Origin of the sequence: Lawsonibacter faecis, assembly GCF_014287675.1 — a bacterium.
Lineage (GTDB): Bacteria > Bacillota > Clostridia > Oscillospirales > Oscillospiraceae > Pseudoflavonifractor > Pseudoflavonifractor faecis.
In genome coordinates, this window is the sequence record NZ_JACOPQ010000006.1 from 173,014 (window position 1) to 230,684 (window position 57,671).

The window sequence follows — 57,671 nt, forward strand, 5'->3', positions numbered from 1 at the left end:
CCCAGCGTGACCAGCACCCACAGGCCCATAAGATAGTTCCAGTGCCTGCGCTCCAGATTGTCCACCATGCGCTTTAAAAGCGGGGACAGAAGGTACATGGGCACCAGCGCGTAGAGGAACCAGTAGGGGGTGAGCACGGTGGTATACGGCAGGGCCAGCAGCCTGGACAGCGCCGCTGCGCCCCCCTCCCTCACCCAGATAAACGCGATAATGAGCAGGGACCAGGCGAGGCCGGGCACCAGCACTCTGGGCACCCGGCGGCGGAGGACATAGGCCGGGTCGGCGGTTTTCTCCGAGCTCATGAGAAGCGACCCGGAGAGCATGAAAAAGAGGGGCACCGCCGCCGTGCCCAGGGATGCGAACACATTGGAGAAGTGCCACAGGGCGGTATCCGGACTCTGGCGCAGGGCGCCCGCGGCGGTGTGCAGATACACCACCGCCGCCATGGAGCACACCCGCAGCAGGTCGAAGTCCCGGCGGCGGGTGGGAAGGGTTTTGGTCAAGGGCGGTTCACGCTCCTTTAGAAATGAGAGGCGAAGGGGAGCGCAGCGGCTCCGTTGGAATGGAAATTGCGGATTGCCGCGGGAGGCGGGGCTTATTGGGCCGCGCCCTGTGCCTGTACTCTTCTCCGCAGGAGGGACAGGGGCGGCACGGGGACGGGGAGCCTCATGTGCAGCTTCATCTCCGGCTTGCGGGCCTCAAGGAGGGGCAGCCCGCCGCCGTCGGTCATATCGGGCACAGTGAAGGCCGTGGGCCGCACGCCGGGGCCGACCAGCTCCAGCTCGTCCCCCACGGCGAATTTGTTGCGCAGGGAGAGCACGGCGGCTCCGTCTGCGCCGCAGGACTCCACCAGGGCGCAGACCTGCCAGTCCCGGATGTAGCGGGAATCCTCGGTGTACTGCCCCGGCTGGCCGAAGTAGAAGCCGGTGGAGTAGTGCCGGTGGCTCACATGCTCCACCTCGTCGCGCCAGACGCCGTCCAGGGGAACTCCCGCCAGGGCGGCGTCGGCCGCCCTTCGGTAGGCCTGTGTGATGACGGCGGCATAGTAGGCGCTCTTGGCCCGGCCCTCAATTTTAAAGCTGTCCACCCCGGCGTCGATGAGCTCGGGAATGTGGTCAATCATGCACATGTCGCGGGAGTTCATAATGTAGGTATTTTCCCCGTCCTCGCAGACGGGGAAATACTCGCCGGGGCGCTTCTCCTCCACCAGGGCGTACCGGTAGCGGCAGGGCTGGGCGCAGGCCCCCCGGTTGGAGTCCCGGCCGGTCATATAGTTGGAGAGGAGGCAGCGGCCCGAGTAGCTGACGCACATGGCCCCGTGGACGAAGCACTCGATCTCCAGGTCCATGGGCGTCCTGGCGCGGATCTCCCGGATCTCGTCCAGAGAGAGCTCCCGGGCCAGAATGACCCGCTTGGCGCCCAGGTCGTACCAGGCGGAGGCGCACTGGAAGTTTACGATGCTGGCCTGGGTGGAGATGTGGACGTCCAGATGGGGGGCGTACCTCTTCGCCAGGGCCAGGGTGCCCACCTCGGCCACGATGACGGCGTTGACCCGGAGGCTGTCCAGGTACTCCAGCCACTCGGGCAGACGCGACACCTCGCCGTTGCGGGGCATGGTGTTGCAGGTCACATTGACCAGCACGCCCCGGGCGGCACAGAGCTTCACGGCCTCCTCCAGCTCCGCCGGGGAGAAATTGCCCGCGAAGGTGCGCATTCCAAACTGGTTTCCGGCCAGATAGACTGCGTCGGCCCCGTAGGCCACCGCCATGCGCAGCCGCTCCATGTCGCCCGCCGGAGCCAGCACCTCCGGCCGGGCATGCCGGCCGGAGGCGGGCTCATTGGTCACGCGGTTTCCCTCAGCCATTGTTGTAGATCTCCTGCGTGCCGATGAAGGCACGCTGCTCGGCGTAGGTCTTGAAGAAGTGGTGCGCGCCGTCGTCGCCCAGGGCGTAGAAGTAGTAGCCCGCGTCGGCGGGATTCATGGCGGCGCGGAGGGAGGCTTGTCCGGGGTTGGCGATGGGACCGGCGGGCAGTCCGGCGTATAGATAGGTGTTGTAGGGGCTGTCGATGGTCTTGTCCGCGTCGGAGAGCTTCTCCTTCCGCTCGGGCAGGATATACTGGATGGTGGCGTCGATGTCCAGCCTGCCGTTGGTCTCGGAGTTCTGCTTGTAGAGGCGGTTGTAAATCACCGCGGAGATGCTGGTCTGGTCGTCGCCGGTGGTCTCCTTCTCAATGAGGGAGGCGATGGTGACGATGTCGTGGACGGTCTGGCCGTTGGCCGCCGCCTTCTCCCGCATGTCCTCGGTGAAGACCTCGTCGAAGCGCAGGAGCATCTTGTTCAGCACCGTCACGGCGCTGGAGTTCTTATAGAAATTGTAGGTGTCCGGGAAGAGGTAGCCCTCCAGCCGGTTGGAATCGCCCAGGGGGAGCACCCCCTTGAGGAAGGAGAACTTAAAGTCGTAATTGGCGGCGGTCTCACGGAGTTCGTCCACGCTGCACACGCCGTTCTCCGCCAGGAGGGCGAAGACCTGCTCCGCCGTAGAGCCCTCGGGGATGAGCACGGTGACCTCGGTCTTGGACGCCGATTTAAGGCTCATATTCTTGATGATGGCCCGGTAGTCCATATCGGTGTCCAGGTTATAGGTGCCGGGGGCGATCTCCTCGTCCCCGTGGGTAAAGGCGGCGAAGAGGCGGAAGAGCCACTTCTGCTCAATGAGGCCGTTCTCAGAAAGCACGTCGGCCACATACCCCATGTCGGCACTGGAGACCTTGGAGGGATTGCCCTCCCCGTCCGTCACCTCGGTATAGGTGAAGATGTCCTCCGGCAGGGTGATGACGGCGGCGTGCTCCTCCTTGTTGAGGGCCAGCACGTCCCCCGCCCAGACCCAGCCCAGGCCGGCCAGGAGGGCGGACACGCCTATAACCAGCACCACGTACAGCAGCGCGCCCAGCGCCCCCATGCGGCGGCGGCGACGGCGCCTCTTCCGGGGCGGCTGGCCGCCCTGAGACCCGGCCACGCGGGAACCGCCGCCCTGACGGGCGCCGGAGCCCCCCTGGTGAGCGGGCTTTCTCTCTTCGTACTCTGACATTGCGACAACTCCAATCTGATTTCCGAAAACAATTTGAAATGTCTTTGTCCCCCGGGAACCACCCTCCTGGGGCAGACATAGTATGGGTCGTGAAGGAAAGAGAGCGAAACGCTCCCGATTCCTCAATCTTATGTGAGGTGAATGTTTTATGTGTTGTGGTAACAATGGCTGGGGCGGCAGCGGCTGCCTGTGGATCATCCTGATCATCATCATCCTGTGCTGCTGCTGCGGCGGCGGTTGGGGCGGCAACTCCTGCGGCTGTGGCTGCGGCTGCAACAACGGCTGCGGGTGCAACAACGGCTGTGGCTGCGGGTGCAACGACGGCTGCGGCTGCTGCTGAGCCAAACACCCCGGCTCCCCTACTTAATCTCCTGCCTTGAGCGCGCGGCGGGCCCGGAAGGGCCCGCTCTGCGCGGGCAGCGGTCGGACAGGCTAAACCGTGTAAAATCATTGAGCGCCGCAGGGCTTCCGCGCATTTCGCTTTACACTCTGCGCAGGATCCGCCTCTCCGTCACCACCAGCTCCACCGGCCGGTCGTGAGCCTCCCGCGGGACCGCGTCCATCAGGAGCGCGTCCCGGCAGAGGGCCGCGGTGTGCCCGGTGAAATTTTCCAGGTAACGGTCATAGTATCCCCCGCCCTGGCCCAGTCGATAACCATTTTTATCAAAAGCCAGGCCGGGTACCAAAATCAGCTCGATTTTGTCCTTGGACAGCAGTGGGCAGTCCTCCCCCGGCTCCAGCATCCCGTAGCGGTGGCGCACCAGAACAGCGGCGGCCGTCACGGTCCGGGCCTCCATGGCCCGCTCCGGCATACAGCGCGGCAGGGCCACCGTTTTGCCCAGGTCAAGGAGAGGGGCGATCAGCCGGGCGGTGTCCGGCTCGGCCCCCATGCCGTGGAAGAGCAGGACCGTCTCCGCCCGCGCCAACTCGGGCAGGGTGAGGAAGCGCTCAAACAGGGCGTCGTCGCTCGCCCGCAGAGCCGCAGGGTCGGCGCCCTTCATCCAGGCGCGGACGCGCGCCCGGACCTCCGCCTTGGTCTCAGCCATGGTAGTGGACGGACTTGCGCACCCGCCCGGCCGCGTCGGGCCCCTTGAGGGCCTCCACCAGCTTCAGGCCGAAGGCGAAGGCGGAGCCGGCGGCCTCGCCGGTGATGATGCGCCCGTCGGCCACCACCCGCTCGCCCTTTTTCACCACGGCGGAGCCCATCCCGTCCTCCAGTCCGGGATAGCAGACCGCCTTGCGGCGGTCCAGCAGTCCCATGTGGGCCAGAATGGTGGGGGCCGCGCAGATGGCGCAGAGCCAGCAGCCCTTATCGTAGGCCTGCTGCACCAGAGCCATGGCAAAGAGGTTCATCTGAATGGCCTCCACGCCCCCCATTCCCCCGGGAAGCACCAGCATCTGCATCTGCTCCGCGTCCACCTGGTCCAGGGTCACGTCGGCCTTCACGGTGATGCCGTGGCCGCCGGTGACCTCGCCGCCGTCCAGCCCCACCAGCGCCACCTCGGCGCCCGCGCGGCGCAGCAGGTCCGCAGGCACCAGCGCCTCGGACTCCTCAAAGCCCTCGCCCAAAAGGATATATACCATAAGAGCACCCCCAAAATGAAATGGAAAAGAGCTGGAAAAAAGAATCGGCCAATCGCCCGTTCCGGTGCGGCCCCTCTTCATCCGCGCTTTTTTCCGCTTTTTTCTTTCAGCCGATTGTCCCCCGGACAATCGACCAGACCTCTTCATGGATTTCCTCAATGCCGCGCACCCGTCCCGCGCAGTCCACGCAGGAGACGGTCCGCCAGCCGTAGAGCGCGGCCGCCGCATGGGCCGTGCGCCGGCACTTGGCAAGATACGCGGTGTCCACCTCGTGGATGTCCCCCTTGGTGTGGGTGGCGTTCTCCCGGGAACGGAGCATCTCCACAGCCCTGTCCGTGGGCATATCCAGGTAGACCACCAGGTCCGGCTCCGGCAGGCCCAGCTTGCCGCACTCGAAATCGAAGAGCCAGCGGAGGAACCCCTCCCACTCCTCCTCGGGGAGCTTGCAGGTCTGGTGGACTGCGTTGGAGGTGGTGTACCGGTCCGACAGGACCAGCCCCCCGCTCCGGTAGTACTCCCCCCACACCTTTTTCCAGGCGGCATAGCGGTCCACCGCGTAGAAGGTGGAGGCCGCGTAGGCGTTCACGTCGTCCGGCCGGGCGCCGAACTCCCCGTTCAGGTACATCTTCAAAAGGGCCGACGAAGGCTCCTGATACTGGGGAAAAATCAGCCGCTCAAAGGGCTTCCCCGCGTCCTCCAGCCGGGCGCACAGCCGGGCGAACTGGGTGGACTTGCCCGATCCGTCGGTGCCCTCAAAGACGATTAGCTTTCCGTTCACTGAATTCACTCCAAACAGCAAAAGGTGAGTTGCGCAAAGGGGAGGAGCGGCTGTGGAAAGACTGCCGCCTCACCTGCACCCGGCATTGCGGGACCCATACCCGCGCCGCTTTTTCACCCTTCCTCTTTCATTTCCTATTTCCGCCTGCCGCTGACGCGGCAAACAGCCGCGTCCACCAGCACCATGGGCAGCTTCGCCATCCGGCCGATGCGCCTTGGCTCCTTCAGCAGCCGGTAGAGCCACTCCATGCCTGTCTTCTGCCAGGCCTCCGGAGCCCGCTCCACCACGCCGGAAAATACGTCCAGACTTCCGCCCAGGCCCACCATCAGGTGGGCGCCGGTGTCCTTACCGTTGCGGGCCATCCAGAACTCCTGTCTGGGCGCGCCCAGGCAGACGAAGACCACGTCGGCATGGGCCTCCCGGATTTCGGCTACAATGGGACCGTCCTCCTTAAAATACCCGTCGTGGGTGCCGCAGACCATCAGGCCGGGGTACTGCTTTTGCAGGTTGGCGGCGGCGGTCTCCGCAACGCCGGGCTTGGCCCCCAGCAGAAAGAGCCGCCTGCCCGTCTTCGCCATATGCGCCAGGAGCCGGGCGGCGAAGTCGATACCGGGCACCCTGCCCTTCAGCGGGCGGCCCAGAATGCCTGCCGCCTTCACCACGCCCACGCCGTCGGCCAGCACCAGACCCGCGCCGTTCAGCACCGCGCGGAATTCCTCGTCCTTCTTCGCCTGGAGCAGGAACTCCGGGTTGGGGGTCACCACATAGGAAAAGCCCTCCGAACCGGCCAGCACGCCGCCGATATCCGCCGCTTCCTCCAATGTCACGTCGTCAAAGCCGACGCCCAATACATCTATCCTCAATGGGAATGCCTCCGTTTGCATTGCTTTTATTTGCCTATATTCCGTTTGATAATACCATAGTCGCCGCAAAAAGTCTATGACTAAGCCGTGAACATCATTTGATCTCGTCGGCGGGCGGTACGCCGATATCACTGTCGTTTCAAGGCGGGCAGCGGAGGGTCCGAGGCAGCTTGACAAAAATTAAGGGTTGACAATCGCGCCTGCTGTTATTATAATGTGAACAATCAAGCTGAGAGGCACTTTTTTTGTACCCGGTGTCTTTAGCACCTAAAAGCGCTAAAGAGCCAAATATGGAGGTTAATGAAATGAAAAAACTGTCTAAGCTGACATCCATTCTCATGGCCGGGGCCATGCTCCTGTCCCTGGCCGCCTGCGGCGGCAATCCGACCGGCGGTGAGAGCGGCACTTCCCCCTCCCCCGAGCCGTCCCAGTCCGCTGCGGAGCCGTCGAACAGCGCCGCCCCCGCAAACACGCCTGACGCCGCCGCCAGCTACACCGTGGGCATCTGCCAGCTGGTCCAGCACGAGGCGCTGGACGCCGCCACCAAGGGCTTCATCGACGCCATCAACGAGGCCCTGCCCGGCCAGGTGACCTTTGATGAGCAGAACGCCTCCAACGACATTCCCATGTGCTCCACCATCATCAACCAGTTTGTGGCCTCAAACGTAAACCTCATCCTGGCCAACGCCACCCCCGCCCTCCAGGCCGCCACCGCCGCCACCGTGGACATTCCCATCCTGGGCACCTCGGTCACTGAGTACGGCGTGGCCATGGGCATCAAGGACTTTACCGGCACCGTGGGCGGCAACGTCTCCGGCACCTCCGACCTCGCCCCCCTGGCCGACCAGGCCGCCATGGTCCAGGAGTGGTTCCCCGACGCCAGGAACGTTGGGCTCATCTACTGCTCCGCCGAGCCCAACAGCCAGTATCAGGTGGACGTGGTGAAGACCGAGTTGGAGGCGCTGGGCTACACCGCCACCCTCTACTCCTTCTCCGACTCCAACGATCTGGCCGCCGTGACGGAGTCCGCCGTGGCCGCCTCCGACGTGATCTACGTCCCCACCGACAACACCGTGGCCGCCAATACCGGCATCATCGACAACATCTGCCGCCCCGCCAAGATCCCCGTCATCTGCGGCGAGGAGGGCATCGCCCGGGGCTGCGGCGTGGCCACCCTGTCCATCAGCTACTACGACCTGGGCCAGACCACCGGCAAGATGGCCGTCAAGATTCTCACCGGCGAGAGCGACGTGTCCACCATGCCCGTTGAGTATGCCCCCAACTTCACGCCCAAGTACAACGCGGATATCTGCGCCGACCTGGGCCTGACGCCTCCCGAGGGATACGAGGCCATCGGCTGAGGGAAGCGCGGTACGCCCGGGAGCAGGGAGATAAGACAAGACGCAGATGAAAAAACAGGGCGGGCCGTCTCCCGTGAGGCCCGGCGGCATTTTTCCCGGAGTCTGGGCTTATCTCCCGTTGCAGAAGGTGCAGAGCGTGAGAACATCTACATAAAAATGTAAAACAGCGAGAAAGGGGCTTCCCTTTCTCGCTGTTTTTTGCTAGACTAATGACGTATATAGCCTTTTATACATATCGAACGCTAAGAGGAAGAAGGAGACGCTATGAATCCCGCAGCACTGCTCAACGCCATGCCCGGCGCGGTCTCACAGGGACTGATCTGGGGCATCATGGCCATCGGCGTATTCATTACTTACAAAATTCTGGACGTGGCCGACCTGACGGTGGACGGCACCATGTGCACCGGCGGCGCCGTGTTCATCATGGCCACGGTGGCCGGCATGCCCATCTGGGCGGCTCTGCTGCTGTCTTTCCTGGCCGGCATGGCCGCCGGCCTTATGACGGGCCTCTTTCACACCTTCTGCGGCATTCCCGCCATCCTGGCCGGTATCCTGACCCAGCTGGCCCTGTACTCGGTCAACCTGCGCATCATGGGCAAGTCCAACCAGCCCATCAACGCCAACAATTACGACCTGCTCATCTCCTCGCGGAACGTGAAGGTTCTGAGCCTTGAAAACCCCATTTTCGTGGTGGGGATCGCGGTGGTGCTCACCATCGCGGTGCTGTACTGGTTCTTCGGCACGGAGCTGGGCTCCTCTCTTCGCGCCACCGGCTCCAACCCCAATATGAGCCGGGCCCAAGGCATCAACACCAACTTCACCAAGGTGCTGGGGCTGATGCTCTCCAACGGGCTGGTGGCCCTCTCCTCCGCGCTGCTGGCCCAGTATCAGGGTTTCGCAGACGTGAGCATGGGCCGGGGCGCCATCGTCATCGGTCTGGCCGCCGTCATCATCGGCGAGGTCATCTTCGGCAAGATTTTCCGCAACTTCGCGCTGAAGCTTCTCAGCGTGGCCATCGGCTCCATCATCTACTATGTGGTGTACCAGGTGGTCATCGGCCTGGGTATGAGCGGAGACGATATGAAGCTCATCACCGCCCTCATTGTGGCCGTCTTCCTGGCCATCCCCTACTGGAAGGGCAAGTATTTCTCCAAGCCCGTGAAGAGAGGAGACGCCACCCATGCTTGAGATTCAGAACATCTATAAGACCTTCAACGCCGGGACCGTCAATGAGAAGCGGGCCCTGAACGGCGTCTCCATCACCCTGAACGACGGGGACTTCGTCACCGTCATCGGCGGCAACGGCGCGGGCAAGTCCACGCTCCTGAACGCCGTGGCCGGCGTGTGGCCCGTGGACGAGGGGCGCATCTCCATCGACGGCGTGGACGTGACCCGCCTGCCCGAGCACAAGCGGGCCAAGTACGTGGGACGGGTCTTCCAGGACCCCATGACCGGCACCGCGGCCACCATGCAGATTGAGGAAAATCTCGCCCTCGCCATGCGCCGGGGCCAGGGACGCACCCTGCGCATGGGTATCACCAAGGCGGAGCGGGAGCAGTACAAGGAGCTCTTAAAAATACTGGATTTGGGGCTGGAGGCCCGGCTCACCTCCAAGGTGGGGCTGCTCTCCGGCGGACAGCGGCAGGCCCTTACCCTGCTGATGGCCACCCTCCGGAAGCCCAAGCTTCTCCTCCTGGACGAGCATACCGCCGCCCTGGACCCCAAGACGGCGGCCAAGGTGCTGGACACCACCGAAAAAATCGTCCAGCGGGACAGCCTCACCACCCTGATGATTACCCACAATATGCGCGACGCCATCGCACACGGAAACCGGCTCATCATGATGTACGACGGGCGTATCGCCATCGACGTGGCCGGCGAGGAGAAGCAGAGGCTCACCGTGGAGGGCCTGCTGGAGATGTTCAGCAAGGTCAGCGGGAGCGATGAGGCGGACGACAAGCTGCTGCTGTCGTAGACCACACCGCAGCGGGGGCAAGCATCCGCCCTGCACCGACTTTACCCAAAGCCTCGCGCCCCATGGGCCATGTCTATTCATGGCATCCCCGCTTATCTCCCCCGGCGCGTCAAGGATGCCGCGCCCTACAAGACCGCCGCCCCTCTCAAACAGCGGAATTAAAAACCCCCGCCCTGATACTCCGCTAGAGTATCAGGGCGGGGGTTTTCTCACAGCTTGTAGCGCAGCACGGGCGCGCCGCCCGCCACGAAGGGCTCCTCCAGAAAGATAATCACGCTATCGCCGTCGTAGGCGTACTGGTAGTCGGCAAAGGTCAGGCCGCTATAGCAGTCCTCCACCTCTTCCCGCTCCCACGCAATGGCGCACACCTGATCGGTCACCCAGTCATTGAAGTCCGCGATGTCCACCTTGACGAAATAGTCCAGGTCCAGCCGTTGACCGGAGCGCAGGTCGAAGGTGTCCCCGGCGTAGTGGATCGGGCTGGTGCCGGCCATGAACCAGTTGCAGGTCTTATTGACGCTGAGCAGCAACTCGTCCAGATAGGTCACTTCCGTCGTGACGGTCTCCCGCAGATTCTGGTCAACGAATCTGTCGGTCCCGGCGAGCTCTAGCAGCCCCTCGGCCGAACCCCAAAAGAATCCCTCTGCATCGTCCATGAAGGTCTGACATTCCGTCTCAAAATATTCGTTTACCGCCTCAGTTCCCTCGGAATCCGGATCGTAAATCACAGGCTGATCGTACCAGCGGCGGGCGACGATCCGGCGGTTCTCGTCCGTGATCGCCTCTTCCACCCGCTGGATGTGGATGCCCGGTCCTCTTTGACAATCCCCATAGGTCAGCCGCTCCACATAGGGGACGCCGCCAGCCGCCCCGACCACGCCCCGGACCCCGGTGCGGAAATAGGTGCAGCCCGACTCAAAATCACTGAACCCGGCGCGGACCCCCTCCACCGTGCCGGTGACGGTCTCGCCGTCGCAGATAAGGTCCAGCTTTTGAACGCGAATGGCGCCCCCGTAGCCGTCGAGCAGCCCCCCGTCGGTCCCCCGGCAGTCTGGGCCCATATAGTCCCGGATGAGGGCGATCTGGACGGCGGGGACGGGCCGGGGTTCCTCCACGCTCACGCTGGGCGTGGGAGTCGGCGTGGGCGCAGGGGACGGCTCCGCCGTGCACCCCGCCAGCAGCAGCGCACAGCACAGAATCAGCGGCAGAAGTTTTTTACGCATGGCGTCCCTACTCTCTCGTGTCAGGTCAAAATGGGACGGGGAATATTGATTGCCGCGCCATACTTCGCAATGGCCCACAATGACAGAGGCTGCGGACAGCCTCAAAGGCGAGCGCTCTTTGCCGTCATTGCGAACCGGCGCGCACGCCGGCCTGGAAATCTGTTCCTCCGTCCTCTCAATTCCCTGCTTACCTGTCTTACGCGGGCAGAATGCGGGCGGCAATCAGCAGGTTATAGACCATCACGGCGGCCTCCCGGCGGGTGGTGACTCCATCGGGCTGGATGCTGTCCAGAGTGTCCCAGAGCAGGCTCATGCTCTGGCCGAAGAGATTGGCCTGACTGCCGTCCAGCAGCCACATGGACTCCCGGGACCAGGCGGGCCATGCCCAGTAGTCCCCCAGGCCGGCGGTGTGCTCAGACCCGGCCGCGTCATGGAAATTCATGCAGAGCTCCGGGGCCACCCGGCCCAGTATAGTGAGGAACTGACTGTGGTCCATGGGGTCGTCGGGGTGGAAGAGCCCGTCGCTGTAGCCGCTGACAATCCCCTGCTCATAGAGGGCGTTTACCGCGGGGGCGTACCACTCGCCGCTCTTCACGTCGGCAAAGGCGCTCCCGGTCCGGCTGGTGGTGTACCGCATGGCGTTGGCCAGCAGGACGCAGAACTGGGCGCGGGTGAGCTCCCCGTCGGGCCGGAAGGTCCCGTCCCCGGAGCCGCTGACGATATCATAGGCCGCCAGGGTGTTAATCGCGTCGGCAAAGGGCTCGTCCGCCAGGTCGGTAAAGGCCCGGGAGGCGTAGCCGGTCAGGCCGTATTCCTCAACCAGTTCGGCGGCGGTGGTCTCCCGCCAGCCCTCGGCGCCGCCGGTGCCAAGCCAGAGGTTGGCGGAGGGCGGCAGGGCCTCCAGCAGGGCGGTAAATGCCGGCTTTCCCGCGTCGGACGCGGCGGTCTCCAGGTCCACATACCAGCGCCACTTCATGTCCACCCGCAGCATCCCGCCGGTGTCCCCCTTGGGGTTGGAGCCCGCAAGGAGATAAGCCACGTCGGCGGCGTAGGCGTCGTCCACCAGCAGATGGGGGATGATGCCGATTTTATCGTTGGTCGCTCCCAGAGGGGAAAAGAAGCGGTATGCGGTCACCTTGAGGGCGTCCCCCTCCCCGAAGCAGTCCTCGTAGCTCTCCCCGTCCAGCAGAACCTGGGCCACCCCCTTGCCGTAGGTCCGGCTGCCCACCACGATTCCCGCCTGCTGGTCTCGGATGATGGAGGCAAAGATCTCGGAGGAGCTGGCCGTATCGCCGTTCACCAGGACCACCACGGGGTCCAGGGAGGACTGGCCCGCCTCCCGGCGGTAGACGCCGTAGAGCCCCTCGTTGTCCCGGCGGTAGAGCAGATTTCCAGACCCCGCAAAGGCCCCGGCGGACTGGACGGCGGCGTTTATCTCCCCGCCGCCGTTGCCCCGCAGGTCCACAATCCAGCGGTCCACGGCGCCGTCGTTGGCGCTGATGCCGTCCTCAAAGTGGCCCAGGGTCTCCTGGCCGAAGGTGGTGCAGCGGATGTAGCCGATGTGTCCGTCCAGCAGGGTGGTCTCTGTGGCGGGGATTACCACGACGCGCCGCACCAGCATATAGTCCCGGGAGCGGCCATCCCGCAGGACCGTGACCGTGACGCTGGTCCCCTCCTCGCCGGTCACCCAGGCCTTGATCTGCTCCAGCGCCGCTCCGGCGGCGGCGTTGCCGTCCACGGCGGTGATTATATCGCCCGGCAGCAGTCCCGCCTCCTCCGCGGCAGTGTCCGCAATGACCTGGGTGATCAGCGCCCCCTCCGCCTCCATCTGCATGCTCACGCCGATACCCGTCAGGTTGGCGTCCCGCATGCTGTCCAGAAAGAGTTGATAGGTGTCCGCATCGAAGTACTGGGTGTAGGGGTCACCCAGCTCGGCCAGCATGGACTCCACCGTGGTCTGCTCCAGCACCCGCTGGGGCACCTCATCCACATAGTACAGGTTTAAAAGCTCTCCCGCCTGCTGAGGCGTGAGGGCGAAGGCTGGGGTGCACAGCAGCGCCAGCACCAGGGCTGCGGCACTCAGGCGGGAAAAGAATTTTTTCATGGCGGAGACCTCCGGGTCTTTCAAAAAATAGAGCGGGCCGGTGTGGCCGCTCCGCTCGTATGTTTCATTCTACAGCAACGGCGCCCGGGGAACAAGCCCCCAGTCCTGTTTTGTCACTATTTGTCACTGGCCTCCGAAGCGCTCCGGAGAGGTCATCGCCGTTATTTTGCCGCAGGCCCCGCCAGAGGTCCCGGCGGAGAATCTCTCTGTCAAGTCAAGACGGCGGCATGTCGCCCCCTCCCGCAGAGAAGGCCTCACAGTCCGTTGACAACGGAATAAAGCTAAAATTCGTCATTTCCGGGGACATACGCCTCAGAAATGACATTTCTCATAACGGATGGAGCGACTTTTTCTCAAAAAATTGAGCCCCATCCGTCATATAGCCTGCCGTCAAAGCAGCTCAGAAGGGCTCCTTTGACAGCCTGACGGCGGCGCCTCGTGCAGAGGCGCCGCCGCTTTCATGTGACCGATTCTACGCGCCGATCAGAGCACCGGCCAGCGTCCCGTCAGCTTTATGCGGTGGAAGGAGATGAGGTCGTCGGCTGCAAGGTAGGCCACGCCGCCCTTCGCCGCGCTCGCGGCCCTCAGGCCCACCACCATATCCCCCTCCAAGGTGGCGGCGTCCCCGCCCACCTGAAAGGAATAGAGGGGCTGGCCGTCCCGGGTCACGCTGACCGTGTCGGGCCGGGCGGGGTCCCAGGCCACCTCGCAGCCCAGGGCCTCGGCAAGGGCGCGGACGGGTACCATCAGGACGCCGTCCGCCTCGTAGGCCGCGGCGCCCAGCTGCTCGCCGTTAACAGTGATATTCCCGCCGTCACTCATATCGGTATAGCCCGTGTAGGCGGAGGGGAACACCAGGACCTTGGAGGGCACGGCCTGGCTGGGGTAGCTCTCCATGACCATGCTGTACCAGGAGAGAAGCCTGGTACCGGGCCGTATATCGCTCAGGAACGTATTCCCGCATGTAAAGCCGGGGCCCTGCAGCAGCTCAGTCTCCTCGCTCATGTGGAGGATGATATCCCCGGTCATGAGGACGCTCACCTTGCCGTCCTCGCCGGGGAGGACCTGCTGAACCTCGGCATAGATGGGCACGCCGAAGTCGGCGGGGATATTGCACAGGACGACAGCCGCGTTGGCGATGGGGGGCAGGCTCCGGGTCATGGCGGGCCCCGCATAGGCGTAGAGGGTATCGCCGGTCTTCAGGTCGTCGGCGGTCTTTACCGCACCGGTCACGGCGTCCAGAATCACGGTGTCCTCATTGACGTTCAGGATGATGCGCTGGCAGGCGGAGGACTCGTTGTCGTTCTCCAGGAGGACGCGGCCCTCCTCCACGGTGGCTGTGCCGTAGACCATGACGGGCATACTCACGCTCCACTGGGCGATGTCGTAGCCCGGCGGCACAGGCTGCTCCGCCTCCCCGGCGGGGGCCAGGGGCAGGGAGGTGACGCTCTCCCCGCCTTGAGATCCAGACACGCCCGCCGCAAAAGCCCCGGCGCAGAGCAGGGCGGCGGAGAGGGTTGTGCACAGAATTGACTTCAGTTTCATGCCGATTCTCCTTTTACCGTTTGTTGGGGGGTTCATTCTATTGGACGCACTTTTCCATCCATTGTTCCCCGGCGGACGAAAAAAACAGGCGGCGCGGAAGCTTCCGCGCCGCCTGTTTCAGATAAAATCAGAGCTCCAGGAACATCTGCTCGCCCCGGGTGGCCAGCAGCCGCCAGAGGACGGCGCAGCCCGCCAGGAAGAGAACCAGCCCGGGCAGCAGGGCCAGGGTGGGGCCCAGAAGTCCCCGGGTCAGCACAAAGAGGACGGCGCCCGCCAGCACCAACCCCATGCCTCCCAGCATAGCCACCATGACCGACGCGGACTGCTTGACCACCACCGTGTCGTTGGGGGCGTCCAGCTTGGGCATGCAAAGATTGGCGAAGAGGCCCAGCAGGGCGGTGCAGACGCTGAGCGCAGCGCCCAGCGCGAAGAGCAGCAGCCAGTCCACGGCACTCAGGCCCAGGGCAAACGCCAGACAGATTGTGGAGATCAGGAGGCTGGGCAGCTCCAGCAGGAGCTGAAAGCCCACCTTCACCAGGAAGACGCCCCGGGCGGAGATGGGCGCCTCCTTCAAGATCCACAGCTGCTTCCCCTCCAGGCTGATGGAGGGCGCGGTGATCATGACGGTGGAGAGCAGAAAGCACACCGCCAACGCAGCCAGGGGCAGGACAGGCAGCCCGCTGCCTGCCGCCTCAAGCTCAGCCAGCAGGCCGCCCAGCTTGGATTTAAAAACCAGGGCGGCGGCGGCCGCGCCCAGCAGGAGAATCAGTCCCATGCCCGAATTAAAAAGGTAGATGGGCGTGCCGAAAAACTTCCCGGCCTCTTTTTTCAGCAGGGCGCTGCGGGCGCCGGAGGCGGAGACACGGCCCAGGCGGTAGTCCGACCGGGCGCTGCGGGCGCCCAGGCTGGTGACAATCTTCTTATACCGCCCCGCGAAGAGCCACACCACCAGCAGGAAGGGCGCCACGCAGAAGGCCACAAAGCCCAGCAGGGAGAGAATGTTCCCCTCGCAGGCGGCCTGGGCCAGCAGCAGGAAGGGCAGCCCCCAGCCGGAAAAAGCCCCCTCAATCCCCATGGCGTAGGACGCGAGGTCGCCCATGGCCAGATTCATCCGCATCAGAAGGACCATGAAGACCGCGAAGGCCGCCAGATACAGAAGATTGGACAGCAGCTTGCTCCGGCCGCCCAGCTTGCCCGAGGCCCATGCCAGCACGAAGCCGAAGATCAGGGAGAAGAAGGTGGGAACCAGTGCCAGGAAGAGGGTGCACAGCGTCAGGACGATCAGGAACACCGCCCCGCCGCCCCCGCCGAAGACCAGATAGGCCACCCCGGCCGGCATCATGATAAAGAGGGTAAAAACCAGATTTTCAACATAGAGGGCCAGGGTCCTGGCCAGCATCAGGGAGAAGGCGGAGACCGGCATGGCCAGCATCAGATCGTTGTCCCTCCCGCCGAAAATAACCCCCTGGGCCGCAAACAGGGTGAATACCAGCCCCATGACCACGGCCAGCACGCTCATCATCAGAATCTCCAGCTTGAGCATTCCGATGGGGGCCAGCTGGGCGGCAAACATAAAGCTGTACGTCCCCGAGAGGTACAACGCCAGCACCGCCATGAAAATGAGCGCGCCCAGGCCGGAGGCCGCCCGCCTCCTTTTCTTCCCGCCGCCGAAGCGGAAGGAGGAGAGCATGGCCTTCAGGTTGAGCTTGACCAGAGCATAAAACTTGCGCATCAGCTCCCCTCCCCCTCCAGCTCCAGGAACACGTTCTCCAGGGTGGAGTCGCCCACCAGCTCCTCGGTGACGCCGCTCTTCACCAGAACGCCGCCCTTGATGATGGCGATTTTGTGGCAGAGCTTCTCCGCCACCTCCAGCACATGGGTGGAGAAGAAAACCGCCCCGCCCCGCCCGCAGATCTCACTGAGGTATCCCTTGAGCAGGTGGGAGGCCACAGGGTCCAGGCCCACGAAGGGCTCGTCGAGAATCAGGAGCTTGGGCTCCCGGATCAGGGCGGAGATGAGCGCCAGCTTCTGCTTCATGCCGTGGGAGTAGCTGCCGATGGGGCTGCCCAGGTTGCCGGTGATCTCAAAGGCTTCGGCATACTTTTGAATCCGCGCCTGACGGTCTTTTTGGGGGATGTCGTAGAGGTCGGCGATGAAGGTCAGGTACTGGATGCCCGAGAGGAAGTCGTATAGATCCGGGTTGTCGGGCAGAAAGGCCGTGACCTTTTTGGCTGCGGTGGGTTCCCGCCGGATATCGTGCCCGTCGATGGTGATGGTGCCCTCCGTAAAGTCCATCACGCCCGCCACCGCACGGAGCGTGGTGGTCTTACCGGCGCCGTTATGGCCGATGAAACCAAAGATTTCACCAGGTGCAACGTTGAGATTCAGGTCGTCCACGGCTCTTTTTCCGCCGGGGTAGGTCTTGGAAAAGTGTTGAATACTTAGCATATTTTTACTCCTCTTGGGTGTCATAAGGCGGGGCGGGACGCCGCCTCGCTTATCAGGGTCTGTCATTAAGCGGGACGGGCCGGGTGCTTGATGACAGCTTCTAGAAGGAATGGTTCATAAAAATTGTAATGACGACAAGCACCGGGGAGATGAGGGCCAAAATCAAGCCGGCGGTCCTGCGCTCCTCCGTGAAGGAGAGGCCCGTACCCACCGCGCAGAGGCCCACAGGCAGCAGCAGGGCCAGCGGCTTGGGCATGAAATTCTGCACCTGGCCGGAGACGCCCAGCTGCATCCCCACGCTGTCCGGCAGCAGGAACCAGGCCGCAGCCGCCAGAATCAGCGTCAGCACCACGGCGGCGATGCAGAGGAATGTAGACTTGTGCAGCCTCATGCCTTCTCACCCGTAATCCGCACCGCCGTGCCGTAGGCGGTCACCTCCGCCGCCCCCTGCATGATGGAGGAACTGGTGTAGGTCACGCTGATAATGGCGTCGGCCCCCAGGGCCTCGGCCTCGTCCACCATACGCTTGGTGGCAATCTGGCGGGCCTGGATCATGAGTCCGGTATAGGCCTCCACCTCGCCGCCCACCAGGTTTTTCATGCCGGACATGAAGTCCTTGCCGAAGCTCTTGGACTGGACTACGCTGCCCTTGACCAGCCCCAGGGCCTGGATTTTTCTGTCCGGGATGTAGTTAATATTGAGAAGCAGCATCCTCTTCCCCTCCTTTGATCTGTTTGAACCGCTGCAGCAGCGCAATCAGCACGCCGACGATCACCACCGCCGGGATGGCCACGAAGAAAACGACCAACGGCAGCGGCGGCGCGTCCGCCGGGTCCGTGGTGAAGGCCCACACCAGCAGGGCGATGACGCCGCCCATCAGGGCGATGAAGCAGAGCGCCGCGGCCAGCGGCCCCACATAACGGGTAATGGTATCTCTTTTCTTAATGTTCACGAACCGGGTCCCCTCCTGTTCCATCTGTGCCATATCCGAGAGGTAGCGGTCGGTGTCCAACCCAGCGAGCTGCTCGCCGCTCTCCACCACCTTGGCGCACAGCGCCTGCATGGTGGTCAGATTGGCCCGCTGCCGTTCCAGGGTGATGACATGGCGGCGCAGGCCGTCGGTCAGGGTGAGCGCGCCGCTCTGCATCCGGCGGATCTCCTCCATGGGCACATCCAGCTTCCGCAGGAGCTTGATTTTCTTCAGCTCCGCCACGTCCGCCTCGGTGTAGTCCCGGTAGCCGTTGTCGCTGTTACGGCCCGGAGAGAGGAGTCCCTCCTTCTCGTAGTAGCGGATGTTGCGCTTGGTGACGCCCACCAGCTCCTCCACCTCGTTGATTTTCACTGCCAGTCACCTCTCGATGGCCCCATGGTATACCTTTCACCTGGTGAAAGGTCAAGGGGTTTTCCAAAATAATTTCGCGCTCCGTTTCAAATGGGACGGTTTCCGCACAGGCGCAGCACACCCACGCCCGGCAAAGCGCTTTTTGCCGGGGTAGCTTCAGCTTCCGTCGGCCTCCAGGCTCCCCGTCATTTTCCCTGCTGCTCCATCCACTTCTTGAGCTGCTCGGCCATGGCGGATGGGCCCTTCTCCTCCTGCTGGTTCTGCAGGAACTTCTGCACATCCCGCTTGCCCGCGCTGCCGTTCTCACGCTTCTTCTTAAAGTCGGAGAGCTTCTCCCGGTAGCCGCACACGCAGGCGAACATCTGGTTCTCCCCCTCGCCCCGCAGCTCCATCTTCTTATGGCAGTTGGGGCAGCGGGCGTTGGTGGTCTGGGTGACGCTGCGGCGGTAGCCGCACTCCCGGTCGGGGCAGACCAGCATCTTCCCCCGCTTGCCCTGGACGTTCAGAAGGAACTTCCCGCAGTCGGGGCATTTCTCCCGGCTTACGTTGTCGTGCTTGTAGGTGGCGTCGCTCTGCTTCACCTCGCCCACCAGTCTGGCGGCGTATTTGCGCATCTCCCCCACAAAGTCCTGCTCCCGCTCCCGGCCCTGGGCAATGTCCCCCAGACGTTTTTCCCACTTGGCGGTGAGCCCGGCGCTGCGCAGGTCGGCTGGGGCCAGCCCCACCACCTGGACGCCCTTGGAGGTGGGTACCAGCTCCTTGCCCCGCCGCTCGATGTAGAATGCGGAAAAGAGCTTCTCAATGATATCCGCCCGGGTGGCCGGGGTGCCCAGGCCGCCGGTCTCCTCCAGAATTTTGGACTGCTCCCGGTCCTTCACCTGGGCCTGGGGGTGCTCCATGGCGGTGAGGAGGGTGGCCTCGGTATACCGTTTGGGGGGCGCCGTGTGGCCCACGTTGGCCCGGGCGCTGACAATCGGTACCCGGTCCCCCTGGCGGAGCTGGGGCAGGCTCTGCTCCCGCTCCTCCCCGTCCTCCTCGTCCTCCTCCAGGGAGAAGCGGGAGTAGGCCGCCTTCCACCCCTGGTTCCTGACGATTTTACCCTTGGCGGTAAAGGTCTCGCCGTCCACGGTGAGGGTCAGCCTGGTCTCCTCGTACTCGAAGGGGGGCAGAAGCACCGCCAGGAAACGGCGCACCACCAGGTCGTAAATGTTCCGCTCCGGCCCGGAGAGCCGGAAGAGATCGGGAGCCTCCTCGGTGGGGATGATGGCGTGGTGATCGGTGACCTTGGCATTATTGACCAGGAACCGGGTCTGAAGGGGGCGATTGCGCATAATCTCCGCCGCCAGCGGCTTGTACTCGTCCACCATGACGCTGCGCAGACGTTCGGGCAGGGTACCCACCACGTCGTCGGAGATGTAGCGGGAGTCGGTCCGGGGGTAGGTGAGCACCTTGTGAATCTCATAGAGGGACTGCATGATGGACAATGTCTCCTTGGCAGAGTACGCGTACTTCCTGTTCGCGTCCCGCTGGAGCTCGGTGAGGTCGTAGGCCGCCGGAGGCGGGGTCTGCTTGTAGGTCTTCCGCACCTCCGTAAGTACGCCGGTCTTACCGCTTAAGCGCTCCGCCAGGGCCTCGGCCCTGGCCTTGTCGGAGATCCGGGCCTGGCCGCTCCTGTCCCTCCAAGTGGCGTTGAAGCCATTGCTCTTGACCGAGACCGTGTAGTACTCCTTGGGGATGAAGTGCCTAATCTCCTCCTCCCGGTCCACAATGAGGGCCAGGGTGGGCGTCTGGACCCGGCCCGCGGAGAGCTGGGCGTTGAACCTGCAGGTGAGGGCGCGGGTCACGTTCAGACCCACCAGCCAGTCCGCCTCGCTTCTGGCCCGGGCGGAATAGAATAGATTGTCGTAGTCCCTGGCCGGGCGGAGGTTCTGAAAGCCCTCCCTGATGGCCTTGTCAGTCTGAGAGGAGATCCACAGCCGTTTGGCGGGCTTCTTCCACCCCGCCTTCTCCATAATCCAGCGGGCCACCAGCTCGCCCTCCCGGCCGGAGTCGGTGGCGATGACCAGGTCCGCGATGTCTCCCCGCTTCATCAGGTTCGCCACCGCCTTGTACTGGCGGGTGGTCTCCTTGATGACCACGGTCTTCATATGCTCAGGCAGCATGGGCAGGGTGAGCATATCCCACTTCTCCCACGCCTTGTCGTATACCTCGGGGGCGGCCAGCTCCACCAGATGGCCCAGCGCCCAGGTGACCACGTAGCGATCCCCCTCCAGGAAGCCGTCGCCGCCGCGCCTGCACCCCAGCACCCGCCCGATCTCCCGGCCCACGGAGGGCTTTTCCGCCAGTACCAACGTCTTCGCCATCGTCCTCATTCTCCTTGTCTATCACGGTTTGTATAGAGTATACGGGAATTGCGCGGAAAAGGCAAATCAGGATTTTCCTGCTGCAATCAGTGGCTTGGCGCGGAGCCCGGCGCCTCTTCGTCCGCCGCATTATGACAGATATCCGTCGTATATGGACGGGATTAAAAATATTTTTGCAAGAACTCTTGCATTTCGGTTTGCGAAGTGTTATATTGTAGTTGGAAAGAGGCCCCACTGAAATGTTGAGATGAAAGGAGTATGTCGCTATGAGTCTGTACAGTACCGATACCGGCTGCACCGGAACGCTCCCCTGCGGCTTCATGTCCTGCCTGGTGGCCGAAGGCCTCCTGGAGGGCACGGACCGGGACGAGAAGCGGGCCCTGCGGCAGGCGGAGGAGGCCGAGCGCGCGTTCCGGACGTCCCGGGGCTACGCGCACGAGAACCTTGTCGACCGGCTGACCCGCAAAATCCAGAACCTGACCTGACCCTCAAGACCCCCGCGCCTAAAAGCGCGGGGGTCTTTTTTACTCATCCGCAAAAAAGCTGTCACATTTTCACCCTCTCACCCCATCTATTTAGTAGAAGGGTAGGCCCACTGGAAAGGAGTCAGCTATGGCAGGCGCTTGGAGCAGTACAAATGTAAGCGGCCCCGGCATACGAAACACCGCCGGGATGGCGGAGTCCGCCGGCGGCGGTCTGGGCCGGGACGAGAAAGCCTCCCTGCGGCAGGCCAAGGAGGCGGAGCGCGCCTTCCGCGCCTCCAAGGGGTACGTCCCCGACACCCTCTGGAATCGGCTCAAAGCCCGCTTCCGCAAGCGCGGGTAATACCGTTTATAGAAAGCCTCTGCCGGAAAGGAGCAGTCTATGCGCCCGTTGAATTTGAATCTGGAGCTGATCGTCAGGGAGTGCGCGTGCAAGGCTCCGCCCCTTGGCAGGGATGAAAAGGCCGCCCTCCGGCGGGCCGACGAGGCCGAGCGCGCCTTCCGCGTCTCCAAGGGGTACGAAAAAGACACGCTTTGGAACCGAATTAAGGCCTGTATGCGTGCATAACGACGTAATAAAGAGGCGGTACTGTATTGTACCGCCTCTTTTTTCATCTCTATTATTCCGCCGTCGCCAAATGGATCAAAACCTCCACCATCTTCTCCATGCTCTCCACGGGGATATACTCGTGCACGCCGTGGAAGTTCACGCCGCCGGTGGAGAGATTTGGACACGGAAGGCCCATATATGAGAGCCGCGCGCCGTCGGTGCCGCCGCGGATGGGCACCTCCAGGGGCTTCACTCCCGCCTTCTCCATGGCCGCCCTGGCCCGGTGGATGAGGTACATATGGGGCTCGATCTGCTCCTTCATATTATAGTAGGAGTCTTTGATAATGACCTCCACGGTGCCCTTGCCGTACTTGGCGTTCAGGAAGTCCGCCGCCTGAGTGAGGAATTGTTTCTTCGCCTCGAACTTCTCCCGGTCATGGTCCCGGATGAGGAAGTGCAGCTCGGTCTGGGTCTCGTCCCCTCTCATGTTGTGCAGGTGGTAGAAGCCCTCGTATCCCTCGGTGTGGGCGGGGGTCTCCGCCGGAGGCAGCAGGCCCGCGAACTCCACGCCAATGAGCAGGGCGTTTTTGAGCTTGTTCTTGGCGGAGCCGGGGTGGATGTTCACGCCATGGATGAAAACGCCTGCGTTGGCGGCGTTGAAGTTCTCATACTCCAGCTCGCCCAGCTCGCCGCCGTCCACAGTGTAGGCCACCGCCGCGCCGAAGCCCTCCACATTGAAATGATCGGAGCCCTGGCCCACCTCCTCGTCGGGGGTGATGCCCACGGCGATACGTCCGTGGGGGATCTCCGGGTGGGCCGCCAGATACTCCACGGCGGAGATGATCTCGGCCACGCCGGCTTTGTCGTCCGCCCCCAGGAGGGTGGTGCCGTCGGTGACGATGAGCCGCTGGCCCCTGTACCTCGCCAGACTCTCAAACTCCTTTTCGCGCATAACAAGGTTCTTCTCCTCATTGAGGACGATGTCGCCTCCCCGGTAGTCCACGATACGGGCCCTCACATCAGCGCCGGGGGCGTCGGGCGAGGTGTCCATGTGGGCGATGAGCCCCATGCAGGGCACGCCCTCGCAGCCGGGGGTGGCGGGGAGGGCGGCGTACACATAGCCGTACTGGTCCATGTGGGCGTTCTGGAGGCCGATCTGGGACAGCTCGGCGGCCAGGGCCGCGCCCAGGACCTTCTGCTTCTCCGTGGTGGGGGTGGTGGTGCCGGCCTCGTCCGACTGGGTGTCGAAGGAGACATAGCGCAGAAAACGTTCTGTTACGTTCATGGTCAAGATCCTTTCTCTTCCCCCGACAGACCGCGGGGAGTGTCTATTGACGGGGGGGACAAATGCGGGTAGACTTGTTGTATCAGCTACGACAGCCATTTTAGCACAAACGGGAACCGTTGACAATGCGGCGTTGGACGGCCGGCAGGCCGGGCGGCGGCGGACGCTTTATCGCCGGTTCCGAAAGGAGAGGATTTTCCATGTCGAATCTGCGGGAATTTACCTACCCCTCCAGCGACGGCGTCCATCAAATCCACGCGGCGGAGTGGACGCCCGATATCACCGAGCCCCGGGGCGTGGTCCAGCTGGTCCACGGCATTTCGGAGTACATCCTGCGCTATGCGCCCTTCGCGGAGTATCTGACCCGGTACGGCTTCATCGTGGTGGGGGACGACCACCTGGGCCACGGCAAGACAGCCAGCGGCCCCGAGGAGTACGGCTTCATCGCCGAACAGGACGGCTGGACCCATATGGCCGACGACGTGCGGGCCCTGCGGGTGCTGACGGGGGAGAAATACCCCGGCCTCCCCTACTTCCTCCTGGGCCACTCCATGGGCTCCTTTCTGGCCCGGACCTACCTCATCCGCTGGCCGGGCACCCTGACGGGGGCCATCCTCTCCGGCACCGGGCAGGAGCCCGCCCCCACCGTGGCCCTGGGGAAATTCCTTACGGGCATCGGCAACCCCCGCAAGGTCAATAAGCTGGTCAACAGCCTCTCCCTGGGGGCCTACAACAAAAAATTCGCCCCCAACCGCACCAGTGCGGACTGGATTTCCCGGGACGAGCAGATCGTGGACGCCTACGTGGCCGACCCCCTCTGCTCCTTTGTGCCCACCGCCGGCATGAACCACGACATGATGGGTGGACTCCAATTCATCGCCGGGAAGGAAAACCTGTCCAGGATGGACAAGGATACCCCCGTCTACTTCTTCTCCGGGGATAAGGACCCGGTGGGCGGCATGGGAGAGGGCGTCAGGAAGGTCTGCGGCTTCTTCCGGGACGCTGGCGTGAAGGACGTGACCATGAAGCTCTATCCCGGCGGGCGGCATGAGATGCTCAACGAGACGAACCGGGATGAGGTCTATGCCGACGTGCTCTCCTGGCTGGAGAAGCATCTGCCGCAGTAGCGCAACCATATATGCTCTGTATTCCGCGCCCTGCGGGCCCCCAGTCACAACCGCAAGGGGGGCCACGCCGCCCGCAATATAAAAAACATCCCCCCGCCGCGCCGTTCATCGGCGCGGCGGGGGGATGTTTCATGCTGCTCCTTACGCCTCTCCCAGCGCGAACCGCTCCACACCGGCCGCCACCCCCGCCTCGTGGTTGGGGCCCGTAATACGCTTGGCCGCAGCCTTTGCGCCCTTGCTGCCGTTGGCCATGGCGAAGGAACAGCCCGCCCAGGAGAGCATCCCCAGGTCGTTTTCCGCGTCGCCGAAGGCCATCACCTCCTCCGGCGTAATGCCCAGCCGTCCGCAGAGGACGGCCAGGGCCGCGCCCTTGTCCGCCTTGGGGGAGGTAATCTCCAGATTGCTGGCGGTGGAGCTGGCGCAGGCCACCGGCCCGGTGGCGGCGATGGCGGCGAGCAGCTCCTCCCGCTCCTCCGGCTCCACATGGAAGACGTTAAACTTCTCCGCCATGTCCCCGGCCAGAGTCCTCTCCATGTCGTCGGTGTAGGTCATATGCTCGAAGAGCACCTTGGCAAAGGCCGGCGACACCACGGCGGCGGCCTTCGCCTTCTCCACGCCGCAGGAGCCGTCCATATAGCTCCTGCCGTTCTGGTATACCTCGAAGGGGATGTCCCGCGCCCGCAGCAGGCGGACGATGGCCCGCACCTGCTCCTCGCCCATTCCCTCCCGGTAGAGGCACTCCCCGGTCCGCACGTCCCGGATGGCGGCCCCGTTGGCCAGCACCGCGTAGTCCACGAAGCCCATCTCCCGGGCCACATCCTCCACCAGGCACCAGGCCCGCCCGCTGGCAATGGCGATTTTAACGCCTCGCTCCGACGCGGCCCGCAGGGCGGCCACGTTCCGCGGCGGTACGGTGGCGTGGTCGTTGTCCAGCAGCGTTCCGTCCATGTCCAAAGCAATCAGCTTGATACTCATATCAGATTCTCCCGTTTTCAATGTCTTTTGTCATCTACGAGACGATGATCCGCGCCAGCTCCGCCGCGCCCAGGTTGTGGAACTGCCGCTCCAGATCCAGCCCCTCCAGAGCGCGGAGTACGGCGGCCTCCTCCATCGGACAGCCGGTCAGGGCTGCGGACAGCGCGTCCGCGTCCCCCTCCCCGAAGAAATCCCCGAATACCTCCAGGCCCGTAAGGGCGCCGCCCTTTACCGCCAGGTACAGCTCCAGCCTGCCCACGCCCTCCACCCGGCGCTCCTTGCGCACAGAATATTTGGGCGACGCGCCCCAGTTCCACGCCCAGGTGGCGTAGCGGCTCTCCCGCAGGGCCTCCACGGCCCGGAGGTCCCCATCGGTCAACTCATAGCGGGCGGGGCGCTCCTCCCCCAGAACGGACCGGGCCAGAACGCCCTTGAACGCCTCCAGCGTCACGCCCGCCGGGAGGTAGGGCCGCAGGTTGGTCACCCGGCTGCGCACCGACTGCACCCCCTTGGACTCTATCTTGTCCTTTGGCACGTTGAGGGCCCTGCCCACCACCTCCAGGTCGGAGTCGAAGAGGATAGTGCCGTGATGCATCACCCGCCCGTTCTTCCGGTACTGGGCGTTGCCGGAGAATTTCCGCCCGTCCACCGTGATGTCGTTGCGGCCGGAGATCTCCGCCGCCACGCCCAGCTCCCCCAGGGCCCTCGCCACCGGCTGGCAGAAGAGGCGCAGGTCCAGCGCGGCATCCTCCGCCGCGGCGATAAAGGTGAAGTTGAGATTGCCCAGGTCGTGGTAGACCGCGCCGCCGCCGGAGAGTCGGCGGACCACCCGGATCCCCTGTTCCCGGACGAAGTCGGCGTTCACCTCCTGGCAGGCGTTCTGGTGTTTGCCCACCACAATGGTGTTGGCGTTCTGCCAGAGCATGAAGAGCGCCTGCGTTTGGCCCACGGTGTCAAAGAGATACTGCTCCAGCGCCAGGTTGAAATAGGGGTCTGTCCGGGGGGATTCCAAGTACAGCATGTGATGCACCTCCAAAAAATCGTTTTGAGCCGCGCCGACGGACGTCCTCCCACAGCGCGGGCAGCCTTTCCGCTCTGCCGACGCCTCCGCGCACACCACATGAAAACTGCGGGGGACGGCTTACCGGGCCATCCCCCGCAGTCCTGCTTTATCTCTTTTTCAGGGCAATCGCGGCGCGGGCCTTGTCGGCCATGCCCTCGGCCGTGAGACCGTAGGCGGCGAGCACCTCGGCGGCCTTGCCGGAGCGGCCGAACTGGTCCTCCACGCCGTGGCGCACCACGGGGGTGGGGCGCACGCCGGAGAGGTAGCCGGAGACGGCCTCGCCCAGGCCGCCGATGATGTTGTGCTCCTCGCTGGTGACGATGGCCCCGGTCTCCTCTGCGGCCTTCAGCACCAGGGCCTCGTCCAGAGGCTTGACGGTGTGCATATTGATGACCCGGGCGGAGACGCCCTCCCCGGCCAGGATGTCGGCGGCCTTCAGCGCCTCCTGGACCATGAGGCCCACGGCGATGAGTGTCACGTCGGACCCATCCCGGAGGGTGACGCCCTTGCCCAGCTCGAACCTGTAGCCGGGAACCGCGTCGGTGACGGTCTCCACGGCGGAGCGGCCCAGGCGGAGGTAGGCGGGGCCGTCGTAGTCGATGAGGGCCTGGACGGCCTGGCGCATCTCATTCCCGTCGCAGGGGCAGCACACCACCATGCCGGGGATGGTCCGCATGGTGGCGAAGTCCTCGCAGCACTGGTGGGTCGCGCCGTCCTCGCCCACGCTGAGGCCGCCGTGGGAGCCCACCACCTTCACGTTCAGGTGGGGGTAGCCGATGGAGTTGCGCACCTGCTCGAAGGCCCGCCCGGCGGCAAACATGGCGAAGGTGGAGGCAAAGGGCTTCTTGCCGCAGGCGGCGAGGCCGGCGGCCACGCCCATCATGTTGCACTCGGCGATGCCCATGTTGAAAAAGCGCTCGGGATAGGCCTTGGAAAAGCCCTTGCTCATGGTGGCCCCGGACAGGTCGGCGTCCAGCACCACCAGCTCGGGATACTGCTCGGCCAGGGCGACGATGGCGTCGCCGTAGGCGTTGCGGGTTGCAATCTTCTCTGCCATCTTACTTCGCCTCCAATCCGGCCAGAATGGCCTCCACGTCGGCCTTGGCGAGCGCGTACTGCTCGTCGTTGGGGGCCTTGCCGTGCCAGCCCGCGTCGTTCTCCATGAAGGGGACGCCCTTACCCTTGACGGTCCGGGCCAGGATGACGGTGGGCGCGCCCTTCTCGGCGGCGGCCCGCTCCAGGGCCATGGCAATGGCCTCATAGTCGTGGCCGTCCACCTTGAGGACGTTCCAGCCGAAGGCGGCGAACTTCTGGTCCAGGGGCTCGGAGGGCATCACGTCGGCGGTGGCGCCGTCGATCTGCAGGCCGTTCACGTCCACAAAGGCGCAGAGGTTGTCCAGGTGGTACTTGGCGGCGGCCATAGCGGCCTCCCACACCTGGCCCTCGGCGATCTCGCCGTCGCCCAGGACGGCGTAGACCCGGTAGTCTTTCTTATCGCACTTGCCCGCGATGGCCATGCCCACCGCGGCGGAGATACCCTGGCCCAGAGATCCGGTGGACATATCCACGCCCCGGACATGCTTCATGTCGGGGTGGCCGGAGTAGTGGCCCTTGATGGAGCGGAAGAGCTTGCAGTCCTCCACGGGGAAAAAGCCCCGCAGGGCCAGAACCGCGTAGAGCGCGGGGGTGCAGTGGCCCTTGGAGAGAACGAAGCGGTCCCGGTCGGGGCTCTGGGGGGCCTTGGGGTCCACCTTCATGGTGTGGAAATAGAGGGTGGTGAGGATATCCATCGCGGACAGGGAGCCGCCGATATGACCGGAGGCGGCGGTATGCACCATGTCCAGCGCCAGGAGGCGGGCCTTTGTGGCGGTCACCGCCAGCTCGTGGAGCTCTTTGGCTTGCATCGAATCCTTCCTTTCTTTCGGCACTGCAGGCTAAGCCGGCTCCCGCCATTTTTCCGGCAGTGCGATATCTGCTCATTACTTGGAGCTTTTTGCAGATTAAATGCAGAAAAAACGTGTTTCAATCAAGTTTTTAACATTTTAGCGCTCTGCATTGCATTATATCACGGCGTATTGCCCAGGTCAAACCCAAATCGCGCCCATCAGGGGCTTTTTAGCGCCATTCTGCCAAACGCTTTCCTCACATCTGCCGGGGCCGGGCGCATATGATAGAGAGCAGAAGGAGGCGTCGCCTATGGAATTTAAGGACAACAAACAGGAGATGGTCACTCGGCTGGCCTGCTGCGTTGTGGCCGCCCTGATCCTCTACTACGCGGTGGAGAAATACGCGGGCAAGCTGAACATCCCACTGCTGGACCAGTACCGCCCCTGGCTGGAGCAGAACAAGATCCAGGCCATCGCCATTGTGGCGGCGGTGCTCTTCGGCGCCTCTTTGGCGGTCTTCCCGCTGGAGAAACCCGCCCCGGAGATCCCGCCCGAGCCCTGCTTTGACGGCTATGAGCCGGTGGAGGGGATGGGGTAGGGGAAAATGAGGCATGTATCGGCAGAGGGCGGACCCGGCCGCCATAGGCGAGGACTCTTTTCCTGACGTGTCCCTCGGTCAATGCGGGGCACGTCCTATGTAGGCCGCCCGCGCCCGGGGCGCGGCGGCCCGCCCCAGGCGGGGCAGTCAAGCGGTGCGGGGGCCGGGCCGCCCCATCCGTTTTTTGCGATTGCCTGTTCATGACTCACTCAATCAATAATCCCGCACGCCCGGGCCTGAATGCGCAGCTCGTCCCGGAACCGGGGGTGGGCGATGGCCACGAGCTGATCCACCCGCTCCCGGAGGCTGGTGCCCCGCAGCTCGGCCACGCCGTACTCGGTGACCACCCGGTCCACGTCGTTGCGGGAGAGGGAGACTGCGGCTCCGGCCATGAGCTGGGGCACGATTTTGGAGACCTCCCGGCGCACCCCGTCGGGGCCCTTCACCATGGCGGTGGAGTAGAGGGCGATGATGCTCTTGCCCCCTCTGGACCGCTGGGCCCCCATGGCGGTCTCGGCCTGTCCGCCGGTGCCGGAAAACTGCCGGGAGCCCAGGGACTCGGACGCGCACTGGCCGGTGAGGTCCACCTCCAGCGCGGTGTTGATGGACACCTGGTTGTCGTTGCGGGAGATGACGTAGGGGTCGTTGACCCAGTTGCCGTCCATCATGGCGACGCCGGGGTTCAGGTCGATAAAGTCGTAGAGCTCCCGGGTGCCCACGGCGAAAGCCGCCACCAGCTTGCCCCGCTCGGCCTGCTTGTACTTCCCCGTGAGGACCCCCAGCCTGGCAAGCTCCATCATGCCGGTGGTGAGCATCTCGGTGTGGAGCCCCAGGTCGTTCTTGGTCTTGAGGGCCTCGGCCACGGCGTTGGGGATGCTGCCGATGCCCAGCTGGATGCAGGACGCGTCGGGCACCATGTCGGCGATGAATTTGCCGATGGCCCGGTCCCGGTCCCCCAGGGGCGGACTGATGAGCTCGGGCACCGGGTAGTCCACCCGGACCATATAGTCCACGTCGGATACCGGCACCTGGAGGTCCCCCAGGGTGAAGGGCATGTTGGGGTTGACCTCCAAAATCACCAGGTCCGCGGCCTCCAGCATCCGCTTCTCGTAGATGTTGGAGCAGGAGAGGGAGACGTAGCCGTGCTTATCCGGCATGGTGGCCGCGCCCACATAGAGGTTGGGGATGCGGTGGGCCAGCCAGCGCACCCCGGCCTGGCGCAGGTGGTTGGGAATGAAGGAGACGCTGCCCCCCTCCTTCCGGGCCTGCCGCTCCACGCCGGAGTAGAACCAGCTGTCCACCCGGAAGGAATCCCGGTACCGCGCACCGCGGAACTCCGCCGGGTGGAGGGGCAGGCAGTCGGTGAGGGTCACGTTCCGCACCCGGGGCGCAATGGTGTGCAGCGCGCCCATGAAGGCCCCCGCCTCCGCGGCCCCCAGGCCGGTGACAATATAGTCGTTCGACTTGACCATGGAGAGCGCCTGCTCCAGGGATATGAATTTGGAAGTGTAGTCCATAGATGTTCCTCTCTTGGAAACGAACGGTGGATGGAACAGGGAGCGGCGCAGCCGCCCCCGGCGGGACCTGCAGGCATTGCCGCAGTAGCCTGACTATTCCTTCGCGTCGGCCCAGCTCCTGCCGGCGGCGGAGGTTGCGATGAGGGGCACAGCCAATTGGGCCACGCGCTCCATCTCCTCGGTGAGAAGCCGCTTCACCAGCTCGGCCTCGTCCTCCGGGCACTCCACGATCAGCTCATCGTGGACCTGGAGGACAAGCCGGGCTTTCAGCTTTTCCTCCTTCAGCCGGTCGTGGACGTGGATCATCGCCAGCTTCATAATGTCCGCCGCGGTGCCCTGTATGGGCATATTGAGAGCCACCCGCTCGCCGAAGGAGCGCATATTGAAGTTGGAGGACTTGAGCTCCGGCAGCCAGCGGCGTCGGCCGAAGAGGGTCGCCACAAACCCGTCCTGCTTGGCCTTGACCACAATGTCGGTCATATATTCCCGCACACCGTGGTACTTGGCAAAGTATCGGTCCATATACTCCTTGGCCTCCCACCGGGCCACGCCGATATCCTGGGAGAGGGAGAAGTCGGAGATGCCGTAGACGATGCCGAAGTTCACCGCCTTGGCCCGGCGGCGCTGCTCGTGGGACACCTCGCCCACGCTTACGTCGAAGACCTGGGAGGCGGTAACGGTGTGGATGTCCGTGCCGCTCTTGAAGGCCTCCTGCATGGTCTTGTCGTCGGCGATGTGGGCCAGCAGCCGCAGCTCAATCTGGGAGTAGTCCGCGTCCACCAGCACGCAGTCGTCGGCGGGGACAAACATCTTCCGAAGCTCCGCCCCCAGTTCCGTGCGCACGGGGATGTTCTGGAGGTTGGGCTCGGTGGAGGAGAGCCGCCCGGTGGCGGTGACGGTGTTCTGAAAGCTGGTGTGGATGCGCCCGTCGGGCGCAATCACTTTGCTCAGCCCCTCCACGTAGGTGGACTTCAGCTTGGAATACTGCCGGTACTCCAGGATGGAATCGATGATGGGGTGCTGGCCCTTGAGCTTCTCCAGCACCTCGGCGTTGGTGGAGTAGCCGGTCTTGGTCTTCTTTACCGGGGGCAGATTCAGCTTGTCGAAGAGGATGCGCCCCAGCTGCTGGGTGGAGTTGATGTTGAACTTCTCCCCCGCCATCTCATAGATGGCGGCCACATCGGCCTCGATGCGCTCATCCAGCATGGAGCCGAACTCCGCCAGGGCCTTTTTGTCCACTCTGAAGCCCACCCGCTCCATCTCGGCCAGCACCGGGCAGAGGGGCAGCTCAATGCCGTAGTACAGCTCATGCATCCCCAGCTCCTCAATTTTTGGAGCCAGGGCGTCCCGCAGGGCGCCAATCAGCGCGGCCTGGGCAAACATGGCCCCCATGGCTCCCTCGGCGTCCCCCAGGGGCCCGAATGCGTCGTCCGCCAGGAAGGGCGCTGACTTGGCCGCCTCACAGTTAAAGTAGGTGACGGAGAGCTTCTCCAGATCATAGCTGCCGTCGGTGGGGGCCAGGAGGTAGGCGGCCAGCGCCGTGTCGAAGACGAAGCCCCCGGTGGACGCTCCCTCGGCAAGAAGGGCGTTCATCAGATCCTTCACGTTATGGGAGGCCTTTTTGATGTCCGGGGCGAAGAGGCCCTTTAAAAAATCGTTGTAGCAGTCAAGCCGCTCCTTGCAGGCCAGGACGGCCCGGCGCTCCTCACCGCCCCACTCCACGGCCACCGCGTCCAGGTCGGGCCGGGCGAGGACATTGACGGCCTCCAGCCCCCGCCAGTGGGCCAGCAGCTCCTCCATCTGCCCCCGGCTCTCCAGGAAGCCGCCGGTGCAGCTGGCGGTGAAGGTCTTCTCCTCCGGCGCACCGCCCCCCGCCGGGCCGGGCTTCAGCCCCATCTTGTCGATAAGCTTGGAGAACTCCAGATTCAGGAAGAGCTGATAGAGGGCGGGGGCGTTTACGTCCCTTCTCGCCGCGTCTTCAGGGGAAAACTCCAGGGGCGCGTCACAGTGAATCCGTGCCAGATCATAGGACATTTTCGCGTCGGCCCGGCCCTCGTCCAGCTTCTTCACCACGTTGGGCCTGGCGGGGGTCTCGGGCGCGGTCACGATGTCGGGCATATGGTCGTAGAGGCGGTCGATGGAGCCGTACATCTGGATGAGGCCCATGGCGGTCTTCTCGCCGATGCCCTTCACGCCGGGGATGTTGTCCGACGCGTCGCCCATGAGGGCCTTGAGATCCACCATGTGGACGCTCTCGAAGCCGTAGGCCTCCCGGAAGGCGTCAGGGGTCATCTCCTTGGTGGTGGTCTGGCCCATGCGTGTGGAGACCAGCTTCACCCTGGTGCGGTCGGAAATCAGCTGCAGGGAGTCCTTGTCTCCGGTGACGATAACGGTGTCCCAACCCGCGGCGGCGTCCAGCGCGGCGATGGTGCCGATGAGATCGTCCGCCTCCCAGCCCTCCAGCTCGTATCGGGGGATATTCATGGCATCCAGAACATCCTTTAAAATGGGCATCTGAGAGGCCAGCTCCTCCGGCATCCCCTTCCGCTGGGCCTTGTAGCCCTCGTACTGGAGGTGGCGGAAGGTGGGTGCCTTCAGATCAAAGGTGCAGCAGAGGGCGTCGGGCTTCTCCTCGTCAATGAGCTTCTGGAGAATGTTCAGAAAGCCGTAGACGGCGTTGGTGGGCTGGCCGTCCCGGGTGGTGAGCATGTGAACGCCGTAAAAGGCGCGGTTGACGATGGAGTTTCCGTCGATGACCATGAGCTTTTTCATAGGTGGCCTCCAGTAAGTTGGGTAATATCAGGCACTTTATTATACCACAATTATATCAGAAAAAAAGCCTCCCATCCGAAGGGAGGCGCCCCGGGGCGGAGGGGCGGCGGGCGCGGCAGTCCGTCTCCACCCCCGCTTATTTAATTATCCGTTTTCGTCCCCAGGGGCCTGTACACGGTCACATACATGGTGATGAGGCAGGCCAGCCCGCCGATGACGTTGGAGATGGGCTCGGCCAGGAACACGCCGTTGTACCCCAGGCCGAGGACGGGCAGTATCAGCGTCAGCGGCGCGACGATGAACGCCTTGCGCAGCAGGGAGAAAAAGACGGCGTTTTTGCTCCGCCCCAGGGCAACGAAGACCGACTGTCCCACAAACTGAAAGCCCATGCAGAAAAACGCGGCGTAGTAGATGCGGAAGGCGGGCACCCCCGCGGCCACCAGCTCGGCCTCGCTGTTGAACATATGGATGAGGGCCGCCGGGAAGGCCAGGGTCAGCGCCCAGGTGACCAGGGAGTAGGTCAGGGTGGCCACGGTGGTAAAGCGGATGCCCTGCCGGACCCGCTCGTACTCCCCCGCGCCGTAGTTGTACCCCAGCACCGGCTGGCAGCCGTTGGTCACGCCGGAGACCGGCATGGTGATGACCTCCCGGATGGAGTTGACGACGGTCATGACGCCCACATAGAGGTCCCCGCCGTAGATCTGAAGCGTGGCGTTGCAGATGATCTGGGCCAGGGAGTTGGTGAGGGCCATGACGAAGCCGGATGTCCCCAGAGAAAGGATTTGCCGCACCCGCCCGCCTTTCAGCCGGAGGTTTGCCCATCCCAGCCGCAGGAGTGTCTTCCTCCCCGTAAGGAACTGGAGCACCCAAAGCGCCGAGCAGGCCTGGGAGATGACCGTTGCCAGAGCCGCGCCCTTCACGCCCATGTCCAGCACAAAGATAAAGATGGGGTCCAACACGAGATTAACCGCCGCGCCCAGCGCCACGGTGAGCATTCCGATCCGGGCAAAGCCCTGGGAGTTAATGAAGGGATTCATCCCCAGACCCACCATGACGAAGACAGTCCCAAGGGCGTAGACGGTCAGGTAGTCGTCGGCGTAGGGGAAGGTCACGCCGCTGGCGCCGAAGAGATAGAGCAGGGGGCGCTTGAAGGCGAGCACCAGGACAGTGAGCCCCACCCCCAGCAGCAGGAGCAGGGTGAAGGCGTTGCCCATGATGCCCTCGGCCTCCCGGTCCTCCCCCTTCCCCCGGCAGATGGAGCAGAGGGGCGCGCCGCCGGTGCCGCAGAGATTGGCGAAGCCGATGACGATGGAGATGATGGGGAGCACCAGCCCCAGGCCGGTGAGGGCCACCCGCCCCTCCCCGGGGATGCGTCCGATATACATGCGGTCCACAATATTATAGAGGATGTTGACCAGCTGGGCCGCCGTCATGGGCACCGCCAGGCGGGTGATGGCCATGGGGATGCTGCCTTTGCTGAAATCGCTCTGCACCGCCACGACGGCCTCCCCCTTTCCAACGGCAGATGGAAGTATTATAATACCATCCATAGCAATGAGCAAGCAGGAGAAAGGGGATTTTCCAATGCTTCTGGACGACGCAAAGGCCCTCGCGGGGGAGATAAAGGCGTTTAAGGACGATTTACACCGCCATCCTGAGCTCTCGTTTCAGGAAACGCGCACAACCGGGGCCATTTCATCGAAATTGGCGCCATTGGGCGTGGAATTAATCGATTTGGGCATGGAAACCGGCGTTGTGGCCCTTCTGAGAGGCAGTAAGCCCGGAAAAACCGTGGCCTTGCGGGCGGACATCGACGCCATTGCCCAGCAGGAGCCGGAAGGTCCCTGCTCCTCCGAGGTCCCGGGTATTATGCACGCCTGCGGCCACGATTTCCACACCGCCGGGCTCTACGGCGCGGCCCGGCTCCTGGCGGCGCGGCGGGAGGCGCTGGCGGGGGACGTGGTATTTCTCTTCCAGTGCGCCGAGGAGATTACCCGGGGGGCGGCGGCCATGGTCGCCCACGGCCTCTGGGAGAAGCTGCCCCGGAAGCCGGACTGCCTCTTCGGTTTTCACAACCGTCCCGAGCTGCCGCGGGGCCGGGTGGCCGTCCTCCCGGGGCCGATTATGGCGGGCAAGTGCCACTTTGAGCTGACGCTCCACGGCAGGGCGGGCCACGGCGGCTCCCCCCACAAGTGCGTGGACGTAATCGTCCCGGCGGCCGCCATCGTCCAGGCCGTCCAGACCATCGTCAGCAGAAGCACGGACCCGCTGGAGAGCCTGGTGTGCGCGGTGTGCTCCATCCACGCGGGCACGGCGGAGAATTTTGTCCCCGATACACTCACCATGACGGGGAGCATCCGCGCCCACTCGGACGGGGTCATCGCCCATGCCCGGGAGCGGATTGAGGCCATCACACGGGGCGTCTGCGCCGCCCACGGCTGCACCTGCGAGGTGCGGTTCATCCCCCAGGTGCCCGTGACCTGGAACGGACCGGAGATGACGAAATTGGCGCAAAAGGCCGCGGAAGCGGTAGTCGGGGCGGAGAATGTGGCGCAGCCCCGTCCCGACTTGGGCAGCGAGGATTTCGCGGTTTTCGGCCGGGACGTGCCCGCCTTCTTCTACTGGGTGGGCTCCGGCTTTCCCGGTCAGCATAACCCCTGCTGGCACAACGAGGGCTTCCGCACCGACGACGGAGCGCTCCCCATCGCAGCCGCGCTGCTGGCCCAGTCGGCGCTGACCGCGCTGGAGGGGTAACGGGCGTCTCGTAAACCGGCCCGGGGACAGAGCGGGAGCTGGAAAGGGCTGCGGATACCGGTCTGGTATCCGCAGCCCTTTTCTAGTAGCTCCTATAAGTACCTCTGCAGCTCCTGCAGCAGGGCCTGCATATCCACCGGCTTGGTGAGGTAGCCGTTCATCCCGGCCTCCCCGGCCTGGCGGCGGTCCTCCTCAAAGGCGTTGGCCGTCATGGCGATAATGGGGACGGTGCGCGCGTCGGGCCGGGGCAGCTCCCGAATGGCGCGGGTGGCGGCCAGGCCGTCCATCACCGGCATGCGGATATCCATCAAAATGGCGAGGTACCGCCCGCGCTCGCTGTCCGCAAAGGCGCGCAGGGCCTGTTCGCCGTTCTCCGCCGTATCCACCGTAAGTCCCTGGAGCTCCAGCAGCGTGACGGCGATTTCCAGGTTGAGGGCGTTGTCCTCCGCCAGCAGGACCCGTCTGCCCGCAAGCGGCGAGGTCCCTGCCGGGGCGGCGGCTGATGGGGCCCCGGAAAGCTCCTCCCCGGCGGGCAGGAAGGGCAGCAGCACGGTAAAGGCGCTCCCCCTCCCCCGCGTGCTCTCCACGCCGACGCTGCCCCCCATAAGCTCGGTCAGGCTGGATACAATGGCCAGCCCCAGGCCGCTGCCCACGTTGTTGCGGGCGGCGTCGGGCGACTCCTGCTCGAAGGGGCGGAATATCCGCTTCATAAACTCCGGCGACATCCCCACGCCGGTATCGCTGACCCGGAACTCCAGCCAGGTCCGCTCCCGGTCCCGGCGGGCCTCCCGGACGGTCAGCTCCACCTTTCCCCCCGGCGGAGTGAATTTGATGGCATTGGAGAGCAGATTGACCAGAATCTGATTCAGGCGGAGGGCGTCTCCCACGTAGCGGGCCGCCAGGGGGCCCTCCCGCCGGATCTTAAGGCCCATGCTCCGGGTCAGGGCCTGGGGGGTGTGGACCGCCTCCAGGGCTTCCAGAAACTCCTCCAGACAGAAGGGGGCCTCCACAATATTGAGCTTGCCCTGTTCGATTTTCGCCATGTCCAGGATATCCCCCAGGAGGGAGAGGAGATAGCGCGAGGAGGCGTCGATCTTCTCCAGGCATCCGCGCACCCGCTGGGGGTCCTCCACCGTCTGGTGGGCGACGGCGGTCATGCCGATGATGGCGTTCATTGGAGTGCGGATATCGTGGCTCATGCGGGAGAGGAAGTCGGACTTGGCGCTGCTGGCGGACTTGGCGGCGGCCAGGGCGTCCCGGAGGAGCTGCTCCTGCCGGGCCTTCTCCGAGCGCTGCTCGTCCAGCAGCCGCAGGAGAACCACCGCCAGCACGTCGCTGCCGAAGGGGTTATCCACATGGATGGCGTGGGCGGAGATCCAGTGGCAGGCCCCGTCGTCCCCCAGCTCCCGCATCTCCATATAGAGCTCGTTCTCCCCCCGGCGGAAGCGCTCCAGCATGGCACAGCGCTGGAAGATGCTCTCAAACTGCTCCCGTTGGGAGGCGTCAATTCGCGCCGAGGAGCGGGCCACCACGTCGTCGACGGCGCCCCTGGGGCTGGGCCTCATGATGAAGTCCCCGTCAATGACGGTCTCATAGGTGTTGCGGGTCAGGTTCACGTTCATAATGACGGGGTAGGCGGTGCAGATTGCGGCCCGCAGGGAGCGGTTCTCCATAATCTGCACCTGCTCCCGCTCCCGCTGGAGGCGGCGGATCTCGCTGACGTCGGTAAAGACGGCCTGAATGACCTCCTCCCCGTCCGCATTGATGAGCCGCTCCATAATAACGTTAATCCAGAGGGTTGAGCCGTCCTTGCGCCGCCCCTCCCGCGTGTAGGACGCCGCGCCGCCCCCGAGCCTGAGCGCGTCCGCGATACGGTGGATGCGCGTCTCGTCCTGGTCCTTCACCAGGCGGAAGGGGTCCGAGGCGATGGCGAAGTACTCCTCCCGGGTGTAGCCGTAGATCTCCCAGGCCATGCGGTTGGCGTTGATGAGGGTATGGCTCTCGTCGGTGGCGAACTGGATAATCCCGCAGGGCACGGTGTCGTACAGCGCGGAGAGGAACTCCGCCTGACGCCGGGCCTCCCGGTTGGATTTTTCCACTTGGAGCTCCTGCTCCTTGCGCTGGGTAATATCCGAGATGAAGCAGTAGACCACCTCCTCGCCGTCCTCGTCCCGGACCCGGCGGCCCAGATCCTGGACCCAGAAGACGCTGCCGTCCCGCCGCCGGACGCGGTACTCCGCCGTGTAGGCGTTCCCGCGGCGGAAGGCCTCGTCCACCTGGACGCACATGGGGCCGTAGTCCTCGGCCTGGATGAAGCCCCGGCAGCAGTTGCCCGTGTCGGCGGCGTACTCATCGGCGCAGCCGTACCCCAGCATCCGGCAGAGACCGTCGCTAATCCATTTGGTGGTGAAGGCGGCATCATAGTAGCAGATCTGCATTCCGCCGGGAAGGCGGGAGAGCATCAGCTCAATCTCCCGGTCCTTCCGGGAGAGGGAACTCTCCAGGGACCGGCAGGCCTCACGGGCCGCATGGATGGGGAAGAGCTCGTCGGGCTGAATCTCCCCAAAGGGGATGGAATTGTGGATATGCACCGTCCGAAGCCCCGCATCCGTCCTGCGAAAGATGAAGGTGACGCGCTGGCGGGCCCTCATATAGACGGGCAGCTCCGGCAGCGTCTCCAGCAGGCTCTCCCCCTCGCAGAGGATGCAGTTCCCGTCCAGGGGCAGGACCACGTACCGCTCCCCCCACATCCGGCAGGGGGCCAGATCCCCCCGGCCGTCCCGGAAGGCTTTGGCCACCGCCTCGCTCCCCTCGGCCCGCTGGTTCTCACCGCCGCCCAGCCAGACGATCTCCGGGTCGAAGGTAGAGATTAAAAATTCCACGTCGCAGTCGCAGAAGTACCGCCGCAGAATCTTGTCCGCGAACGAGACGACCTCTCCCCGCTCAGTATCCGTCACGGTCATTCACCTCCCAAATATATTTCACTGACGCTTATCTTCTCCTGATTGGCCACTCCTATTTTTCAGTAGGAAAATTATCTTTTATATCAACGATCACGAATTTTCCAAGATCGAGTTTTTTCGCCTGTTTACCGCAAATACACTTCCACAATCTTTTTATCGATTGATAGTTTCCCAGTCCGGCCCAATGTCTGTCTCAGCCGTTTTTTTGGGGCGGATATCCAATACGCCCCGCCAGTCTCTGTGTCGATATGGTTTCCGAAATTCCCGTTCTTTTTTCGGAATATACGTCCGTTAAAGTACACTGTCCTGCCGGTTTTGGAGCTTTTTATTCTCCCAATCCATGCGGGGCCGTCATCCGAATATCCACTCTTAAGCTCTATATATCTAATATGCTCGTAATCCGGCATGGCGCTTTTATCCCCCTTGCTACCCGGTCCATATTTCTCCGTGTCGATACCCCGCCGTCGCTTTGCCCACCTGCGCATCCCGCTCGTTTTATCCGCTTCTCCAGCGAAACGGCCAGATGATTTATCATTATACGCCCTCGGCCGCTTCCGGTCTACTTGATTCTGACGGTTTGCGAAAATCGGCGCTGACGGGGTGAACATGAGGCCGGTCCCGGAGTCCGGCGGCTGACGGACAAAAGGTATCCTCCCCAGAGCAAGCCTCGCAGAGTTCCGTCGTCCGCAGACGGCGGAATCAAGTGAATGTCCGTCATTTCTGGGGGACATGAGCCTCAGAGACACTTCTCATGACGGATAGAGCGACTTTTTCTCAGAAAATCGTGCCCCATCCGTCATGCAGCCTTCTGTCAAAGAAGCCCCTCGGGGCTTCTTTGACAAGCTGGAACAAAAGGAACCCGGAGGGCCGTGCGGCCCTCCGGGTTCCTTTTGTCCCAATTTTACAAACCGCCCATAATCCGCTCCTTCAGCAGGGCGCGGACCTCCGCTTCGGTGGAGAGGACCAGCGCCTGGGCGGCCAGGGCGTCCGCGTCCGCCTTGCTCCAGCGGGAGATGCGCCTGCGGGTGGCCAGCACCGACGCGGCGCCGACAGAAAACTCATCCAGCCCGAAGGAGAGCAGCAGCGGGATGAGGAGCGGATCGGCGGCGGCCTCGCCGCACATCCCCACGGGGATGCCCGCCTCGGCGCCGCTGCGGATGACGGCGCGGATGGAGCGGAGCACCGCCGGGTTCAGCGGCGAGTAGAGATAAGCCACCCTGGCGTTGCCCCGGTCCACGGCCATGGTGTACTGGATAAGGTCGTTGGTGCCGATGGAGAAGAAATCGGCCTCCCGGGCCAGCAGATCGGCAATCAGGGCGGCGGCGGGGGTCTCGATCATCACGCCCAGCTTCACGTCCCTGTCGTAGGGGACACCCTCCCCGTCCAGCTCCCTCTTCAGCTCCTCCAGCAGGGCACGGGCGGAACGCAGCTCGTCCACGCAGGTGATCAGGGGGAGCATAATCTTCACTCTGCCGAAGGCGGAGGCGCGGAGCAGGGCCCTGAGCTGGGCGCGGAAAACGTCTGTGCGCTCCAGACAGTAGCGCACCGCCCGGAAGCCCAGAAAGGGGTTCTCCTCCTTCTCCAGCCCCAGGTAGGGGATATCCTTGTCTCCGCCCACGTCCAGGGTGCGGATGACGGCCTCCCGGCCCTCCAGCCGCGCGGCCACGTCCCGGTAGACCTGGAACTGTTCCTCCTCCGTGGGGAGGGCGGCGCGGTCCATAAAGAGGAACTCCGTGCGGAAGAGGCCCACGCCCTCGGCGGTGGCCTCCAGAGCGGCGTTCACATCTCCGGGGCCGCCGATATTGCAGTACAGGTCCACCTTCACGCCGTCCGCGGTCAGGGTGGGCTTGCCCCGCAGCTCCGCCAGGGCCGCCTTCTCCTCCGCCAGAGCAAGGCGGCGGCGCTCGTACTCCGCGAGGACGGCGGCGTCCGGGTCGGGGAGTACGGTCCCCTCTCCCCCGTCCACCACCACGCTCCCGCCCTCTTGGAGGAGGGTGGTGATATGGGGCACGGAGAGCACGGCGGGCAGCTCCATGGTGCGGGCCAGGATGGCGGAGTGGGAGGTGAAGCCCCCCACCTCGGTGACGATGGCGGCCACGTTCTCCCGGACAATGCCGGCGGTCATGGAGGGAGTGAAGTCCCGGGCCACCAGGACGCTGCCCGGGGGCACGCTGCCCAGGTCCACCGCCGTCCGGCCCAGCAGGATGGCGAGAAGCCGGTTTTTGAGGTCCTCCACGTCGCTGGCGCGCTGGCGCATCAGCTCGTCCTCCATGGCGGAGAACATACCGATGTAGAGCCCGCAGACAGCGTCCACCGCCGCCTCGGCGCACTGACCGCTGTCGATGGCCTCGTTCATCTGGCCGGTCATGAAGGGGTCGGAGATCATCATCACCTGGCCGGTTAGGATCTCCGCCTGCCTCTCCCCCACCCGGGCCTTCATGGTCTCAGCCAGGGCGGAGGTCTTTTGCGTGAATTCCGCCACGGCGGCGGAGAGGCGGGACTTTTCCGCGTCGGTCCCCGCGAAGACCGCGCCGGAAAAGTCCAGGTCGGGCTCCACCAGCAAAACGGCCTTTCCGATGCCAATCCCCTCGGACGCCGCAATTCCTTGGTACATAGCGATTCCTCCTTTGATTGGGTGAAGTGCCCCGGCGCGCGCACGGCTTTCCCAAACAGGCAGGCGGGTATTACTCCTCGCCCAGGCCGGACTTGACCATCCCGGCGGCCTCGGCCAGCATGGCCTCCTCGTCCTCGCCGGAGCAGCGGATTTCGATCTCCGCGCCCTGCTTCATGCAGGCGGCCATGACGTTCATGATGCTCTTGCCGTCGATCTCCCTGCCGTTGTACACGATGGTGATGTCGGACTTGTACTTGCCCATCGCCTGGACGAAGATGCCCGCGGGACGCATATGGAACCCGGCCTTGTTGATGACCGTAAGCTTTTCACTGACCATTTTATCATACCTCCAAAGGACAGAATCAGACTTTTTTCTTCTTGAGCAGCGCCAGCAGAATCATGCCCACCACGGAGCCGACGGCCAGTGCCAGCAGATAGAACAGGACGTTGTGCATCACGGGGAAGACGAAGATGCCGCCGTGGGGCGCGGGCAGGGTGCAGCCGAAGGCCATGGACAGTCCGCCGGCCACCGCCGAGCCCGCAATGCAGGCGGGCAGGACCCGCAGGGGGTCGGACGCGGCAAAGGGAATCGCGCCCTCAGTGATGAAGCACAGGCCCATGATATAGTTGACGAAGCCGCTCTTCCGCTCGTCGGGGGTAAAGCGGTTTTTAAAGAAGGTGCAGCAAAGGGCGATGGCGATGGGAGGCACCATGCCGCCGATCATGACGGCGGCCATGATGTCGGACCCGCCGGTGGCCGCCATGGCGGTGAGGGTGGAGGTGCCGAAGACGTAGGCCGCCTTATTGAAGGGGCCGCCCATGTCGATGGCCATCATACCGGCCACCACGATGCCCAGGAGAATCTTGCTCCCCTCGCCCATAGCCTCCAGGCCGCTGTAGAGCGCGGTGTTCAGCATGCCGATAAAGGGGTTGATGGCGCACATGAACAGGCCGATGATGAGCAGGCCGGCCAGCGGGTAGAGCAGAACCGGCTTGATGCCCTCCAGCGCCTTGGGCAGCCCGGAGAGGAGCTTGCGCAGGCCCAGCATTAAATAGCCCGCGGCAAAGCCTGCGATCAGCGCCCCCAGGAAGCCGGCGGAGACGGCGGTGCCGCCGGGGCTTACGAAGGTAGCGCCCGAGACGGCCAGCGCGCCGCCCACGAAGCCCACCATCAGGCCCGGCCGGTCGGCAATGGCCATTGCAATGTAGCCGGAGAGGATGGGAAGCATAAACCCGAAGGCCACGCCGCCCACGGTCTTGAACCAGGCGGCGACAGGGGTGTTGGTGCCGAAGGTGTCGTATCCCAGGCTGGGGTCGTCCAGCAGGAAGGCCAGGGCAATCAGAATGCCGCCGCCGATGACGAAGGGGAGCATATGGCTGACGCCGTTCATGAGCTGCTTATAGATCCTGCGGCCCACGCTCTCCTTCTCGCCCGCGTCGTCCCGGACCTCCGCGCCGTCGTGGCGGTAGATGGGGGCGGCGCCGTCGGCCACCTTCTGAATGAGCTCGGCGGGCTTGTTAATGCCGCTGGAGACGGAGACCCGCAGGACCTGCTTGCCGTTAAAGCGGGCAAGATCCACGTTCTTGTCGGCGGCGATGATCACGCCGTCGCAGGAGGCGATGTCCTCCCGGGTCAGGACGTTCTGGGCCCCGCCGGAGCCCTGGGTCTCCGCCTTGAGGGTGTGGCCCATCTCACGGGCGGTCTTCTCCAGGGCCTCGGCGGCCATATAGGTGTGGGCGATGCCGGTGGGGCAGGCGGTGACCGCCACAAAGAATTTCCCGGCGGCGGGCTGGGGCGCGGGGGCCTTCTCCCTCTTTTCCTCTGGGAAGACCTCGGTCTCCTCGGCGTCAATCGCGGCGAGGAACTCCTCCGGAGTTTTGGACGCCAGGAGCCGGGCGCGGAAGTCCTCGTGCATGAGGAGCTTCATCAGCCGGGCCAGCATCTCCAGGTGGACGTCCGCGCCGGTCCGGGGGGCTGCGATCATGAAGAAGAGGTTGGAGGGCTTGCCGTCGGGGGCTCCGTAGTCCACCCCGGCGGGGACGGTCATAGCCGCCAGGCCGGGCCGCGCCACGGCGGCGCTCTTGGCGTGGGGCACGGCGATGCCCTCGCCGACGGCGGTGGTCCCCTGAGCCTCACGGGCCAGGATATCGGCCTTGTAATCCGCCACGCCGGTCAGATTGCCCTCCCTCTCCTGGAGCCCGGCCAGAAGGTCGATGGCGGCGGCTTTGTCGGCCGGCGCGGCGTTCAGCAGGATGCCGTCCGCCTGGAGCAGGTCAGTGATACGCATAATCCCTCATCCATCCTTTCCGAATATGGGCGGTTATTTGGCCTCCGCGTCCCGGAGGAGCCGGAGGAACTCGGCGGAGCTTCTGGCGTCGATAAGACGCTCGGTCAGCCCCACGTTCTTCATCAGGAGCATGAGCAGGCTGGAGAGCATCTCCAGGTAGGCGCCGGGGTCGTTCTCAGGCCCCACCAGCAGGAAGATGAGGCGGGAGAGGGTGCCGTCGCCTGCGCCGAAGTCCACGCCGGCCGGGACGGTCATCACCGCGATGCCCCGGCCCGTCACGCCGCGGCTCTTGGCGTGGGGAATCGCCACGCCGTGGGGCAGGGCCGTGGTGCCCTGGGCTTCCCGGGCCAGCACGTCGGCCTGGCAGAGGGCCGCGTCGGTCAGTACGCCGAAGCGGTCCGGTCCGGCCACCAGCATACGGACTGCCTCCTCCTTATTGGCTACGGAGGCGCTGAGAAGAATGCCGTCCTCGGTCAGCAGGTCGGTGATTCGCATAATAAATCTTCCTTTCTTATTTCAGTTTTGGTTTCTGTTCAAAAGGCCTTTTGCGATGCGGCCCGGTACTCTAACCCCCCGCCCCGGCATACGCGCAGGGGCCCCTCCCTTTCCGGGACGGGCTTTGGATTCACAGTGTCTCCAGCACGGCCTCCACCTGACTGCGGGTGGCCAGGGCCGCCGAGAAGGCGGTTGCCCCGCCGGCGGCGGCGCCCAGGCGCAGGGCCGCCCGATAGTCCCCGGTGCGCTGGAACCCGGCCAGGAAGCCCGCCACCATGGAGTCCCCCGCGCCCACGGAGTTCACCAGCTCGCCCCTGGCGGCCGCCTGGCGGATGCACCGGCCGTCCTCGGTGACCAGCAGGGCCCCCGCTCCGGCCATGGAGACCAGCACATTGCGGGCCCCCTTCTCCTGCAGCGCCCGGGCGCAGGCGCGGATGCCGGCCGTGTCGGCGCTGTCCAGGACGGTGCCGCACATCTCGGAGAGCTCCTCGTGGTTGGGCTTGACGAGGAAGGGGCGGTAGCGCAGCACATTGAGCAGCAGCTCCCCCGTGGCGTCCACCACGAAGCGGACGCCGCGGCCCTCCAGCCGGGCCAGGATGCGCTCGTACACATCGTCGGGCAGGGTGGCGGGAATGCTGCCCGCCAGGACCAGGGTGTCCCCCTCCCGCAGCTTCTCCAGCTTGCCGTAGAGGGTCTCCAGGGCGTCGGGCGTAATGTCGGGCCCCTGGCCGTTGATCTCGGTCTCTCCGTCCAGCTTGAGCTTGACGTTGATGCGGCTCATACCGCCGGGGAGCGTGATGAAGTCGCTCGCCACCCCCAGCTCGGTGAGCCACGCGCGGATGGTCTCCCCGGTAAAGCCGGCCAGAAAGCCCAGAGCCCTGGACTCCACCCCCAGGTTGTGGAGCACGATGGAGACGTTAATCCCCTTGCCGCCGCAGCGCAGCTCCTCCCGGGTGGTGCGGTTGGTCGCGCCCAGCTCGAAGCTGTCCAGATAGACCGCGTAGTCCAGCGCGGGGTTAAAGGTCACAGTATAGATCACAGGTCCGCCACCTCCTTGATGATAGTAAAGGAGCGGTAGCTCTCGTCGGCGAGACGGTCGGTGATGATGCAGTTCTTCTCCAGCGCGGCGAAGGTCACCGGGGCCACCACGCCGAACTTGCTGTGGTCGGCCAGCACATAGGCCATGTAGGACCGGGCCACCGCCTCCGCCTTGAGCATGGCCTCCTCCGCGTCCGGAGTGGTAAAGCCAGCCTCGGGCGAAACGCCATTGGTGCCCAGGAAGCACTTTGTAAAATTGTAGCGCTGGAGGCTCTTGCAGGCCACCGCGCCCACCACCGCATCGGTGGCGGCTTTGAACGCTCCGCCCAGGATGTAGGTCTTCAGCCCCCTCCGGGCAAGCCGCTGGGCGTGGCCGAAGCCGTTGGTGACAAAGGAGGCCCGGCTCTCCCCCAGTGCGTCGATGAGCCGCTCGGTGGTGGTGCCCGCGTCGATATAGACGAAGTCGTCGTCCTTGATAAGAGAGGCCGCGTAAACGCCGATGGCGGTCTTCTCCTCCATATTGCGGGTGGATTTGGTGGTCATGTCATCCTCAGCGGCGGAGAAGGTGCCCGTTAGGGCGGTGGCCCCGCCGTGGACCTTGTTCAGCCGCCCCAACTCATGCAGGGCGTTCAAATCCCGCCGGACGGTGGCCTCGGAGGCGCCCAGGGCCTGGGTAAGCTCAGTGACCGTGACCGCCTTCTTCTGGGCCAGTATGTTCAATATCTGTTGGTAGCGCTCCTGGGTCAGCATGCGGCAACGCTCCTTTTTGATTGATTTTGATTTTTTATGATTTAAATATACCACCCGCGCCCCTCAGTGTCAAGCATTTTCAATCAAATATTTGCATTTATTTTCCGCTATTTGAGTGGTTGTGATTGATTTCATTTGTTCCATGCTATTAATTGACTTTTATCGGCGCGAGTCATACTATTGTTATATCTTCCGCGCTGGGCATACAGGTTCGGCAGGTCTTGCCGATGGCAGCGAAACCCGGCGGCGTTCCGGCAAAATAAGACAAAATTATACGTGTTTTGATACTATACTGTACTGAGACGCTCTCATTAGACAAAAACAGACATAAGGAGTGCGCGCTATGAATGAGTTGGAAACCATGCGCAGGGCGCAGCAGTATATTGAGCAGCTCGCCCAGGGGATTGACCCCCTTACCGGGCAGGAGATGAGCGAGGACGCGGTCCTCAACCAGCCGCGGCTGGTCCGCTGCTTTTTCTACGTGGCCGGGGTACTGAAGGAGAACGCCGACCGCCTGGAGCGGAGCGACCGGACCCGGACTAAAAAGCCGGAATTTTACCTCACGCCGGAGGAGCGCTCCTCCATAGCTGTCTCTGCCGCTCCGGTCACGGTGAGCATCCTCGTCCAGGCCATCAACGAGGCGGTGGGAGGCGGCGAGACCCGCAAAAAGCTCCCCACCACGGCGGTCACGGCCTGGCTGGTGGAGAAGGGCTTCCTCAAGGAGCTGGAGACCGCCCCCGGCAAGCGGCGGAAGGCGGTCACTCCCCTGGCCGTCACCATCGGCATTTTGGAGGAGGAGCGGCAGGGTCAGTACGGAATCTACAACTCCATCCTCTACACGGCAGATGCGCAGAACTTCATTCTGGACAATATGCAGGACATACTGGATCTACGGGCCGCCAGCCGCGAGTGACGGTTGCCATCGGGGGCGGTTTCGGCTATCATATGTCTGGTCGGGCGCACGCCGCGCCATAGTAGTATTACCGATTTACAGAGGAGGCCATACCATGCTCTTTGTCTGCTATCCCAAATGCACCACCTGCCAGAAAGCCCGCTCTTGGCTGGACAGCCGGGGCGTCACATATGATTTCCGCGATATCAAGCAGGAGAACCCCACCCGGCAGGAGCTGGAGGACTGGTACCGCAAAAGCGGCCTGCCCCTCAAGCGCTTTTTCAATACCAGCGGCCTGCTCTACAAGTCCCTTGAGCTGAAGGACAAGCTTCCCGGTATGAGCGAGGCCGAGCAGCTGGACCTTCTCGCCACCGACGGCATGCTGGTCAAGCGCCCCCTGGCCGTGGGCGACGAATTTGTGCTGGTGGGCTTCCGGGAGGCCGAGTGGGCCGAGCGCTTCGGGGCATAGGCGCGTCTTCCGGCGGGAACGCCCGCCGGTTAAAGCGGTCAGGTTATGAAAAAAAGGGGGGTATGCGGCGCATCCCCCCCTTAGTTTGCATTTATTCGTCGGTGCCGATGTAGTGGCGGTGTCGTCCCCTGGAGTTGGATTTGTACTCGATTGCCTCCGTGGGACAGCCGGCGATGTAGGCCATGCAGTGGGTGCAGTTCCCCTTCCAAACCGGCCTGCCGTCTGCGTATTCAATGTTATTCAGCGGGCACCTCCGAGTGCATTTCTCGCAGGAGACGCACTCCTCAGAGACCGTGAACCCCTTGTCGCGGACATAGAGCGCGTAAAACAGTGGATTGACCGGGCCGCTCTGCAGCCTGTCCTTCAGCGTTACCGGCACTTCCTCCAGGACGGCACCCGTCCTGATCTGCTCCGCAAGCGCTGAGACGCGTGGCCCCGCACGCTCCACTTTCGCCCGGCACTCCGCCTCGCCGGGCGTGGGGAACATCGCCACATAGTTCTCGGGCATGAACACCGGGGCAAGCCCGCAAAAGCGGAAACGCTTCCGTGCGCAGGGGTTTTTTTAATAGGCCGCGGCATTCCCGCAGCTTCCGTCGCAGGTCAGGACAAAATAGGCGTCGCGGCTGCCCTTAAACTGCGCTTCCATTATCCAGCGCTCCACCACCCTGGGCATTCTCCAGCAATATGCCGGAGCAACAAATACCAGAGGCCATTCCGATTGGAACGCCGCCCTTTCCCACGCTCTCATATGCCGGTTGGTAGTATCTCCGGCCTGATCCGGCAGGAGCGGGTTTACCTGTGGCAGAGCACGAGTAAGAGCTGGAAAGATGATAACAACCCGTATAGGTAGAAACAGCAAGCCCGCAGGCGATATATTGCCTGCGGGCTTGCCGCCTAATATGTCGTTGCCGCTTCATTTGCCGGTTCGTTTGCCAACCGTTCAACCTTCATCCATATAATTACAAAGGATAATGCTTCCGTTTTTCCTCTTGACAAGCTCTAATCCGTTGTGGTAGAATAATTTTCGCTGATTAGTCATCGGCACGTATACACTTCCCATGCGGGTGTAGTTCAATGGTAGAATCCCAGCCTTCCAAGCTGGTCGCGTGGGTTCGATTCCCATCACCCGCTCCATACGCGCCTGTAGCTCAGGTGGATAGAGCAACTGCCTTCTAAGCAGTGGGTCAGGGGTTCGAGTCCCTTCAGGCGTGCCAGTACCTTGAAGCGTACCACGTTGAAAAGCCTGATGGTCACCAAAGTCTCAAGCCGCTTACGCGAATCAGGCTTCGCCTCCGGTTTGCCTTCTTCGGAAGGGACTTTGAGCGGCCAACGTGCCGCCGGCAGTTCGCTCAAACTTCAGGCGGGTCAGGTTCCGCAGCCTCATATGGTGGATGTAGTTCAGTTGGTAGAGCACTGGATTGTGGTTCCAGGTGTCGCGGGTTCGAGTCCCGTCATCCACCCCATACGTTCTTAAGGCGGAAGGGCCGGAGCGTCCGCTCCGGCCCTTCGCTCTTTGAAAGCGCAATGATGGGGTGTAGCCAAGTGGTAAGGCACGGGACTTTGACTCCCGCATCCGCTGGTTCGAGTCCAGCCATCCCAGCCAGTAAAAACAACGCGCACGATGCATAAGCACCGTGTTTTGCGTGCATATAAACAGTATATGACCTAGTAGCTCAGTTGGTAGAGCAACGCCCTTTTAAGGCGAAGGTCCGGGGTTCGAGTCCCCGCTGGGTCACCAACATTGTGTACCAAAATAGATGCCGACTGGGGAAACCCAGTCGGCATCAGGCTTTGCGGGGTTTTGATACCCCCAAATCTCACCTTTTTTTCAGTAGATATTTTTACCCCGTTTTAGGGCAAAACAGGACTCGAACTCTCACAGGCGATATTGAGAACAAAGTAAGCAGCAATGATTAGACCTGCAAATATTTTCTTAATCTTCTGCAAATAGTGCTTTCATATACAGGTATCTTGCTGAATGCAACTATACAAAGAGAAGAGACCACATTTTGTGGTCTCTTCTCTTTACCTTTATCGTACATACAGTTAAATAGTTTTATACAAAAAAGCGGTCATATGTACTTTAAAATTTGGGCGATATGGATGTATAATTGAATTGCAAGTTTAAGTCGCTGCAATGAACGAGAGGATAAGAATATTGGCGAGGGGCATGCCCCTCGCCCGTTGGTGGGACCCCACCAACGGGGACGGAAAGGGTGGTTTTATTGAAAGTACATCTGAAAAAGGCCCTGGCATTTTTCCTGACCCTGGCGATGTGCCTGTCGCTGTTGCCCTCGGGGGCGTGGGCGGTGGAAGACGGGTCTATTCTGGTCGCAGGATGGACATGGACGGCACACCCTTTTGGCGAGTACGGAACGACAGCAACATCAGCTCCTGCAACCGAACAGCAGCAGGGTGTAAATGCAATATTTACGTACTCCAACATATTAAATAGTACAAGTACAACATTTAAAGATGCTTCTATAGCAACAAACAACTGGCAAAGCGGCAGCGAGTATTGGCAAATCGCATTGGATACTACGGGTTACACCGAATTGGCTCTAACTTTTTCAGCATACGGATCCAATACAGGCCCCAAAGAATTTCAGGTCCAAATTAGTAATGACGGAGAAAACTTTTTTAATGTCACTGATGGTGATTATGTTCTAAAGTCGTCTGTACCTACATCGCCGCTAAAAACAAGCCTGCCTCTTGTCTCCCCCGGCGATATCTCTAATATCGACAATACTGCTACAGCGTATATTAGGTTCCAAAACACCAGCACTGTATCAGTCAACGATAAGGTTACAGCCAGCACCGGTACATCTCGCCTATACAATATTAGAATAAATGGAATACCCAACAGCACCAGTCCTTCAACCGTCGCTAGGCCCACCGCTAAGCCCACCAGCGGGATGGAGTTGATCAAAGGCGATAACGTGGAACTGAGCTGTGCTACGCAGGGTGCAACGATTCACTATACCACCGACGGTACAGAGCCTACCGAAAGCAGCGCCAAATATACCGACGCCATTGTTCTCAATGTCGTAGGCGAAACCACCGTCAAGGCCATCGCCTACAAGGACAGCGAAGCCAGCGACGTGCTGACCGCGACTTACACGGTGGCTGCGGCGGCCGACGTTGTGGTCGTTCCCGCGCCGGGCGCCTATCAGCTAGACGACCTTGCAGGTGGCGTGACCCTGTCCTGTGAAACTCCGAGCGCGGAGATCTGGTATACGACAGACGGCACCGACCCAAGTGCAGATGGCGGCACGAGCATAAAATACACTGACAAGGTTGAAATCACCGAGCTGCCTGCCACCATCAAGGCCGTCGCTATAAACGGCGGAGATGCGACCGATGTCTTTACTTTTACCTATCGGGAAAAAATGGAGACGAACGCCGGCAAGGGCCCGGTAGTCATCTATCATGTCTATGGCGGCGGCGGAAATAGCGGCGCCACCTACAAAAACGACTTTGTGGTGTTAAAGAACATCTCTGATCAGGACGTGGATATCTCAGGTTGGTCATTGCAGTACTGCGCCTCCAGTAATGTTTCCGCAATGTCCAATATCTTCGAGTTCCCAAATGGCTCTGTAGTGAAAGCTGGAAAATATTTTGTTATTAAAGGTGCGGCAGGCACCGGCGGTACCGAGGATCTGCCTCGGTTCGATGCGACCTTGGGTCTAAACCTGTCCGGCAGCGCAGGGCAACTGGCCCTATGCAGGGATACCACGCCTGTTCCCGCCAGTGAGGGAGACCAGAGCGAAGTAGGCAACCTGGCTGACTTCATCGGCTTCGGCGCTGCGAAGCGCTGGCTGGGTACCGCCCCCACAAAGGCGCTCTCCAACACCACCTCCGCCCTGCGTACTTCGGTGCATTTCGGTGCGGGCTATATCCCCAATAACAGTGCCGACTATAATGTAAGCATCAAAGCCGACGAAAACTGCTTCGACTACTTAAGCGCCCTGCGGGTAACGGCCACGCCAGACTCCGGCCGCGTCGATAAGGGCGACATAGTGACCCTCGGCAGCACGGCGGATGACGGAAGCATCTACTATACCGTCTCCACCGACGGCTCCGAACCCGCCGACCCCACGGCGGAGAGCACCCCTTACACTGAGCCCATCACCATCAGCGCCGACACGGTGATCGTCAAGGCCATCGTGGTGAGCGGCGGGGAGGCCAGCGGAGTCTTCACCTTCACCTACGACAGCATGGCCCCCACCACCATCGCTGAGGCCCGGGCCGCCGTACCCGGTGGCCCCAACAGCGGCAACCAGTCCACCACGACCAGGGTCTGCACCACGGGCGTGGTCACCTTCTCCGACGGACGCAATGTCTCCATCCAGGATAACTCCGGAGAGAACGGCGCTCCCTGCGGCATCGGCATCGACTTCGGTACAAACGGTGCGGCCACCAGTGCAGACGTCACGGTAGGCAAGGTGGTGACCGTCTCCGGCGCCTGGGGGCATTTCGGCAACTGGGTCCAGATCAAGGATCCCACGGTGGTGCAGGTCACCGACGGCACACTTCCCGCCCCTGTGGAGTTGACCGTCGCCGAGGCGAAGAAACCCCAGTACGAGTCGGTACGGGTCAAGCTCATCAACGTGACGCTGGGCGCCATCAACACCGGCGGCAACACGCCCATCACCAGTCCGGACGGAAAATCCACTCTGAATATCTACAGAATGCCCGCCCTCGGCAACGACATCTACGAGGGATTCCGGGTGGACGTGGTAGGCGTCATGGGTCTGTTCAACGACCCCCAGCTGCGGGTACATGCCAAGGAGGACATACAGACCGCCAGCGGCTTCACGCCCCCCACCGCTGTGGGTGCGATCTCCGCCGTCCCTGCCGCGGGGGCGAGGCTGGCCCCAGGCACCACCGTCACCTTTACCTGTCCCACCCCCGGCGTAGTGTTTACGTATAACACCGTGAGCGCCGATGCCGGTACCTGGAGCACCGGCAACACGTATACGGTCAAGGACACCGATGTGGGGGCCCTCACCCTCTATATCAAGGCCACCCGCAGTGATTTGACGGAGAGCACCGCCTCGTTCACCTATACAGTGGGCGCGGTCCCCATCCGCGAAATGCGCCTGGGACAGACAGGCGACTCCGCGCAGATCGCGGGCGTGGTCACCTGGGTGGCTGACGACCACAAAACCATCACCGTCCAGGACGAAACCGCCGCTATCCAGGTCTTCCTCAAGACCGCCAACGACACCGTCCGGGCGGGCGATATGGTCAAGACCTCCGCCGGCAAGCTGGCCACTTCCAACTACATCCTCCAACTCCAGGCCGACAGTCTGACCATTGAGAGCAGTGGAAACGACCTACCCACACCTTTCGCCATCGGAGCGGACACCCTCAGCGGAAAAAACATGAAGTTCCTGGAGTCTCAGCGGCTTACAGTTCCTGCCGTGCAGTACGTGGGCAGCGTTGAAGACGCCGGCACCTTTGCCGATGTCAACGGCACCGAGATCACGGTCCGGGGCATCTCTCGATCCGCCGGACTGACCTTGGGTACGTGGTATGATGTGACAGGTATCGTTCTCCCCAGTGTGGAGAAAAACGTCACCGACTTCGGCAACGGCAGCAGCAGGACCGACTATATCTACAGCTTCTATCTGCAAAGCCCCGACGCCTCTTGGTTCACCCCCGTCTCGATGCCTCAAGAACCTGCCCGCCGCTGGAACGTGGTGCAGTTCTCCGGCAGCAAGACGTTGGCGGCAGCGGACAATGCAAAGCAAGTGATTGCCGATGAGGGTGAAAACAAGGACGGCGCCCTGGCCACTGTCGCCCTCGGCAACTTCCTCAGCCAGTCCGGCGGGCATAACACGAGCAGCGGCTGGAACGATCCCGCGCAAAACATCCAGTTCCAATTCTCCACCAAGGGCTTCCAGGATCTGACCATCAGCGTAAATATGCGCGCTTCCGATGCCGGGCATCGGGACCTGAAATACCAGTACAGCACCGACGCGAACGATTGGACCGATCTGCCTGGCGGCGGCATCTGGATGGTGGACTCCGCAATGGCGAATATGTCACCCACCTTCAAGAATCTGGCCCTCCCGGCTGAACTGGAGAACCAGGATACGGTCTATCTGCGCGTCGTTGCGACCTCCACCGTGAAAGTAACGGGGGGAACGATCACCACCGGCGGCGCTGTGACCTATGCGGGCCTCATCATCAGCGGCGAAGAGATCCCCGACAATGATCTTGTTGACGCCTCTGTCGAACCCGGGGCTGTGGCGCTGGGCACAGAGGTGGCCCTTAGTAACACAGCGGACTCCACCATTCAGTACCGCGTTATCACGAACTCCACCCCTGCGCCTGACTACGCCGACTATACCGGCCCCATCACCCTCAGCGAGCTGTCCGCCACCATTCAGGCCAAGGCGGGGAACGCCCGTGTGCGCAGCTTTGCGTATACCCAGGCCAAGGTGGCGCCCGTGACAGCCAACTACTATAGCGGCAAGGTTGCCGCCGGCGCGGTCATCCGCCTCTCCTCCGCCACGGCGGGCGCGGCCATCACTTACGACCTCACCACCGGGGCGGGCACCGCGGGCGAGCGCACCCAGAGCGGGCTCGTTTACGACGCAGCAGCCGGCATTCCCGCGACCGCCGGAATGTTCCCCATCCACATTTCTGCCCACGCAGTAAAGAGCGGGTGGCTCCAGAGCGATACGCTGACTCTGGACTACACCGAGAAGGCTGCCGGCGCGGAACAGCTCTACTTCGGCCAGCTCCACTCTCACAACGCCGAATACTCCGACGGCGCGGGCACCCTGGCCGAGGCTCTGGCCTATGCTAAAAACTCCGGCACCGACTTCGTGGCCTTCACCGACCACTCCAACTATCTGGACGATGCGGATCACCTGGGTGCCATCGACGACGCCCACACTGGCAAGGTATCTCCCAAGGACAGCTCCAAGACCATGTGGGAGGTCTACAACGAGACCATTGACGCCGCCACTACGGATGACTTTATCGCCATTCCCGGCTATGAGATGACCTGGTCCAGCGGCCCGGGCCACATCAACACATTCAACTCCACCGGCTTTGTCTCCCGCAACAACGCCACGTTGAACAACAAGACCAACGATGCGGGGATGCAGGCCTACTACGGGCTGCTGACCGACAATCCCCAGACGATCTCCCAGTTCAACCACCCCGGCACCACCTTCGGCACCTTTGCCGATTTCGCCTACTATACCCCTGAGCGGGACGACGTCATCAACATGGTCGAGGTGGGCAACGGCGAGGGTCTGGTTGGTTCCAACGGCTACTTCCCCAGCTACCAGTACTATGACATGGCCCTCTCCAAGGGATGGCATCTGGCTCCCACTAACAACCAGGACAACCACAAGGGCGGCTGGGGCAACGCCAACACCTGCCGCAGCGTGGTGCTGACCGACGACTTCTCCAAAGAGGGCATCTTCCAGGCCATGCGTGACCGGGCCATCTATGCCACCGAGGATGAAAACCTGTCTATCCTATACACGCTCAACGGCTACAGCATGGGCTCCATCCTGCCGGAGGCCCCTGACGCACTGGATTTCAAGGTCGTGATCAGTGATCCTGACGGCGAGTCCCTGGGAACCATCTCCATCATTACCGAGGGCGGCCTGGAACTGGAAAAGGTCACCGACATCAAGGACAGCTCCTACACCTGGGAGGTCCACCTGGACAGCGTGGACTACGCCTACTACTATATCCGTGTGGTGGAGGCTGACAAGGATATCGCCGTCACTGCCCCTGTCTGGGCCACCGCGGTAAAAAAGATGGGCATCACCAGCCTTGCCAGCAACGCGGACACCGCCGTCAAGGGTGAGGAGATGCTCCTCACCACCAAGCTCTATAACTCCGAGGAGACCTCAGCCACGGTGGAGAGCGTCGAGTATACGCTCACCCGACTGGGCAACACCACCTCCCTGCTCAAGCTGACAGGGCCGGAGCTTGCCGGTGCAGGGCTCGCCACTCTGCCCAAGAACTCCAACCGCAGCCACCAGCTCAAGTTTACCCCCGACACCGTGGGTCTTCAGACGCTCACCGTTACCGTTGTGATGAATTTGGGCGGCGACGCCAGCTACACCTTTACCCAGAACCTGGAGCTGGAGGTACTTGACCCGAAGGAGATCGGCCATATCGCCATCGACGCGGGCCACAATAACTTCTATGTGTCCGGCGACTATGAGTCCAACGACACCAACTTTGCCCTCATGGCAGCCGGTAAGGGCTTGCAGGTCACACGTCTCACCGAGGCCATCACCTATGACGCCATTAAGGATATGGACTTGCTGGTGCTCACTGTACCCTATAAAGGTTTTGGCGATGGGGGCGGTGCGTACTATAGTGACGCCGAGCTGGACGCCATTGCCCGGTACGCCGGCGCGGGAGGCAGCATCCTTCTCACCTCCAAGTCCGACCGGGGCGACCCGACAAATGACGCCAGCGGAATCGCCAGTACCATCTCCAACGCAATCCTGTCAAAGCTGAACGCCAAGATGCGGGTGGGCCAGGGTATCGTCGTCGATCTGGACCCCGGCGTCCACGCCGCCACCGGCGGACAGGAGTCCTTCCGCCTCTTCTTCTCCGACGAGAAGTGCTTTAATGCCGACTCCTCTTTTACCGCCGGCATCCTGGATGGAAACATCGGCGACGGGTACAGCGCCTATAACGCCGCGCCCATCCTCTTGAATGGAGCCACGGCCCTGGTTTCGGGACACAGCACCACTTGGGCCACCCACTTTAGTGATTTGGATAATGATAATCCCTATCAGCCCAAGCCAAACGCGGAGGTAGTTGTACCCGCGGGGCAGGTGGTCGTGATGGGGACCGAGCAGCTCTCCGGCGGCGGTTTCCTTATTGTATCCGGCACCACCTTCTTTTCCAACAAGGAGATTGACTCCACCTCCGGCGACGATGTTCAGCGCTATGTCAACGCCGTCATCGCCGGCAATATTCTGGAGGAGAGCAAGCCCGCCCCGGAGATCACGAGCATCTCCCATGTACAGGACACCGTAACTGTACAGGAAGGCGAGAAATTCACCATCCAAGGCATCGCCACCTCCAACGCCTCCGGATTTGACCAGCGCACCGCCTTCTTCGACTGTATCTACGTGCAGGACGGGACCGGTGGCATCAACGTATTTCCCGTGGACGGCAATATACAGGCTGGCCAGACCGTCCAAATCACAGGCTATGTCAGCTCCTACCTGGGTGAGCGCCAGCTGCAGGCCCGCAGCGTCAAGGTCGTGGATAAGACGGTCTCTGCTTTGCCCGAGCCAAAGGCGCTCACCACCGCTCAGCTGGCCGCCGGCAACGACCTGGGCAGACTGGTCCAAGTATCCGGTGTCGTCACCCGAGTCGATATGAAGGAGGGTATGCCCGAGACCATCCTGGTCCGTGACGACAGCGGCGATGACTGCCGCGTGTTTATCGACGGCTACATCACCCCGGATAAGGCCATCGCCAACCTGGCCGTGGGCCGCAGCATCACCGCAACAGGCATGTCCTCCCACGATACGCTTGGCCCGCGTATGCGTGTCTCCGACCGGGCCAACATCATCTGCACCGTCGATTACCCCGCCCTCCCCAGTGGTGGCAGTGTGGCCATTATCGGACAGCCTGACGCCGGTTTCTGCGACTGGGCAGGCGCCGGGGACTGCGCGTTTATGATCGACGGCGTGTCCATCGGCGAGCCCAGCGTAGTCCTGAACCAGGACGGCACCGCCATCGTCGCAGACAAGGCCCTGGTCCCCGTCACCGGCACCCTGGCCTACAAGTCCGGCTTCATCGGCTTCTGGGAGGGCAACGCCTCAATGCAGGAGGGCAACTTCCTGGCCTTCCGCCTGACCCTGCCTGCAGGGAGCTTCTCCCCTGTCATCACCTTCGGTGGCAAGACTGTCACCGTCAAGGACGGATCGACCGACGGGCGCGACTACTTCGACTTCATTTACCGGGTGGACCAGGACGCGGCCGAGAGCTTCGACGTGACTATCGATTTGGACGGCGAGGGAACCGCCTACGCGCCCACCACCTACACCTTCGACCTCTCGAACCTCGTCTGTCAGGAAAAGGGCGGGTCCGATGATCCCGCCGTCAACACCGGCGGCACCGTCAGCAAGGTCATCCGGCCCAGCGCCGTCGTCGAGGGCGCTGATTCCGTCAAGGTGACCATCCCCACCTCCGGCGCGGCGCTCAACCAAGCCGCCGAGGAGAAGGTCATCTCCCTCAACGCGGAAAAGCCGGTCATCCTGGCCGGGGCCGGCCTGTCGGTCATCATTCCGGCGGGTACCCTGAAGCCGGGCGACGATGTAAACGCCATGCTTGTCAATCCCAAGGTCAAGGGCAACGCCATCCAAATCACCCACGCCGACGGCAGTACCTCCATCCTGCCCATGTCCATGGTCGGCGGAGGCAAGGCCGCTTATATCGCAGGCCAGACCGGCGCCTACGAGATCATCGAT

The 57,671-nt window shown here is 63.0% G+C and carries 44 protein-coding genes, 5 tRNA genes and 1 pseudogene (2 of these 50 only partly in view); 18 read left to right on the forward strand and 32 right to left on the reverse strand.

The annotated features are described in order from the left end of the window. The 3 genes from H8S62_RS09495 to mltG form a co-directional block, all read right to left on the reverse strand. A protein-coding gene (locus H8S62_RS09495; RefSeq protein ID WP_243141774.1) for an acyltransferase crosses the window boundary here: on the reverse strand, positions 1-503 show its beginning. The gene continues 610 nt to the left of window position 1, outside the view; the window shows 503 of its 1,113 coding nt (coding positions 1-503); it begins with the start codon at positions 501-503; its stop codon lies beyond the left edge, outside the window. Positions 504-595: 92 nt separating this feature from the next. Then, a complete protein-coding gene (locus tag H8S62_RS09500) occupies positions 596-1,864 on the reverse strand; it encodes a peptidase U32 family protein (protein WP_155147323.1) in 1,269 nt (422 codons plus the stop codon). Next, a complete protein-coding gene (mltG, locus tag H8S62_RS09505) occupies positions 1,857-3,089 on the reverse strand; it encodes an endolytic transglycosylase MltG (RefSeq protein WP_155147326.1) in 1,233 nt (410 codons plus the stop codon). Before mltG ends, H8S62_RS09500 begins: the two co-directional genes overlap by 8 nt. Positions 3,090-3,237: 148 nt before the next feature. On the opposite strand from mltG, the gene H8S62_RS09510 reads away from it, so the two are divergent. Beyond that, positions 3,238-3,429, forward strand: a complete 192-nt coding sequence (locus tag H8S62_RS09510; RefSeq protein ID WP_155147328.1) for a hypothetical protein — start codon at positions 3,238-3,240, stop codon at positions 3,427-3,429. 142 nt (positions 3,430-3,571) lie between these two features. Here H8S62_RS09510 and H8S62_RS09515 read toward each other — a convergent pair whose 3' ends face one another. From H8S62_RS09515 to H8S62_RS09530, 4 genes are all read right to left on the reverse strand, one after another. Further along, on the reverse strand, positions 3,572-4,135 hold the full coding sequence (locus H8S62_RS09515) for a 5-formyltetrahydrofolate cyclo-ligase (RefSeq protein WP_155147330.1): 564 nt from the start codon (positions 4,133-4,135) through the stop codon (positions 3,572-3,574). After that, positions 4,128-4,673 (reverse strand): DJ-1 family glyoxalase III, encoded by a 546-nt coding sequence (locus H8S62_RS09520; RefSeq protein ID WP_155147332.1) that lies wholly within the window; start codon positions 4,671-4,673, stop codon positions 4,128-4,130. Before H8S62_RS09520 ends, H8S62_RS09515 begins: the two co-directional genes overlap by 8 nt. A 106-nt stretch (positions 4,674-4,779) precedes the next feature. Then, positions 4,780-5,451 carry a deoxynucleoside kinase gene (locus H8S62_RS09525; protein WP_186919116.1) on the reverse strand — a complete coding sequence of 224 codons (672 nt, stop codon included), beginning with the start codon at positions 5,449-5,451 and terminating at the stop codon, positions 4,780-4,782. Between the two features lie 134 nt (positions 5,452-5,585). Further along, a complete protein-coding gene (locus H8S62_RS09530; RefSeq protein ID WP_186919117.1) occupies positions 5,586-6,314 on the reverse strand; it encodes a WecB/TagA/CpsF family glycosyltransferase in 729 nt (242 codons plus the stop codon). A gap of 305 nt (positions 6,315-6,619) precedes the next feature. Between H8S62_RS09530 and H8S62_RS09535 the strand changes: the two genes are divergently transcribed. The 3 genes from H8S62_RS09535 to H8S62_RS09545 all read left to right on the forward strand — a co-directional run bounded on the left by H8S62_RS09535 (position 6,620) and on the right by H8S62_RS09545 (position 9,650). Continuing rightward, positions 6,620-7,675 (forward strand): ABC transporter substrate-binding protein, encoded by a 1,056-nt coding sequence (locus tag H8S62_RS09535; RefSeq protein WP_186919118.1) that lies wholly within the window; start codon positions 6,620-6,622, stop codon positions 7,673-7,675. 264 nt (positions 7,676-7,939) lie between these two features. Beyond that, a complete protein-coding gene (locus H8S62_RS09540) occupies positions 7,940-8,863 on the forward strand; it encodes an ABC transporter permease (RefSeq protein ID WP_155147339.1) in 924 nt (307 codons plus the stop codon). Beyond that, positions 8,856-9,650 (forward strand): ABC transporter ATP-binding protein, encoded by a 795-nt coding sequence (locus H8S62_RS09545; RefSeq protein ID WP_186919119.1) that lies wholly within the window; start codon positions 8,856-8,858, stop codon positions 9,648-9,650. The genes H8S62_RS09540 and H8S62_RS09545 overlap by 8 nt, the downstream gene beginning before the upstream one ends. 209 nt (positions 9,651-9,859) lie before the next feature. Here the strand turns inward: H8S62_RS09545 and H8S62_RS09550 are convergent, their stop codons facing one another. The 9 genes from H8S62_RS09550 to H8S62_RS09590 all read right to left on the reverse strand — a co-directional run bounded on the left by H8S62_RS09550 (position 9,860) and on the right by H8S62_RS09590 (position 20,675). Next, a complete protein-coding gene (locus H8S62_RS09550; protein ID WP_186919120.1) occupies positions 9,860-10,873 on the reverse strand; it encodes a hypothetical protein in 1,014 nt (337 codons plus the stop codon). A gap of 196 nt (positions 10,874-11,069) precedes the next feature. Beyond that, on the reverse strand, positions 11,070-12,977 hold the full coding sequence (locus H8S62_RS09555) for a S41 family peptidase (RefSeq protein WP_186919121.1): 1,908 nt from the start codon (positions 12,975-12,977) through the stop codon (positions 11,070-11,072). A 483-nt stretch (positions 12,978-13,460) separates the two neighbouring features. Further along, complete coding sequence (locus H8S62_RS09560) at positions 13,461-14,522, reverse strand: copper amine oxidase N-terminal domain-containing protein (RefSeq protein ID WP_186919122.1); 1,062 nt, start codon at positions 14,520-14,522, stop codon at positions 13,461-13,463. A gap of 127 nt (positions 14,523-14,649) precedes the next feature. Beyond that, a complete protein-coding gene (locus tag H8S62_RS09565) occupies positions 14,650-16,254 on the reverse strand; it encodes a hypothetical protein (protein WP_186919123.1) in 1,605 nt (534 codons plus the stop codon). After that, positions 16,254-16,970 (reverse strand): ABC transporter ATP-binding protein, encoded by a 717-nt coding sequence (locus H8S62_RS09570; RefSeq protein ID WP_155147351.1) that lies wholly within the window; start codon positions 16,968-16,970, stop codon positions 16,254-16,256. The genes H8S62_RS09565 and H8S62_RS09570 overlap by 1 nt, the downstream gene beginning before the upstream one ends. A 100-nt stretch (positions 16,971-17,070) precedes the next feature. Further along, a complete protein-coding gene (locus tag H8S62_RS09575) occupies positions 17,071-17,361 on the reverse strand; it encodes a DUF1648 domain-containing protein (protein ID WP_155147353.1) in 291 nt (96 codons plus the stop codon). Further along, the gene (locus tag H8S62_RS09580; protein ID WP_186919124.1) at positions 17,358-17,681 is read right to left on the reverse strand and encodes a YbjQ family protein; all 324 of its coding nucleotides are present in this window, start codon (positions 17,679-17,681) and stop codon (positions 17,358-17,360) included. Before H8S62_RS09580 ends, H8S62_RS09575 begins: the two co-directional genes overlap by 4 nt. Then, positions 17,662-18,312, reverse strand: a complete 651-nt coding sequence (locus tag H8S62_RS09585; protein ID WP_173023820.1) for a MerR family transcriptional regulator — start codon at positions 18,310-18,312, stop codon at positions 17,662-17,664. Before H8S62_RS09585 ends, H8S62_RS09580 begins: the two co-directional genes overlap by 20 nt. A 185-nt stretch (positions 18,313-18,497) precedes the next feature. Beyond that, the gene (locus tag H8S62_RS09590) at positions 18,498-20,675 is read right to left on the reverse strand and encodes a DNA topoisomerase III (protein WP_186919125.1); all 2,178 of its coding nucleotides are present in this window, start codon (positions 20,673-20,675) and stop codon (positions 18,498-18,500) included. 266 nt (positions 20,676-20,941) lie between these two features. On the opposite strand from H8S62_RS09590, the gene H8S62_RS09595 reads away from it, so the two are divergent. The 3 genes from H8S62_RS09595 to H8S62_RS09605 all read left to right on the forward strand — a co-directional run bounded on the left by H8S62_RS09595 (position 20,942) and on the right by H8S62_RS09605 (position 21,725). Further along, entirely contained in the window at positions 20,942-21,160 is a 219-nt protein-coding gene (locus H8S62_RS09595) for a hypothetical protein (RefSeq protein WP_186919126.1), read from the forward strand. Positions 21,161-21,287: 127 nt separating this feature from the next. Beyond that, positions 21,288-21,500 carry a hypothetical protein gene (locus H8S62_RS09600; RefSeq protein WP_186919127.1) on the forward strand — a complete coding sequence of 71 codons (213 nt, stop codon included), beginning with the start codon at positions 21,288-21,290 and terminating at the stop codon, positions 21,498-21,500. Between the two features lie 39 nt (positions 21,501-21,539). Continuing rightward, positions 21,540-21,725 carry a hypothetical protein gene (locus H8S62_RS09605; RefSeq protein WP_155147365.1) on the forward strand — a complete coding sequence of 62 codons (186 nt, stop codon included), beginning with the start codon at positions 21,540-21,542 and terminating at the stop codon, positions 21,723-21,725. Between the two features lie 52 nt (positions 21,726-21,777). On the opposite strand, the gene pepT is transcribed toward H8S62_RS09605, so the two are convergent. Then, positions 21,778-22,992, reverse strand: coding sequence for a peptidase T (gene pepT / locus H8S62_RS09610; RefSeq protein WP_155147367.1), 1,215 nt, complete (start codon positions 22,990-22,992; stop codon positions 21,778-21,780). 200 nt (positions 22,993-23,192) lie between these two features. Here pepT and H8S62_RS09615 point away from each other — a divergent pair, with 200 nt between their 5' ends. Next, complete coding sequence (locus H8S62_RS09615) at positions 23,193-24,119, forward strand: alpha/beta hydrolase (RefSeq protein ID WP_186919128.1); 927 nt, start codon at positions 23,193-23,195, stop codon at positions 24,117-24,119. A 141-nt stretch (positions 24,120-24,260) separates the two neighbouring features. Here the strand turns inward: H8S62_RS09615 and H8S62_RS09620 are convergent, their stop codons facing one another. From H8S62_RS09620 to H8S62_RS09635, 4 genes are all read right to left on the reverse strand, one after another. Further along, positions 24,261-25,094, reverse strand: coding sequence for an HAD family hydrolase (locus H8S62_RS09620; protein WP_155154232.1), 834 nt, complete (start codon positions 25,092-25,094; stop codon positions 24,261-24,263). A gap of 34 nt (positions 25,095-25,128) precedes the next feature. Next, positions 25,129-26,115, reverse strand: coding sequence for a lipoate--protein ligase (gene lplA / locus H8S62_RS09625; protein ID WP_155147373.1), 987 nt, complete (start codon positions 26,113-26,115; stop codon positions 25,129-25,131). Between the two features lie 148 nt (positions 26,116-26,263). Continuing rightward, on the reverse strand, positions 26,264-27,214 hold the full coding sequence (locus H8S62_RS09630; RefSeq protein WP_155147375.1) for a transketolase family protein: 951 nt from the start codon (positions 27,212-27,214) through the stop codon (positions 26,264-26,266). 1 nt (position 27,215) lies between these two features. Next, the gene (locus H8S62_RS09635) at positions 27,216-28,061 is read right to left on the reverse strand and encodes a transketolase (RefSeq protein WP_186919129.1); all 846 of its coding nucleotides are present in this window, start codon (positions 28,059-28,061) and stop codon (positions 27,216-27,218) included. Positions 28,062-28,353: 292 nt separating this feature from the next. Between H8S62_RS09635 and H8S62_RS09640 the strand changes: the two genes are divergently transcribed. After that, positions 28,354-28,641, forward strand: a complete 288-nt coding sequence (locus H8S62_RS09640) for a hypothetical protein (RefSeq protein ID WP_155147379.1) — start codon at positions 28,354-28,356, stop codon at positions 28,639-28,641. A 209-nt stretch (positions 28,642-28,850) separates the two neighbouring features. Here the strand turns inward: H8S62_RS09640 and H8S62_RS09645 are convergent, their stop codons facing one another. The 3 genes from H8S62_RS09645 to H8S62_RS09655 form a co-directional block, all read right to left on the reverse strand. After that, positions 28,851-30,158, reverse strand: coding sequence for an acetyl-CoA hydrolase/transferase family protein (locus tag H8S62_RS09645; RefSeq protein WP_186919130.1), 1,308 nt, complete (start codon positions 30,156-30,158; stop codon positions 28,851-28,853). 93 nt (positions 30,159-30,251) lie between these two features. Further along, positions 30,252-32,930, reverse strand: a complete 2,679-nt coding sequence (gene polA, locus H8S62_RS09650) for a DNA polymerase I (RefSeq protein ID WP_186919131.1) — start codon at positions 32,928-32,930, stop codon at positions 30,252-30,254. A 140-nt stretch (positions 32,931-33,070) separates the two neighbouring features. Continuing rightward, the gene (locus H8S62_RS09655) at positions 33,071-34,429 is read right to left on the reverse strand and encodes an MATE family efflux transporter (RefSeq protein ID WP_341481039.1); all 1,359 of its coding nucleotides are present in this window, start codon (positions 34,427-34,429) and stop codon (positions 33,071-33,073) included. An 85-nt stretch (positions 34,430-34,514) separates the two neighbouring features. Between H8S62_RS09655 and H8S62_RS09660 the strand changes: the two genes are divergently transcribed. Continuing rightward, complete coding sequence (locus H8S62_RS09660; RefSeq protein WP_243141779.1) at positions 34,515-35,684, forward strand: M20 family metallopeptidase; 1,170 nt, start codon at positions 34,515-34,517, stop codon at positions 35,682-35,684. Between the two features lie 92 nt (positions 35,685-35,776). Here the strand turns inward: H8S62_RS09660 and H8S62_RS09665 are convergent, their stop codons facing one another. The 7 genes from H8S62_RS09665 to H8S62_RS09695 form a co-directional block, all read right to left on the reverse strand. Beyond that, positions 35,777-38,641 (reverse strand): ATP-binding protein, encoded by a 2,865-nt coding sequence (locus H8S62_RS09665; protein WP_341481040.1) that lies wholly within the window; start codon positions 38,639-38,641, stop codon positions 35,777-35,779. Between the two features lie 907 nt (positions 38,642-39,548). Continuing rightward, a complete protein-coding gene (gene ptsP / locus H8S62_RS09670) occupies positions 39,549-41,261 on the reverse strand; it encodes a phosphoenolpyruvate--protein phosphotransferase (protein WP_186919133.1) in 1,713 nt (570 codons plus the stop codon). A 70-nt stretch (positions 41,262-41,331) separates the two neighbouring features. Beyond that, positions 41,332-41,598 (reverse strand): HPr family phosphocarrier protein, encoded by a 267-nt coding sequence (locus tag H8S62_RS09675; protein ID WP_155147394.1) that lies wholly within the window; start codon positions 41,596-41,598, stop codon positions 41,332-41,334. 25 nt (positions 41,599-41,623) lie between these two features. Continuing rightward, the gene (locus tag H8S62_RS09680) at positions 41,624-43,549 is read right to left on the reverse strand and encodes a PTS fructose transporter subunit IIABC (RefSeq protein ID WP_186919134.1); all 1,926 of its coding nucleotides are present in this window, start codon (positions 43,547-43,549) and stop codon (positions 41,624-41,626) included. 33 nt (positions 43,550-43,582) lie between these two features. Then, complete coding sequence (locus H8S62_RS09685; RefSeq protein ID WP_155147398.1) at positions 43,583-44,044, reverse strand: PTS sugar transporter subunit IIA; 462 nt, start codon at positions 44,042-44,044, stop codon at positions 43,583-43,585. A gap of 130 nt (positions 44,045-44,174) precedes the next feature. Continuing rightward, entirely contained in the window at positions 44,175-45,083 is a 909-nt protein-coding gene (gene pfkB, locus H8S62_RS09690; RefSeq protein WP_186919135.1) for a 1-phosphofructokinase, read from the reverse strand. Then, positions 45,080-45,832 carry a DeoR/GlpR family DNA-binding transcription regulator gene (locus H8S62_RS09695; protein ID WP_186919136.1) on the reverse strand — a complete coding sequence of 251 codons (753 nt, stop codon included), beginning with the start codon at positions 45,830-45,832 and terminating at the stop codon, positions 45,080-45,082. Before H8S62_RS09695 ends, pfkB begins: the two co-directional genes overlap by 4 nt. 343 nt (positions 45,833-46,175) lie before the next feature. Between H8S62_RS09695 and H8S62_RS09700 the strand changes: the two genes are divergently transcribed. Together H8S62_RS09700 and H8S62_RS09705 are read left to right on the forward strand one after the other, a co-directional pair. Beyond that, positions 46,176-46,745, forward strand: coding sequence for a hypothetical protein (locus H8S62_RS09700; protein WP_186919137.1), 570 nt, complete (start codon positions 46,176-46,178; stop codon positions 46,743-46,745). Positions 46,746-46,839: 94 nt separating this feature from the next. Continuing rightward, positions 46,840-47,193, forward strand: a complete 354-nt coding sequence (locus H8S62_RS09705; RefSeq protein ID WP_186919138.1) for an arsenate reductase family protein — start codon at positions 46,840-46,842, stop codon at positions 47,191-47,193. A 91-nt stretch (positions 47,194-47,284) separates the two neighbouring features. Here the strand turns inward: H8S62_RS09705 and H8S62_RS18055 are convergent. Further along, positions 47,285-47,734: pseudogene (locus tag H8S62_RS18055) on the reverse strand (EFR1 family ferrodoxin); the annotation flags it as partial. Positions 47,735-48,253: 519 nt separating this feature from the next. On the opposite strand from H8S62_RS18055, the gene H8S62_RS09715 reads away from it, so the two are divergent. The 6 genes from H8S62_RS09715 to H8S62_RS09740 all read left to right on the forward strand — a co-directional run. Further along, positions 48,254-48,327 (forward strand) — tRNA-Gly (locus H8S62_RS09715). A gap of 3 nt (positions 48,328-48,330) precedes the next feature. After that, positions 48,331-48,407: transfer RNA gene (locus tag H8S62_RS09720), tRNA-Arg, on the forward strand. Between the two features lie 173 nt (positions 48,408-48,580). Then, positions 48,581-48,656, forward strand: a tRNA-His gene (locus tag H8S62_RS09725). 65 nt (positions 48,657-48,721) lie between these two features. Continuing rightward, a tRNA-Gln gene (locus tag H8S62_RS09730) sits at positions 48,722-48,796 on the forward strand. A gap of 59 nt (positions 48,797-48,855) precedes the next feature. Beyond that, positions 48,856-48,931 (forward strand) — tRNA-Lys (locus H8S62_RS09735). Positions 48,932-50,108: 1,177 nt separating this feature from the next. Continuing rightward, positions 50,109-57,671, forward strand: partial view of an FN3 associated domain-containing protein gene (locus tag H8S62_RS09740; protein WP_186919140.1) — the 5' portion only. 555 nt of this gene lie beyond the right edge of the window; 7,563 of the gene's 8,118 nt are visible here — the first part of the coding sequence; its start codon is at positions 50,109-50,111; its stop codon lies off the right edge, out of view.

Coding starts and splice junctions, on each gene's coding strand:
- H8S62_RS09500 (WP_155147323.1), bottom strand. CDS start 1,864: ATGGCTGAGGGAAACCGCGTGACCAATGAGCCCGCCTCCGGCCGGCAT.
- mltG (WP_155147326.1), bottom strand. CDS start 3,089: ATGTCAGAGTACGAAGAGAGAAAGCCCGCTCACCAGGGGGGCTCCGGC.
- H8S62_RS09510 (WP_155147328.1), top strand. CDS start 3,238: ATGTGTTGTGGTAACAATGGCTGGGGCGGCAGCGGCTGCCTGTGGATC.
- H8S62_RS09515 (WP_155147330.1), bottom strand. CDS start 4,135: ATGGCTGAGACCAAGGCGGAGGTCCGGGCGCGCGTCCGCGCCTGGATG.
- H8S62_RS09520 (WP_155147332.1), bottom strand. CDS start 4,673: ATGGTATATATCCTTTTGGGCGAGGGCTTTGAGGAGTCCGAGGCGCTG.
- H8S62_RS09535 (WP_186919118.1), top strand. CDS start 6,620: ATGAAAAAACTGTCTAAGCTGACATCCATTCTCATGGCCGGGGCCATG.
- H8S62_RS09540 (WP_155147339.1), top strand. CDS start 7,940: ATGAATCCCGCAGCACTGCTCAACGCCATGCCCGGCGCGGTCTCACAG.
- H8S62_RS09545 (WP_186919119.1), top strand. CDS start 8,856: ATGCTTGAGATTCAGAACATCTATAAGACCTTCAACGCCGGGACCGTC.
- H8S62_RS09550 (WP_186919120.1), bottom strand. CDS start 10,873: ATGCGTAAAAAACTTCTGCCGCTGATTCTGTGCTGTGCGCTGCTGCTG.
- H8S62_RS09555 (WP_186919121.1), bottom strand. CDS start 12,977: ATGAAAAAATTCTTTTCCCGCCTGAGTGCCGCAGCCCTGGTGCTGGCG.
- H8S62_RS09560 (WP_186919122.1), bottom strand. CDS start 14,522: ATGAAACTGAAGTCAATTCTGTGCACAACCCTCTCCGCCGCCCTGCTC.
- H8S62_RS09565 (WP_186919123.1), bottom strand. CDS start 16,254: ATGCGCAAGTTTTATGCTCTGGTCAAGCTCAACCTGAAGGCCATGCTC.
- H8S62_RS09570 (WP_155147351.1), bottom strand. CDS start 16,970: ATGCTAAGTATTCAACACTTTTCCAAGACCTACCCCGGCGGAAAAAGA.
- H8S62_RS09575 (WP_155147353.1), bottom strand. CDS start 17,361: ATGAGGCTGCACAAGTCTACATTCCTCTGCATCGCCGCCGTGGTGCTG.
- H8S62_RS09580 (WP_186919124.1), bottom strand. CDS start 17,681: ATGCTGCTTCTCAATATTAACTACATCCCGGACAGAAAAATCCAGGCC.
- H8S62_RS09590 (WP_186919125.1), bottom strand. CDS start 20,675: ATGGCGAAGACGTTGGTACTGGCGGAAAAGCCCTCCGTGGGCCGGGAG.
- H8S62_RS09595 (WP_186919126.1), top strand. CDS start 20,942: ATGAGTCTGTACAGTACCGATACCGGCTGCACCGGAACGCTCCCCTGC.
- H8S62_RS09600 (WP_186919127.1), top strand. CDS start 21,288: ATGGCAGGCGCTTGGAGCAGTACAAATGTAAGCGGCCCCGGCATACGA.
- H8S62_RS09605 (WP_155147365.1), top strand. CDS start 21,540: ATGCGCCCGTTGAATTTGAATCTGGAGCTGATCGTCAGGGAGTGCGCG.
- pepT (WP_155147367.1), bottom strand. CDS start 22,992: ATGAACGTAACAGAACGTTTTCTGCGCTATGTCTCCTTCGACACCCAG.
- H8S62_RS09615 (WP_186919128.1), top strand. CDS start 23,193: ATGTCGAATCTGCGGGAATTTACCTACCCCTCCAGCGACGGCGTCCAT.
- H8S62_RS09620 (WP_155154232.1), bottom strand. CDS start 25,094: ATGAGTATCAAGCTGATTGCTTTGGACATGGACGGAACGCTGCTGGAC.
- lplA (WP_155147373.1), bottom strand. CDS start 26,115: ATGCTGTACTTGGAATCCCCCCGGACAGACCCCTATTTCAACCTGGCG.
- H8S62_RS09630 (WP_155147375.1), bottom strand. CDS start 27,214: ATGGCAGAGAAGATTGCAACCCGCAACGCCTACGGCGACGCCATCGTC.
- H8S62_RS09635 (WP_186919129.1), bottom strand. CDS start 28,061: ATGCAAGCCAAAGAGCTCCACGAGCTGGCGGTGACCGCCACAAAGGCC.
- H8S62_RS09640 (WP_155147379.1), top strand. CDS start 28,354: ATGGAATTTAAGGACAACAAACAGGAGATGGTCACTCGGCTGGCCTGC.
- H8S62_RS09645 (WP_186919130.1), bottom strand. CDS start 30,158: ATGGACTACACTTCCAAATTCATATCCCTGGAGCAGGCGCTCTCCATG.
- polA (WP_186919131.1), bottom strand. CDS start 32,930: ATGAAAAAGCTCATGGTCATCGACGGAAACTCCATCGTCAACCGCGCC.
- H8S62_RS09660 (WP_243141779.1), top strand. CDS start 34,515: ATGCTTCTGGACGACGCAAAGGCCCTCGCGGGGGAGATAAAGGCGTTT.
- ptsP (WP_186919133.1), bottom strand. CDS start 41,261: ATGTACCAAGGAATTGCGGCGTCCGAGGGGATTGGCATCGGAAAGGCC.
- H8S62_RS09675 (WP_155147394.1), bottom strand. CDS start 41,598: ATGGTCAGTGAAAAGCTTACGGTCATCAACAAGGCCGGGTTCCATATG.
- H8S62_RS09680 (WP_186919134.1), bottom strand. CDS start 43,549: ATGCGTATCACTGACCTGCTCCAGGCGGACGGCATCCTGCTGAACGCC.
- H8S62_RS09685 (WP_155147398.1), bottom strand. CDS start 44,044: ATGCGAATCACCGACCTGCTGACCGAGGACGGCATTCTTCTCAGCGCC.
- H8S62_RS09695 (WP_186919136.1), bottom strand. CDS start 45,832: ATGCTGACCCAGGAGCGCTACCAACAGATATTGAACATACTGGCCCAG.
- H8S62_RS09700 (WP_186919137.1), top strand. CDS start 46,176: ATGAATGAGTTGGAAACCATGCGCAGGGCGCAGCAGTATATTGAGCAG.
- H8S62_RS09705 (WP_186919138.1), top strand. CDS start 46,840: ATGCTCTTTGTCTGCTATCCCAAATGCACCACCTGCCAGAAAGCCCGC.